We start from the raw sequence: 54307 nt of genomic DNA, 5'->3' as shown, positions 1-54307 counted from the left end.
AGATTGTCGCGGCTGTAATCTTCTTCGATGTCCCAGCCAGCAATTAAGGCATACAACATCTCCGTGTCGCCGTCGCCGCCGAACTCATCGCGCGCCAACCATTCGCCGTAAAATTTATAGGCATCCGCCGCCACACGGTGGCGAAATTCAAATTCCACCGGCACGGCCTCACAGCCGGGCACCGGAATCTCCACCTTGAATTTAAAGGTCGGGTTCGGTTGCAGTTTCAGTTTGCTTGCCATATTTCAGCCCTCCTTAGCCGAGATAGCGGTTGGGGCGGCCGTTCATGGCGTAGGACGCCTGAATCTTCATGCCCTCGTTCATGGTAGTAGTCGGCGTTTCGTTTACCGACAAATAACCGTTGTACACCACCACGCTGCCGTTTTTCAGGTTCAGCCGCAGCGGCACCTGTTTGCCCGCACGGCTCGCCTTCACCGCCGCCTGGTAGCCGGGCAGGGTCGGGTCGTCGCCCAGGGAGATACTGATTTGCGTGGGCGATACCGTGGTCGGCAGCTGGCGCGAAATACCGTCTTCCATAAAGGCATAGTCGTAATATTGTTGTTCGCCGCCGGAGGTGGAATATTCCAAAATCTGCAGCAGCTGCTGCCAGGTTTTAATCTTGCTCAAGGTGCCGCCGCCGCTGCCGGCCGGGAAACGGGTTAGGTTGGTGGTGTCGATGCCGATCAGCTTCACGGTGTTAGCCTGCACATCGCCCACTTTAAACACACAGCCGTTCAAATCGCCCCAGCCGCTGTTCACCAAGATGTAATCGCCGTTCTGCAGGCCGTGCGCCGTGGCAGTCAGCACACATTCCGCCGCATTGCTGGCGCCGGTAAAGGGTTTTTCCGCTTCCATTTCGGTTGCGATAAACACGGTCGAACCGTTCGGCAAAGTCATAGCCATAATTCACTGCTCCATAAAAAAACGCCCGCAACGGGCACAAAAAAAGCTGCCCGCCCACGGCGAACAGCCAAACAAAATTTACGCAGCCAAGCGCTGCTTATTCCAATACATAAAAATCCTGCCTCATCCCGCGCAGTTCGGTATCCGGATCGTAATCCGCCTGCGCCGCGCCAATCGGCGCCACGCCCGGCAGCGCGGCCAGCGCTTTTTCGATACGCAGCGACAGCGACACCGCCTCCAGCCGTGAAACCGCCCACACCGCCAGCTGCAGCCGGATTTGATAGCCGCCGGGCGTGGCATTATCCATAAACAGATTGCCCGCGCCGCCCACCCGCTGCAATACCACCAGCGGGCTGCCGGCATCATCCGGCGCAAAATCGTGATACACCTCCACCGTCGGCAGCGCCGAGCGGATGGCATCAATAATGGTCTTTTCCACGAGCCGCCTCCTTAATGCGCTCGATAATCAACTGTTCCGCCTGCTTACGCATCGCATCAAAGGCCGGGCGCAAAAACGGCTGCGCCGGCGTGCGAACCGTGCCGTATTCCACCATGTGCGCATAGGGCACATAACCTTTGTTCGACGGGTTCTTACGCCAGCCGATTTTGTATTCCTCTCTCTGCCCGTTCAGGCTGTTTTCGTCGATGTGCCGGATATAGATCGCCTTTTTCAGGCTGCCCGGCTCAAATAAGTATTTGCGCCCGGCCGTGCCGTCTTTGTTCCGGCGGCTGTAAAACCAGTGCGCCGCCTCGCTCCTCGGCGCCCGTTCTTCCGCTTCGCGCCGCACCAGCATTGCCCCGGCCAGCGTAGCCGGGCGCAATTCCTGCCCCACCCGATCCGCCAAACCGTCCAGCTGTCCCAGTGCAGCCGATAAGTCCACATCCAATTCCAGCATTTATTCCGCCTTCTCGCACACCAAATCCACAAAGCGGTGTTTTTCCTCGTCCGGCAGCACCGCCTTGATGTCGTACACCGCGCCGTGCGGCAGCTTCAGCCGCATGGTGTGGTCAATATCGCGCCTGAAACGGATGCGCACGCTGGCGCGCACCACGCTGATTTCCTGATCCGCCTTCAGCTTGGACAACCCGGAAACATGGCGCACATCCGCCCACAGCTGCAACATATCCTGCCAACCCCACACCGTCGCGCCGCTCGTATCGGCGGTTTTCACCTTGCGCTGCACCGTCACCCGCGTATTCAATTCCCCGGCCCGCATTGCCTGCTCCCAATAAAAAAAAGGCTGCCTGAAATTCAGGTAGCCTGCTATACAAACCCCACCAACCAACCTATGATTTCCCCTTTGCCCAACGTTAAAGGAAAAAACATGGCCGCCCAACACCCATTAGCCCGCGAATTAGCGGCGTATGCCGAAAACGGCGTGATTCTCGACACCGAAACCACCGGGCTAGGCAGCAGCGATGAAGTCATTGAAATTGCCGTCATTGATACTATCGGCAACATCCTACTGAATACCACGGTCAAGCCAAGCCGCCCCTATGGCGACGATAATGAAGCAGCGTCCGTTCACGGCATCCGCTACAGCGAACTGCTGGATGCTCCAAGCTGGCCGCAGGTTCAGGAGCAGCTAATCGATATTGCCGCCGAGCGCCCGATTTTGATTTACAACGCCGATTTCGACATCCGCTTGATGCAGCAAAGCGCCATCCTGCACGGCATCGCCCTAGCCGAATACCGCGCCGGCTGCATGATGAAGCTGTACAGCCAATGGTATGCCGCCCGGCATCGTGAAAAGCCGCGCCGCCACCGCCTGATACAGGCCGCCTCCGATTGCGGTGTGCGCGTTACCCACGCCCACCGCGCCCTAGCCGACTGCCTCACCACCTTGGGCGTATTCCGCTATATGCTGGATAACAGCAGCCACCTCACCGTCGATAACGACTACCAAGCCCGCAACCGGCGCACCAACACCGACGCCAACCCACACGGACACCTCTACGGGCACACCGTGGTTTTCACTGGCGATTTGAGCCGGCCACGCCCCGAAATCCAGCAGATGGCCGCCGATGCCGGTTGCCGCTGCACCGCCAACGTCAGCCCGAAAACCACCATATTAGTGCTGGGCGCCACCGATTTATCCGCTGTGAAAAACGGCATCAGCAGCAAAGAGCGCCGCGCCAAGGAGTTGCAGGCAGCCGGGCATCCGATCCAAATTCTGAACGAAGCCGAATTCATGCGCCTGCTCGGCGGCTAATCGTCCGCCAGCGCGTCCATGCACTTATGATAATGGGTCGCCTCAAAATCATTGCTGACCCGCTGCTTTTCCACCTCCGTGGCGGACACGGGATAAAAATGCGCTTCTCGGGCAATGGTGTTGTATAGGCTTTTATTGGTGGTATCTATCCGGTTCGGATGGTTTTTCAGTTCCTCATCCATCCAATTCAGCGAATCGGTCAGCGCCCAATCATGTTGCCGCTGCCACATCAGCATTTTGGAAAAATAGGCCTCGCGTCGGCAAAATTGGTCGTTAAATTCAAAGCGTGCCGCCTCCCGTTGTGCACGGGTTGGCGGCTGCCCGCCTGCGGCGGCAGAAAATAAGGCTAAAACCACGCCCAAACACACTGCTGCTTTCATTGCTGTTTCCTTGTTTGGTAAAGGCAGCCATCTTAGCAACTCCCCAAGCGAAACACCAATTTCAGGCTACCTGAAATACCGCGAAGCATTGCTTCATCCTGTTTCAGGCAGCCTGAAATCCGTTCACACGCCGAACTGACGGCAAAACGGCGTCCACAACGCCTGCGCCGCACGCAAATACACCGTGCGCTGCGCCGGGTTGCCGTCAAAATCGGCCTGCACCGCCAGCAGGATGCCGGTTTGGATATCCGGCTCGGAGAGCTCGGCGGCATCGGCTTTCAGCCCGGTAAAGCGGCGGCATTCGGCGGTGGCTGAGGCAATCAGGTGTTGCAGCAGCGTATCGTGCTCGTCGCCGTCGATGCGCAGGTGGGCTTTAACCAAATCAAGCAAGGCCATGTTGCAGGCTCTCCGCGTAAGCTACCGCCGCCGGGTCGGCATCCAGCTCGTCCGACTGCGCCGCCAACTCTGCCGCCACTTCCACGACGTCATCCACCGCGCCAAACGTCCCGGCACAGATCACCCGTGCCCGCACCGTGCCGCCACTGCCGAACAATCCGGCCTGCGGCGGCGGGTTGGCTTCGGTCGGCTTGTCAGCCACGGTTTCGCCCGGCGGGGCTGGCGGGTTTTCCAGCGGCGGGGCGGTATCGCCGCCCGTTGCAGCGGGGTTTTCGCCGCCCTCTGCCGGCGTATCTGTTGCCGGCGTATCCTCTGGCGGGTTGCTTTCGTTGCCGGGCGGCAGCGGCGCGGTAGCGCCTTTTTCTGCCTCATCGGCTGGATTTTCTTTGTTTTTTGCCATGATTTTATCTCCAAAAAAGAGCCAATAAAGGCGGGTTACCCCGCCTTATCCGGATTAAGTGGCGCTGTTTTGATACAGCTTCACTGCGCCGCCCACGTCAATCAGGTTGCCGCCTTGGCGGTTGAAGGCGATAAAGCCGATTTGCCCGCTCGGGATAAAGCCCGAATCCGCCATGCGGAACAGGGTTAAATCCATCACTTCGCGGATGAAGTAGGTGGAGAAATCGCCGAAGGCTACCGATTTGGCATTGGCTTTCATCGGTTCCATTGCCTGATTGATGTAAATCGGGCGGTTCAACAAGCGGTCAGGCGCGCCGCCGGGGTTGCCCTGTTCGTAGCCGGGCACGAAAATCGGGCGGCCGTCGCTGTCTTTCAGCTTGCGCAGCTCTTTCAGCGTGGCATCGTGCATCATAAAGCCCACGGTGCCGCCGTTGCGGTAGGCCGGGTCGACCGAATGTTCCAAATCCACCAAGTCATCGTAAGTGATGGTGGTGGTTTGACCGGTTTTGCCTGCTTTGCCCACAGTAGCGGCGGTAATCAGCCCGCGCGGCTGGTTGGTGCCGGTGCCCACCGTGAAATGCTTGTCGGTGATGCGGCCGATGCGGCGCGCCAACAGCGCCTGAATATACGCCTCAATGTCGAACATACTGTCCTGAATCAGCTCGAAGGGCAGGGCAATCTTTTTGGAGGAGTATTTGTACACATCCATGCTGATTTGCCCGAAGGTGGTATCCGCCGCGCCCACCGTCGCATTTTGCCCCACGATTTCGCCTTCCTCGCTGGTGGCGTCGGCAGTGGGGAACAGCATTTGTGCGCCGGTGCTGGTTTGCAGAATGCGTGCTACCGAACGGATGCCGCCGCTCTGTTTCATGGCTTCGGTCAGCTGGCGGTAGTATTCGGTGGCTACGGTATAGCCGCCTTCGCTGCCGGTGCTGGTGGACATCGCTGCCTGAATATCTTGGTTGCGGCGCGCCTTGTGCGCCTGCAGCTGTTCGGCAGTCAGCGCCTGCAGCCCGCCGGTGAGGTAGGCGCGCAGCGGCTGGTTGTCACCGGCTTGGCGGCTGTTGTCCAGCGTGAAGCGGTTGCGGTCTTCATCGCTCACCCCCGCGCCGATGGCGTTCATGGCATCGTGGTGGCGCTTGATTTCGGCGTCGATTTGGGCGATGTCGGCCATTGCCTGGTCGTATTTCGCCTGGCAGTCGGCCGTCCATTCCGGGGTTTTGTCTTTGTCCACCAAGTTTTGCAACAGGGCGGCAGCTTGGTCGCGCTTGGCGCGCAGGGCTTGAATGTGTTGAGACATTACATTTCCTTTTCAAAAAATAGTGCCGCAGCTGCGGCGGGGTTACTTCGCTAAAAATATTTCAGACGGCGGCACCGCCCAAAATAGCCACCTGCGCCGCCCGTGCCAAAGCGGCGCGGTCGGGCTGCGGTTCGGGTTCGGCCGGCGGCTCGCTCTTGGCTGCCGGGGCCGGCGGGTTGTCGGCGTGCGCGGCCGGGGCGTTTTGGTAGGCGGACAAATCCCAGCGGTTTTGCGCCGCATTGCCTTCCGCCACGCGGTCGGCAAAGCCTTTCGCCACTGCCTCGTCGGCATCCAGCCACGTTTCCGCCGCCATCATTTCGGCCAGTTCGTCCTCGGGCAGCCCGGTGCGGTCGTGGTAGGTTTTTGCCAGCGAGCCGTCCACCTTATCCAGCAGGTCGGCTTCTTTGCGCAGCTCATCGCTATTCCCCCACGCCATCGACCAAGCCTTGTGAATCATGAAAAACGCGCCTTGCGCCATCTCGATTTCATCGCCCGCCATCGCCACAAACGAAGCGGCGGAAGCGGCCAGCCCGTCCACATACACAATCACCTTGGCCGAATGCTGGCGCAGCGCGGTTTCCATCGCCCGCCCGGCAAACACCGAGCCGCCGGGCGAATTGATGCGCAGGTGGATGGTGTCGGCCTCCAGTCCGGCCAGCTGTTTCACAAACGATTGCGCCGACACGCCGCCGTACCATTCCGCCTCCTCTTCGGTGGCCACGATGGCATCGTAGAGATACACCGTGGCTTCTTTGCCGTCGGCGGCGGCCTTGATTTCAAACTGCCCCCGGCCACGGTTACGCGCCAGCAGCCGCATCAGGTTCTGCTTCATCTTGATTTCCTCTAAAAAGCACATCGCCGCCCGCCAAGGGCGGCAGGTTTTCCGCACGGCGCACCTCGTTTACCGTCATCCAGCCCGGCTCGCCGGCGCGCCCCAAGGCAATGCGGTAGGATTCGTTGCGGCTTTTCAGGTCGCCGCGCTCAATGCCCTTGGTGTTAAATTCGCAAAACAGGCCGTTGCCCACATTGCACTTGCGGTTGATTTCCTGCTCAAACTTCACCAAATGCCGCTGCATGGTGTATTTCACAAAACCCAGCGACATTTGCTCAATCCCGCTGCCCCACGATGTGGTTTTTTCCGTCATGCCGATCATGTGCGGCGGCACGCCGAAAATCTGCGCGATTTCGTGCGCCTGCAGCTTGCGCGTTTCCAAAAGTTGGGCATCCACGGCGGTCATGGTGATCTGCTTCAAATCCATGCCGCCGGTGAGGATAACCGGGGCGCCGCTGTTGGAAACACCGTTGTAGCGCGCCCGCCATTGCTGGCGCACCAAGTCGATTTGCTCGCCACCCAGTTTCGTGCCGGCCGGCGACTGCAGCACCAAATCCGGCCGCATCCCGTCGCCCAGAAACGCGCCGGCCTGATTGCCCGCGTCGGTGGCAATGTTTACCGGCTGGCGCAGCACATAGCTGATTTGGCTCATGCCGCGCTTGCCGTCAAAACCCAAACCGGGAACGTGCAGCACGTCATCTTGGTCGTACACCAGAATCTGCCCGTCATCGTTGTACAGATACAGCAGCCGGCCGTCTTGCTTGCGCACCTCTACTGTGAGCGGGTGCAGCGGCGTGAGCCCGACAATGCGGTTGCTGTACAAGCTGGCGCGGTCGATGCGGAAAAATGCGTCGCCGTGCAGCAGCAGTGATTGCATGGCGAATTCCCAGCCCAACGCCGCCGTCCAGCGGGTCTGCATTTGCTCGTTCAAAATGCGCCACAAATCATTGCGCACCCGCTCGCGCCCGTTGTCGGTGTGGCGGTACAGGTGCAGCGGCATGGAGGCCAGCGCGCCGGAGAGCAAGCCCACGCAGGCATACACCGTGCCCTGCGAGAGCGCCGCCGTTTCCGACAAGGGCTTGCCGTAGCCTGCCGCGCCGCCGGTGAGCCAGGCATAGGCCGGCGTGCCGGGCACGATGCCGGAGGCTGGCGCCGGGTTGGCACCCGCCGCCTGCGGTTCGGCCTTTTGGCTGCCTGAAAACCATTTAAAAAGTCTCATAGTGTGATAATCCCCGGGCTGTCCATGCCCAATTTCGGGTCTTGCATGATGTTCACCGCGCAAAACAACGCAATCACCGGGTCGATTTTCGCCACCCCGGCCGCCTGTTTGGTGATGTACACCGCATTGCCCCGCAGTTCGGCCTTGGCATTGGCAATACTCCACGCCAACAACGGCTGACCGCCGTGAAACAACCGCCCTTCGCCCAGCTTTTGCTCGGCCATTTTGATGTCGTTGGTAAGCTGGTAGCCCTGTTTTACCCCGGTGGCATCGCTATCCACGAAACCGTGCCGATTGAGCGCATCCAAAATCACGCTGTTGCGCGCCGGGTCGATGCCGATGCCGCCGAGCAGCCCGCAATCGCGTACTTCGGCAATCAGCGCGGCCATTTGCTCGTATTCTTGGCCGAATTCATCGACAATCTGCAAATCGCCCTGCCGCTCGAAATCAAGCAAAAGCGGCGCAATCTGCTTGCGCCGCTCCAATACCACCCGGTTCACCCATGCCCGGCTCCAAACCAGCCAGCTTTCCGGGTCGGCCTTCAGCCGCCCCAACAGCACGAACCCCAACAGGTCGTCCATGCCGCCGCCGTCGATACCGGCTGTTACCACATCGCAATTTGCCAGCAGGTAGGGCAGCCCGGCCATTTCCGGGCGCGCCTGCCGCTCCCAGAAATCGGCGCCCACCCAGCGGTCGTTGCGCAGGTTCAGCCCGATTTCCACATTCAGGTGTTTGGCGTAAAACTCGGCTATTGCCTCGCCGCCCTTGGCTTCCGCCTTCTGTTTCAACGTCAGCAGGGTGCGAACATCCACACTGGCCCCGAGGTTCGGGTTGGTGATGTGGAAATTGTCTGGGTTTTCGTAAGCCTTGCTGTCCAGCATGGCACGCGGAAATTCATACAACACCGGCAGATAATTGGGGTTCACCACTTTGCCGTCGCGCACGTCGCGCGCCAAATCCAGCTCCGCCTTAAACACCCCGGCCGGCGGCTCGGTGGATTGGGTCGAAAGTTTGATTACAAAGCCGTCGATGCGCGACAACAAGCCGCCGGTGGCTTCGGTGATGATGGATTCGGCGTTGGCTACCTTGCCGAACAAGTGCAGCTCGTCAATCAGAATCCCCGTCGCCTTCGAACCGCCCACGGTTTTATCATCCGCCGCCACCACTTTCAGCGTGGCGCAGGTTACGCGGTTGGTGATGGTACGGGTGTGCGGCTGAATGTGATAGGTAGCATTCAGCGCCGGGTCGGAACGGATCATGTCCCACGCCGGTTTGAAGCTGTTATCCGCCACCTCCTTAGTCGGTGCCAAAATCAAATATTCCGAGCTTTCGCGCTCGTCTAAATCCATCGCCGTTAGCATGATGGCGGCGGCGATGGTGGATTTGCTGTTTTTTTTGGAAATCAACAGGAAAAAATCGTTGATTTCGCGGCGGTAGGTAGTCGGGTGCTGCGCGCCGAAAATTGCGCCCACGAAGTCATACACCCACGGCCGGGTTACATCGCCGATGCGCGGCTGGCCCAGCACATCCCGCAATACCAGCGAGGCGAAGAACTGCACCGCCCGATTCGCCATATCCGGGTACAGCGGGCGCACCGGCACCAGACTTTCGCCGGCCATAATGCGCCGCTCCCAGTCCGGCAGGGCGGTTGTCCACTTTAATTTGTCCATACCGGCACCTGTCCTTTAAACGGCGCGGCTTGGCCGCCCGTCTCTTCGCCGGGCCCGTCTCCCGTTTCAAACAGCGGAGCGCCGCCATCGGTTGGCCGCCGAGCGTAGCGCAAGCGCTGCGCCTGCTCCAGTTCGGCTTCCTTCTTGTTTTGTGCGGCGGGTTTGGCCATGGTGTATTTCGCCTTAGCTTCCGCTGCCGCCTGTTTCTCTTTGTGCGAGGCGTGCGGGTTGATCAGCACGCTGTCCCAATATTGCAGGGGCTCGGTAGTTGCCCCCAACCGGCGGCAAAACACCTGCACAAGTTCGCAAAACAGCGCGTCTGCCGTATCCGCCTGCTCCAACCACGCCTTGATTTTCGGCGCAGTGATGCCCCAAACCGCCGGCATCGCCGCCAGCACCGCCTCTGCCACCACCTGCAGCTCGGCCGCCTTGGCATAACGCAGCCAAGCGGCCACATCATCGGCACAAAAAAACGGCAACCCGTTCTGGATTGCCGTTCTATTCTGTTTTTCCCCTGCCGGCGGGCTGTAGTATTCCGGCCAGCATGAAGCGATAAAGGCGCGCACATCCGCATCCTTCGCCCAGCGCGACCCTGAAGCCGCCGCACACTTCTCACTGCAGCCGATTTCCAACGCCGCCGCCCGATTCGATATTCTCTCCGGCTTGGCGGCAACAATAGCTTCCGCAAAGCTACGTTTTTTTCCAACCAAAGCCATAAAAAAACCTTTAAAAACAATATATAAAAATAATAAACAAGCCTTTAACGCTAAAGCATTAACAAACCCACCCAAAACACACTAAAAAATGCGCGTGAGAGGGCGGGCGGTCTAGGGCGGAAAGGGCTGTAGAGTTTTATACCCCCCTGCCTACAAACCGCCTACCTTGCCGCTCTTGTTTTTGCTTGCGGCTGTCGTGGCAATGTTTGCAAAGCGGCTGCCAGTTTGTGCTATCCCAAAACAAAGCATCATTGCCACCGTGCGGCTTGATGTGATCGACCACGGTAGCCGGTATTACTTTGCCATCGGCTGCACACATCGCGCACAGCGGATGTTCCGCCAGATAGTGCAGCCGGGCTTGTTGCCAGCGGTAGCCATATCCGCGCGCCGTGCTGCTACTGCCTTTCGCGCGCCGCGCCGATCCGGATACCCCAGCGGGAATAGAAATGCGGCTGGTTCCGGAATCTAGCCGGCCAGCCGCCTTTTTAAGTCGTCCCATCTTAAACCACCCAAACCAAAACCGCCCTGCGTATAAGGCAGGGCGGATTGGAAACATTTTATTGCTACATCAAGGATACATGGGCTATATACAACTTAACCCATGCTTGCATATTATGCTACGCGCAGTTTACATAAACTGTCAAGCAGCTTTTAACATCTTTTTTAACCGCGCATCGTCAAACACCGAATTAACAGCCGAATCGCGCAGCTTATACATCGTTCGGCGCGACACCCCCAAATCCGCCGCCATCTGATCCACAGTGCCGGGTTGTTGGTAGTATCGGCGCACCACCGATTTAGGGATCATCGGCAGTTGGTTCACGGCACGGTCGATTTGCACAAACACCGAATCCACATCCGCACCGTAGGAGAGCACCACCGAATGGAAGCCTCCACCGCCGGGCGTGCCGCCCGCCATCAAAATGTTTAAAGAACTCGGCTTGTAGCCGCTCGGCCCTACCTGCACAGCCCGGCGTCTCCAATCCGCCCATTCGCGCATCAGCGCATCTTTCGAATCCTCGGAAAAATCAAACACAGCATGATACTCATGCCCCTTTTGTTACCTCTTACGCGGCAGCCCTCTGCCGCTTTTTTATTGTGCCGTTATTTTACTAAAAACCGCGATAAAACAACAGACAAAGCGGCAAAAAAATCCCTTGTTTTTAATGTTGGCACATTTGGAACATTTGTGCCATTTTAAAACCGCCTGAAAAGCCCGCCCTTGCTGGATTTGTTCCAAATGTTCCAAATGTTCCAATATATTTTAAGCGCGCATAAGAAATAAAAAAAAGAGAAGGCAAGAAGACAGAATGCACGCGGGAAACACGCATAAAAAACACGCGCACGTGCGCGTGAATTTTGGCGGAACATTTGGAACATTTGGAACAAATCCTTATTTCATGCGGTTTTCGGCGGTGGTGGGAAATGGCACAAATGTTCCAAGTGTGCCATTTTAAACGCTCTCTGCGCGGGTGATGTCATCCACTGCCCGCTCAAACTCAAACAACTGCCGACCGAGCGCATCCTGTTCCGCCTCGCCCTGAAGTAATGGGGCGTTGGGGCAAAGAAACACCCAAAACTGCCGCGCCGTCGAACTGCCCTGATAACCACGCACCCAAGATTTGCGCCGTGGACGCTTGCTGGCAATATGCTGCAAAAACTTGCTGCGGCTGATTTCACGCTCGTTGTTTACCCTGCACCACCAGCGATACAGCCGCACCATATCATCCGTGCGCGCCGCCGCGTTCGGCGGAATCACAATATCCCCACGGGCAATCTCGCCGTTTTCGAGCTCGTGGAAAAACGTCTGCCACCCATACCGTCCATAATTGATCACATTGGCCTTAGCCTCCGTCATCGGCGGTTTGGTGTGCGGGTCGAAACGCGGGGCGTTTTCCGCTTCGATTTCCACCACCGCGTCCGGCTGTGTGGGGGCATCGACAGGCTGCCTAGTGTAATTGATAGTGAGCGGCAAAGACAACAGCAGCATAAAAAACTGCAGCACCCCGTCCGCGCCCAGCTCCTCCTCCAATTCCGCCCGCAGGCTTTCAGGTAGCCTGTTTTTCGGCCAAATCACAAAGTAGCGCCGGTCGTTTTCCTCGATTTTAAACGGCTGCGCCTCGTTGGATAAAAATACGCAGTTGATGTGGTTGGCCTCTTCGTAGCTGTCCACAAACTTGCGCTCGATGCGCATCGTTTTGCCGGTAATCATGTGCTTCATCGCGCCCGTCTGATCGTATTTTTGCTTGGTATTAAAAACCTCCTCGAAGACAATAAACAGCTTGCCCGAGCGGTTGCCCGTGTAGTTGCTCTCCAAATCCGACTGCCCCAGCGTGGCCGCGTAATCGCCGTACATCGGCTTGATAATCTCTTCAAACAGCAACGACTTCCCCGCGCCGTGCACATCGCCGTGCATCACCAGCGAAGTAGTCAGCTTCGCCCCCGGGTGCTGCAGCGGATAAGCCAGCCAGTTATACACAAACTCCATCATCTGCAAATCATGGTTACACAAATGCGCAATCAGCTTTTGGATGGCGCGGCAGCCCGGGTACAAATCCAACACATCCAGCCACCAAGTCGGCATTTCCTCGCGCGGGCGCGGAAACTGCACCTTGTCCGCCAGCGGCAGCCCGCGATAGATATTGATGTACTCGTCCGACATTTCCCGCCCGGGCTCAAACACCACGCGGTCAAAACGTTTCACAATGCGCGCCGGGCTGTCTTGCCAAATCTTAAACTGGCTGCCCATCGCCAGCTTGGCAGAGCCCTGGTCAATCATGCGCCACAGCTTGTTGTCCCAAATACTGGAGCTGCCGTCCAAATACACATAGCGCGCCATCATATCTTTTAAATCGTCGTCTTGGGCTACCTGAAACGCCGCCCGGTCGCGTTTTAACTTATTGACCTCATACTGGGTCATCACCGGCGCACGACCCCAATTAAACCAGTTATCCACCGATTTTTTGCAAAAATGGTCGGTCAGCGCCTTGCGGCTGTATTCCACGCCCGTTTTCCGGCTCACCGCGCGGCTTTTGCCTTCGATGAGGGCAAATTCCCGTTTCAGCCGGTCGAAGTTTTCCTGATAGCGGCTTTCTCCCTCCGGTGTTTCGGCGGTTTCGGGCATATTTTCCCCGCCGCCCCCCGTGTTTTCGCGTGCCTCGCCTTCCGGCGGCTCGCCCCCCGTGGCGGGTGCGGGAGGCGGGGTAGCCTGTTTCAGGTAGCCTGAAGCCTGCGCCGCCGCCAACACCTCAGCATATTCGGCGGTGTAATCCGCCAAATGCTGCCAGCTCAACGCCGCCAACGCATCGATAAGCTGCCCGCGGTCGGCCAGCGCATCGGCAATATCGTAGCCCGCCGGCCACACGCCCGGCTCAGGCGTGTGCACAAACGCCACCTTGCAGCCCTGCGCCGTCAGCCGTTCGGCAATGCCCAGCATCGCCGCCATGCCCGGCTGCGCGTATTTGTCCAAATACGGCTTGCTTGCCGCATCCGCGCCCGCCTTGCGCTCGGCGGCAGTCAGTTTTTCCCGCTGCGAATCGCAGTCCGGCCACAAGATGACGCGCCGGTTCTGCACCGCCGACCAATCCGTCTTGTCCCAGTTGCCCGCGCCGCCGTGCCAAGTAATCACCGCATAGCCCAGCTGCGCCGCATCCGCCGCGTTTTTGCACTTTTCGCCTTCCACCACCAGCACCGGGCGCGCCGGGTCGGCCGCCAGCGCGTCCAAACCGTACAGCGGGCGCAAACCCTGCCAGCCGCGCCAGCGCCACATTTTTTCGTGCGTGTCCAAATTTTCGCAAAACGTGTAGGGCAGGTCGATTTTCGAGCCGTCCGACTTGATAAACCGCGCCACCGCGCCGAGCACCTGCCCGGCCGCATCGCGGAACACCGAAGTAAACACCGGCTCGGCCCGCTCGCCTTGGCGGAACGAATGGCGGAAATTCATCGTTTTTAAGGCGTATGGCGGCACCGGCACAATCGGCTGCCAGCGCGTATTTTTGCCCGGCTTGGCCGCATTGCTGCCATCCAGCGCCACCTTTTGCACCGGCGCAAAATTACCCAGGCTCAAACGCTCGGCAATCGCCCGCGCCGCCTGCGCCGTATTGCAGCTGTTCAGGTAGGCATACAGGTCGATTAAATCCCCGCCCTTGTCGCCCGTGGCAAAATCCGCCCACTGCCCGCTGCGGGTGTTGATGCGGAAGCTGCCCAGCTTTTTATCCGCGCGCGTGGGATTGAGCGCCACAAATTCATGCCCGTCATAGCGGCCGGAAGGCAGCCATTCCGCCAGCAGATTGTCCACCGAACTTAAAGCAGCACTTGAAATAGTGGCAAAATCAATAGATTGGCTCATAACACAGCTTTCAGGTAGCCTGAAAAAGGCGTAAAAAAAGCCTGCCCCTGCGTACACAGCGGCAGGCGGTATAAAAAAACGGCGGAAAAGAAGAATAGAAAGCCGCCGAAAACCCCGGCACAAGGGAGGGAGTGCCGAAGAAAGAGGAAACTAGGCGGCCAGCTCCGGCCAAATTTGCGCAAAATCATTCGGGCGCAAATCGCGACGGGTAACCTTGCCCTCGGTATATCGCTCAATCTGCAAGCAATATTTAATCGGCACAGGACGCCTACCCATCACAAGATGATTAACAAAGCCAGGCGTAACATTAAGCAGCTTCGCTAAGGCTAGCTGGCTGCCAGGGTGTTTTGTAAAGTATTCGCGGATGTCCATTTATCAAATCTCAATTTATTTGCTAAATATTATACCTGAGATAAACTAAATTGCAATACCCATGATAAATTAGCAGTGGTATATAGTGCGTATATCACGAAAGGCTAAAATCATGAATCGCGTAGATAGACTGAAAACCTTGATTGCAGAACAATTTGAAGGCAGCCAAAAAGAATTTGCCAAAGCCATCAAAAAAAGCCCATCGCAAATCAGCCACTGGCTGAATGGTGTGCGTGCTATTGGAGATGGTGTTGCCGCGCAAATTGAAACCGCGCTAGACCTGCCGCGCGGCTGGATGGATGGCAAAGAAAGCCGTGGAGATGTTTATGTGGCCGATACCGCCGAGCCGCGCCCCGGCTTTATCCGCATTGAGCTGATGAATAAGCCAGCGGTTGCCGGCAGTAGCGAAGATGACCAAACCGACCTTGAGCCATTAAAGATGATCGACGTGTCCGAAGACTGGGCGCGCAAAAAATTTGGCAAGGCCATCAGGAAAATACGGCTGTTTTGGGCAAAAGGCGATTCAATGGAGCCAACCATTTCAGACGGGGATTTGCTGTTTGTGAACGTGAGCAAAAATTACTACGACGGCGAGGGCATCTATGTGATTTCCTCCAATGTGGGCGGTTTCCGCGTGAAGAGGCTGGAGGTGCTGCTTACTGGTGAATTGAGCATCATCAGCGACAACCCGAAATACAAACCGCAAATCATCAGCGAAGACAATCAAGACATTGTGAGGATTGACGGCAGCGTAGTGGCTCGCTGGACGTTAGACTTCATGTAATCTTTGATAATCAATGAATTAAAAGGCTACCTGAACTTCAGGTAGCCTTTTTTTATCTTTTGTCAGAAAAAATATTCTTTTATATATCAATAGTCAATCTAAATTTACCATTAAATTTATCATAAAGTTTATCTTAGGTATTGCAATATAGTTTATCTTTGGTAAAATACGCTCCAACAAATCAACAACACATGGAGCAAATCAAATGTCATCCACCATCCACATTGCAAACGTTATGGATTCCAGCATCGCCAACGCTCATCGTGAGTGCACCGTTGGACGTATCTTCAAACAGATTTGCAACTTCCGCCGCCGCCCGCACTACCTAATCGAGATGCTCGACGGCAACCGCATCATTTGTTCAGACCGCGTGGCAGCCTGCGCCGAAGCCCGCAACCTATCCTGCACCTACTTTATCGAGCCCATTATCCACTAAAAAAGCCGCCTGCCCGCCCGGGCAGGCTACCTGAAAAGGAAACCAAGTGAAAACCTACCCCATCATGCTGCCCAGCCACGGCGGCGAAGACGTACAAGCCGCCACCCTCACCGAATACCAAGACGGCAGCTGCAGCATCGAAACCGGCAGCAGCATCACCACCGACCACAAAGCCGCCGCTATCGACGTCATCAAGCGCCGCTGGCCGTCCGCCTACATCGCCGAAGCCGTGCGCGTCGAGCCTGAAGCCGCACCCGAACCCACATTGGGCGATTTGCTGAACCTCGCCGTGCGCCTGAACAGCCCCACCTTAAAAATCGACGTGGAATTTAACGCCGAGCAAAACGTACTCTATATCGATACCAACTTCCGCCACGCCGACCGTCGAGACCGCCTGTGCGAAATCCGCCTCAATCCGAATAACCCTCACACCACCGCCGACGGCCTGATGTTGGCTGCAAAAACCCAAGCCGCCATCGACTGGCTGACCGATTTATACAAGCAATCCGGCAATCCCGCCGCCTAACCCTCTCATATGGAGACCATCATGAACCAAGATAAAAAAATCATCCCCGCCACCACGATGCTGCGCGCCATCAACAGCGGCCTGCTCGATACCGAGCTGGGCGAAGCCATCAGCGCCGCCGTAGCCGCCTGCCTGTCGCACGGCAAACGCGCCACGGTCACGCTCAAGCTGACGATTGACTCGCAAAACATCAAAGACGGCACCGTGCGCATCAGCCACGACATCGCCAGCAAGCTGCCGAAAGAAAAACGTGAGGGCGGCATCGTATTCGCCACCCCCGAAGGCAACCTCACCACCGAAGACCCCGCCCAAGCCAAGCTCGACCTGCAGGGCACGGGCGAATCCACCAAAGTAATCAAACTCACCGGCACCAAATAAGTGCCATTTACCAACCCACTTAAAACAGGAAATCCGACTATGGAAAACCAAAACGACATCATCCGCACCGCACTGGACGCGGCACAAAAACCCTTTATCGCCGCCATGCCCGACGGCACGCCGGTAGTATTTAACCCAAACGGAAACGGCGGGTGGAACTACAACAGCTACAGCCTCAACCGCGCCGAACCTGCCCGCAAAAAAGGCTTCGCCACCGCCCACGACCTAGACAGCCTCATCGCCTACGTCAAAAAACACCAAACAGCAGGCACGGAAATCTACATTAATGCCGATTTCCTGCGCGGCGACATCGGCATCCGCGCCGTGCTCAACGGCGATACCGCCGAAGCCAGCGGCTTTAAGGATTTTGGTATCGACTACCAACCGGTATTTACGCCAGCCGCCCGCGAGTGGAAGAGCTACAACGGCGAAAAACTGAACCAAATCCAGTTTGCCGGCGTGCTCACCAACAACGCCCGCGACATCGTGAGCTCCAACCCGGACGACCCGGCAGCCAAATACCCCACCGGCTCCGAAGTGTTGGATTTTGCCCTAAACCTCGAATACACCGAGAAAACCACCTTTAAACAAGGCTACCGCGAGCAAGACGGCCGCATGAATTTTGTGTTCCAGAGTGAGGACGCGGGCAAAACCGACACCACCCTGAAAGCCTTTGAGAAATTCGGCGTGGCCTTTACCCCGTTTTTGGGCGGCAAAACCTACTTTGTCGAGGCGCTGCTCAAATTCCGCATCGACAAAAACAACGGCGGCTTAATCCTGTGGTACGAGCTGCAACAGCTGCACCGCGTAATGGAGCTGGCCGCCCAAGACATCGCCAAAGCCCTGCGCGAAGCCCTGCCCGAACTGCCGATTTACAACGGCAAACCGGCTTAAACCTTCCCGCCGCCTGAATCAGGCGGCATCGGGCAGGCGGTTGCCGCCCACAACGGCGGAGCGGTCTCTCCTTTACCCGCGCATCACAGCCGCCTGCCCCATGCCGAGGAGCAAAAAATGAACGAAACCACCGTACAACTTACCCTAATCACCCTAGCCATTATCACGCAGGCCATCGTGCTGTTGCAGGCAGCCTGCATCCTATTGTTGTAATCATGTGGTAGTGCCCATGCCCCAGCCGCAGGTGGGAAAACGGCGGCAGCAGGCCACGGAAAAAGCAAAGACCGGCCTTATCGCAACACCCAAATACGGAGCCGGAGACCTGCACCCAACCCATTTCAGGTAGCCTGCCGCAAGGCAGGGACTAAAACCAAGCAATCAACTGATTTTAAAACCAAACAACCCGGGACTAAATCATGAAACCCGTTATCCTCAAACTGATTTGCGCCGCCATCGCCGCAACCGCGCTGGCCGCCGTGCCCAATATCGACGCGCACGACCCCTATCTGCAGCCCGCCGCGCAAAACAGCGCCAGCGAGCCCACCAGCGCCGAAATCATCGCCGCAAAAGACCTGCAGGCCGAAGCGGCAGCAGCGGCAGCGGCAAGGCAATACGAAAGCATGACTGATTACGAGGTGATGCGCGGCGTGGTGTACGAGCCCGCAGGAGAGCAGCCATGACCATTAAAGCAGGCTTGCCCGCACAGCGAAAAGTGGCGGAATTACTGTCGGATGGGAATTGGTACAGCGTTGCCAGCATCGCCAAAAGCACTGGCTTGGGCGCGGAAGCCATTGATGTTTTATACCGAATGGAACAAATCGGCGCGGTCGAGTGCGAAATCATCGGCGGGCGCTCAAGATACCGCGATGCCGCGCAAGCAGGCAGCCTGAAGCCGCAACCGCGCAAAAAGCCCGGGCCTAAACCGAAAACCAAACCCGAGCCAGCGCGGCAACCGGCACCGCAGCCGGAACCGCCGCCGCAGGCCGTGCAGGCAGAACCACCCGCCAGCGCCGCCGAACTACTAAGCGAAGACGACACCGTGGCCGTACCGTTTTTACCCATCAAAGCCAACGCAGGCGAACAGCCAATCAGCGAGCGCACCCTGAAAATCGGCGGCTTTTCCGACGGCAGTTTTGCCATCAGCCGCAGCCACGGCATCCGCAGCGAAATCACCCTCACCCGCGAAGAGGCGCAGCAGGTAGTGGCGTTTATCCAGCGCTTTATACATATGGAGGCAGCATGACAATCTGTTTAGACGTCAATTATTTCTGTCGCCGTATCGCAGAAAAAGAGCAAGAGCTGGCAGCCGCCGAAGAAATCGGCGACACCTCCGCCGCCGAAGAGGCCAGCCGCGACTTAAAAAGCTGCAGGCGATTTTTGGCAAAGTTTGAAACGCAGGAAAGGAAACAATGACCGCTACCTGCCTAACCTGCCGCCACTGGAAAACCACCTACAAAAGCAGCAGTGGCGAAATCAAACCCGTGCCCATGCTGCGCCACTGGATGGCAGCCTGCGCCCACGGCGAAAGCTGGCGCTCGCTGCCCTACAAAACCCCGGCTTGCAACAAATACCAAGCTATCAGCCCCGCCGCCTTACAACGACGGAAAGAAAAAATCGCCGAAATCCAAAACACCCCTTACAGATAAGGAGACCGAAAAATGAAAATCGCCCGAGCCACCCCCGAAGATATTAATGCTTTATGCGACCTAGCCTTTGCCGTAGATGCCATCAACGCAGGCAGCATCCCACCTGCCGAAGGTGGCGAAGATAGCGAACCGATAAACAAGGAGCAACCATGACCCATCAATTTAAATTCGGCGATATGGTTCGCCATAAAAAATATGGTATCGGGGTTATTTCATATGTAAAGGAGGGTAACATTGATTTTTATGTTTCTTTTAAAGACGATTCGCGTTTTGATGCTTGGATAAACAGAGAAAGCTTAGAACTCATCCCTCATCCCGATACCGTCCGGTTGGATTTTATCGAGCGCGCCATCCCGATTTCAGGCTGCCTAAAACGCGAAATGAATATGGGTTGGCAGCTACAAAACGAGGATAACAAGCCGACCGCGCCAAAATTACTACTGCGTGATGCAATAGATGCGGCCATACAGGCGGAAGAGGCTACCTGAAAATGCCACCCATCCTAGACCCATGCTGCGGCAGCCGCATGATGTGGTTTGACAAGCAAGACCAGCGTTGCCTGTTCGGCGACCTGCGCACCGAAAGCCACTACCTGAAAGACCGTGGCAACCTGCGCCACCTCGAAATCCACCCGGATGTGCGGCTGGACTTTACCGCGCTGCCATTTGCCGACAACAGTTTTAACTTGGTGGTTTTCGACCCGCCGCACCTTGTACGGGCCGGGAAAAAATCATGGTTGGCCAAAAAATACGGCCAGCTCACCCAAGACTGGCGCGACGACATCAGCCAAGGCTTCGCCGAATGCTTCCGCGTGCTCAAGCCCGGCGGCGTGCTGATTTTTAAGTGGAATGAAGACCAAATCAAAGTGCCGCAGATTTTGGCGCTCACGCCGCACCAACCCTTATTCGGACATCCCACCGGCCGCCACGGCCGCACGCATTGGTTTACTTTTATGAAGGAGCAATCATGACACCTGAAAGAATCGAACAAGAGCGCCTGGCGTTTGAGGCATGGATGGCCGAGCTATATCCAACTAACCCGCAAACGGAACGAGTAGGCGACGAATACAGCCGCCTCGGCACACAGTACAAATGGGAAGGCTGGCAAGCCAAAGCCGCGCAATCCGAATGGATAAGCGTGGAGGATAGCCTGCCTGAAGATGATCCAAAATTAATGTCCAAAGGCTCTTTGGGCACTAATCAAAGATATTTTATTTATCCAAATCCGCTATCGAAATTTAGTCCAGTTGTTCCGGCAGTTATGATTGCCTACCGATGTTTAGACCAGGAAACGGGAGAATATGTTTGGGGAGACTCCATGATGTACCCGTCCTTATCTGTCCAAAACATTACTCACTGGCAACCAATTAAATCGCCAGCACCACCCCACATACCCGATCACATCCAGCGCGGCGGAACTAGAGGTAAAACATGAACGAGATTAAAACCATCCTATCAATGGTGCAGGAGCTGCACAACAATCAGCAGCGCGGCAGGCTGGCCGGACTCACCGAAGATTCGGCCATCCTGATCGATACCGCTGATATTGCGGAAATGATGAATTATTCCTACAGCCACACCTACAACAAAATCGTCTGCCGCCCCGATTTTCCCGCGCCGGTTGACCCTGAAAAACGCCAGCGCGGCAGCGGCAAAAAAAACCGCCGCTGGATAGCCGGCGACGTCGTAAAATACATCAAATCATGCAGACAGCAATAAACAAGCGGCCAATCGGCCGCTTTCCTTATTCCAATTTTTCCGCCAAATCCTCCACCGTGGGCGCGTAGTAGGTATTGAGCAAAATTCGCAAATCACGGTGTCCCGAAATCTTAGCAAGCTCCATCGGCGAATATATCTTGGCCAGCCGCGTCAGCGCCTCACGCCGGGCATCATGAAAATGCAGGTTTTCCAGCAAGCTGCGCCGCTTGAGCTTGCGAAACAGCGCATCCAGCGAACCGCTGGTGATATTAAACACAAAAGCATTTTCGCGCACCGTTTCCATCTGCCGCAAAATCGCCACCGCCTTGCTACTTAGCGGCACATTGCGCGGGTGGCCGTTTTTGGTAAGCGGGATATGTACATAGCGGCGATCATAAAACACACAATCCCACGTCAGCATCACAATTTCCCCCGCCCGCATCGCCGTTTCCAACGCAAAATAAAACGCTGCCGCCGCCCGCTGCGTGCGCGCGCTCGGTACGCAGTCAGGCGTATAACCGCCCGCAAACGCCACCGCCGCCGCATCCTCATCCGTTACCCGCTGCGTGCGAGCCAGCCCATCTGCAGGTTTATCCAGCCGCTGCATAAAGTTTTCAGGTAGCCAGCGCCATTGCTTAGATGCCACCGTCAAAACATTAGACAGCAACACCCACTCCCGCCGCAGCGTGGCCGTACTCACCTCTTTTTTGCGCTCATCCGCCCACGCCTGGAACTGCAGCTCCGACAAATGCGGCAGCCGCACCTCCGCCAACGGCGTGCGCAGCACGCGGTTGATGATATTAGTCTCATTGCGCCAGCCGTGTTTGTGCACCGATACCTCGTTTTTATACCGCTCCAGCACATCGGCAAACGGCACATTCGGCGCACCACCAAAGCGCAGCGTGCGCCACTCATTTTCGATTTTTGCCGCCCAAGCCTCCGCCTCCGCCTTGCGCGGGAACGAAGCCGAGCGGTTTAGCGCCGGCAGCCCATCCCGAGCCACCCGCCGCACCTGCGCCAACCACATACCGTTAGATTTTTTGCGGATAGATGCCATTGCTTTTTACCTCCGAGCCGTTGCAACGCTGTTGCAAATTGCGTTGCAAATCCGTTGCAATTATAGGCACAAACAGAGCAAAACAGAAACAAAAAAGCACAAATGAGAGGTAAAGCAAGAGCAGGCTATGAATAGCCAATAATTGAAAGATGCGATTGAATTATAAAGATAAAATGAAATTAGCCCGCACCTTTTTCAGGTTGCAGGCTAATAGAAACTGGCACGCCCACGGGGATTCGAACCCCGGTTGCCGCCGTGAAAGGGCAGTGTCCTAGGCCTCTAGACGATGGGCGCGTGCGGGAAAGAGCGCGCATTATACCGATGCAAAGTGCGCTGTCAAGCGGCGGTGGGCGCGGGCGGTTTTGAAGTTGCCTGAGGGCGGGCGATTGATCCGTGCAGCTGCGATGCCTTCAATTTGTACAGCCTGGGTTCGCTTTATTGAAGCTCACGTTTTCAGGTAGCCTTTGGCAGAAGCAAGCCTGCACGGGGAGTTGTGGCGGAAACGGCAAACCGGCCGGATTGGCGGTATAATGCCGCGCTTTGAAACAGACGGAAACAGCAAGCAAAATGTGGTTTAAACAAGTCAGCTTTTATCCCCTAAACAAAGACAAACTGCCGGATTTGGAAACCCTGTCCGCCAAGCTGCAAGAGGCCGAATTTGCCCCGCCGCAGGGTTTGGACTGGTTTGGCGAAGGCTTTGCCCCGCCGGAAGGATTTTCGCCGGAATTGGTGTTCCCCGCCGATTTCACTTGGAGCGTGGCGCTGAAAAAATCCGAAAAAGTGCTGCCCGCCGGGGTAATCCGCGAGATTTTGGACGACAAAATCGCCGAAATCCAAGAAGCCGAAGTGCGCACCGTGGGGCGCAAAGAAAAGCAGGAGCTCAAAGAACAAATTACGGACGACCTGCTGCCCCGCGCCTTCACCCGCAGCAGCAGAACGCAGGCCGTGTGCGACACGCGCAGCGGCTTCCTGCTGGTGAACCAGGCCTCGGCCACCCGTGCGGAAAACCTGCTGGCCAAGCTGCGCGAAGCCTTGGGCGGGCTCGAAGCCAAGCTGCCGAACACCAAACAATCGCCCTCTTCGCTGATGACCGAATGGCTGCTGCAAGGTGCGTGCGGTGGCGGTTTTGAGTTGGACGATATGTGCGAACTCAAAGGCACGGGCGATGCCGCGCCCACCGTTCGCGTGTCGAAACAAGATTTGACCGCCGACGAAGTGGTGCAGCACGTGAAAACCGGCAAAACCGTGACCCAGCTCGGCCTCGTGTGGCGCGAGCAGATTGCCTTCGTGCTCACCCAAGACTTCACGCTCAAACGCATCCAATATCTTGATGTATTGCAGGAAGAGGCCGAAAGCCACGGCGACGATGCCGCCAGCCTGGCCTTTGCCTCGCAAATCCTGATGGCCGAAGCACTCTCCGCCCTGTTGCAGGAATTGGTATCGCTTCTGGGCGGCTGGCAGGATTAAACGCCGGTTTTTCAGGTAGCCTGCGTCTCCCAAAGGCTACCTGAAAACAGTAGGAAACATAAAAAGGAAAGAGGATGATGTGGAAAAGTGCTTTACTGGCTTTACTGCTGTTTTCAGGTAGCCTGTATGCCCAAGGGCAACCCAACCACCAGCCCGGTTTTGAACAGATAAAAGAGGGGGATAACCCCGTGTATATAAGCACCATCGGGGTGACGGAAATACCGGAGAAACCAGATGTGGTTACTTATCCGTTAATTTCCAACATCACAGCGGATATTCCCGGCTTCAGCCTAGCTAAAGGCTCTTCCGTGGTGGTTACAATGGAGATGAACTGTCGTACAGGACAGGGTAAGACATATGGTATGAAAATGTATAGCGAGCATTTCGGCCGGGGCAGGCTGACACATGATTTTACTGGTTTACAGTGGGAGCGAGATGCTAGCTTGCCCAATTTGCACAGCCAACCAGCTATTACTACCTATCTGCTGGCTGCCGTTGTGGCCTGTTCCACAGTAGGGAAGCCGCTTGGCGGTACACCTGATGTGCTCCAAAATATTCAAGATATTATCGAACGCGAACAAGCTGCAAACCGGGTTCGCCATAGGCAATAATTTTCAGGTAGCCTGCAGTGAATGGGCTACCTGAAAACCAAACACATCTTCCGCAAAGGGATTAAATATGAAGAACAGGATATTGTTAGCCTTACTGCTACTCTCAGGCAGCCTGCATGCCCAGGGGGAAACTGACGAACCGGGCTTTATCAAAATCGCCCAACGGGCAAACCCGTTATATTTGAGTGTGCAAGGCATTGCCTCTGTGTCCGGCAAACCGAACACAATCACCTATCCGTTGGTTACTAATATCACTACAGATCAGCCGGGCTATCCCTCAATTAAGGGGCAATCAATCGTGATGACCGTAGAAATAGACTGCCAAACCGGGCAGGGGCGGGTATATGGTATGCGGGTACATAGCCAATATTTTGGGCGTGGGCGGTTAGTGCACAACTTCACCGCCACAGATGGGGAGGAAACTATTAACCTGCCCGAATTATACAAACAGCCAAATACTTCTATTTATTTGGTTAGCACCGCCATTGCCTGTCAAAAGGTTGGCAAACCGCTTGCTGGCGACCCCGAAATCCTGCGGGATATTTTGAATGGACGTGGCAGAAGCACTTCGCCTTGGCAATAAAAAACCTTCCATATCAACACAGCCTTTGTCTACCTGAAAGAATAAATGGAAATTTTCAGGTAGCCTTCAACTAACCCCAACCCAGGAAAAATACCATGACCATCAAATCCGACAAATGGATACGCCGCATGGCCGAACAGCACGGCATGATTGAGCCGTTCGAGCCGAACCAAATCAAAGAACACGACGGCCGCCGCATCATTTCCTACGGCACGTCCAGCTACGGCTACGACATCCGCTGCGCCAACGAATTCAAAATCTTCACCAACATCAACAGCACCATCGTCGATCCGAAAAACTTCGACCCGAAAAACTTCGTCACCGTGGAAGACGACTGCTGCATCATCCCGCCCAACTCCTTCGCACTGGCACGCACCGTGGAATATTTCCGCATCCCGCGCAACGTGCTGACCGTGTGCCTGGGCAAATCCACCTACGCCCGCTGCGGCATTATCGTGAACGTAACCCCGTTCGAGCCGGAATGGGAAGGCTATGTGACGCTGGAATTCTCCAACACCACGCCGCTGCCCGCCAAAATCTATGCCGGCGAAGGTGTGGCGCAAGTCCTTTTCTTCGAGAGCGACGAAGTGTGCGAAACCTCCTACAAAGACCGCAAAGGCAAATACATGGGGCAAACCGGTGTTACCCTGCCCAAGGCGTAAGGCTGGCGGCATGAAAAAAGGCTACCTGAAATTTTCAGGTAGCCTATTTCGCACGAGATATCAATGATGAAACATTTTGAGATTTTAACTGACGCACCTTCTATCGAAGCATTACGCCATCTGCTTGGGCAGCCTGTGGTGGAGATTTATACGCATCGAATCATTGAGCACCATACTCCTTTGCGCTACCCCTTCGATGAAACCGAACCTCAAGATGATTTCTACATGTCGGATCAACTGTCTGGCAATTGCTGGCTGTTCCCATGCCAAAATCAATATGTGCACATTGCAACGGATTGGGGCGATTTGCAAGAATTATATTGGCGCGATTTTTATACACGCGATTGCAAAATATTGGCAGAAAAGGATATAAAAGGCTCAACTTTGTTTATTAAGTTAGAACAGCCATTTATCCTGGATAGCGTGAGGCAAATTAAACTTTATGCGTGGCAGGCCTCGGAAGATATTGGTATTTATAGTGAATTAAATTTAAATCAGGACAAGGCGACGAGCCGCAGACAGTACAGATAGTACGGCAAGGCGAGGCAACGCTGTACTGGTTTAAATTTAATTCACTATACTAAGCGATTGCGCGGTTAGACTGATTGCAGAGAATGGGCAATCTATCATGATTGCAAATGACAGCAACATTCTGGGCTCCAGCCGAATTATTCTGCGCCCAGAATTCCAAAAGCGGTTTATAGACAAATTCTGCGCATTTCCAAGAATGCTCATCACACAGAGCGGTGTTCAGTTGAATGTTTTCAGGTAGCCTCTACACGCAAGAGAGGCTACCTGAAAATTTGTTTGCGGCGGGCCGCTGTGTTTGATGTTTACGGCTGTTTGTCTGGCTCTTCTGTTTTGCTTTTTTCCGGGAACACGAAAGAAGCAGCCACGCCCAAGGCCAGCACCACCAGCACCACCGCCAGCGAGGCGTTGGGCGAAATTTCGTAGCCGTGTTGGAACAGGTGCGCGGAGGCGGAAAGCGCCAGCTTCGCCGCGATAAAAAACAGCAGCGCCACCACGGCTTTTTCCAAGTGCACCAAATAGCCGCGCAGGGCTTCGAGCACGAAATACATGGTGCGCAGGCCGAGGATGGCGAACATCATGGCGCTGTACACAATCAGCGGCTCTTTGGATACGGCAATCACCGCCGGCACGCTGTCGAAGGCAAACATCACGTCGGAAATCTCGATAACGGCCAGGCACAAAAACAGCGGCGTGGCCACCAGCGCGCCTTTTTTTACCGGCTGCGGATGGTGTTGTTCCGGATGTTTCAGGTCTTTGCCGGCCGGCTCGAGGCGCACGTCGGGGTTTTGGCGGCAGGCTTCGGTGAGCTCGTGGCCGTGCAGGAAGAAATTGTGCCCGTAGAGGCGCGGCCATACCGGGAAGAAACGGTGTACCCAGCGGTAGGCCAGGTGGTCGGAGTAGTCTTCGTTTTCGTCTTCATCGTCGCCGGCTTTAAGCATCATCACCGCCGTCCAGCCGACAATCAGCGCAAACACCAGTTCGACATACGGCCCCAGCGCCAGCAGGCCGGTACCGATGGCGACAAACACCATGCGGAACACAATCGCGCCGATAATGCCCCAATAGAGCACGCGGTGGCGGTAGCCTTCCGGCACTTTGAACCAGGCGAAAATCGCCATCATCACAAACAGATTGTCCACCGACAGCACTTTTTCCAGCGCATAGCCGGTGATAAACAGGCTGGCCGTCTCGCTGCCGTGGTGGAACCACAAATAGCTGCCGAACGCCAGTGACACCGCAATCCAAAACACCGACCACAGCGCGGCGCTTTTGAGCGACATGGGCTGGTCGCTGCGGTGGGCAAATAGGTCGATGGCAATCGCGCCTACAGAGAGGACAACGAAAACGGCAACGGTTTCCAGCGGAAAACCTAAATGGGTGGTCATGGGAGGGAATCCTTATGGTGGTGTGTACGGGCTACCTGAAAAACCGGCTATACCTGAACAAACATTTTGTTATACTCAATCTTGCTGCGTGCAAACACAATGACCAGCCGGTCTTCGCCTTTGGGGATTTGCTTGCCGCTCATGCCGCCGATGCACACGCCCAAGTCGGGAATGGTGAGATAGTATTTATCCTCCACATAATCGTATTGTTCTTTCCAGGCGGCAATGCTCTCGGCAGAGAACACGGGCAGGCCGTTTAGCGTGGGATTGGTGTGTTTGTTGCATACAACGGCCTTCAGCGTTTTGCCCTGATTTTCATATATCAGCTCGCAGGCGGAACGGTATTCGGTGGTTTGGCGCAGGATGTTGTCGATTAGGATTTTTGAGGCCTCGCCCCATTCTTGGTTGATGCTGTCGAACGTGGCATCCAAACGGAACATCTCCGAGTTGGTGCGTACCGATTCGAAGGGGGTGATGATGAAATCGTTCATGGCGTCGGATTGGGGGAGGGTGTTTAACTGGAGGAGTGTGTGCAGAGGCTACCTGAAAATTTCAGGTAGCCTTTCGCAGGGCGGCATTGTAATCCAAGCTGCCTGAGGCGGCAGCAAAATTTGCATATTGCTGCAAAAAGCAGCACGAATTGCTTGCCGTATGGACAGGATGTAATTGAGGCTACCTGAAAACCCCGCTGTGTAAAAATAGCTGCGGGTGTTTTCAGGTAGCCTTTGCTATGGCTTGCTAACCGGGCTTACTGCTTGGGCGGCAGCTCTTTAGCCAGATAGAGCCAGGTTTCAATCACGGTATCCGGGTTTAACGAAATGGTTTCGATGCCTTGTTCAACCAGCCATTTGGCAAAGTCGGGGTGGTCGGACGGGCCTTGGCCGCAGATACCGATGTATTTGTTCAGCTTGCGGCAGGCTTTGATGGCCAGGTGCAGCATCACTTTCACCGCCGGATCGCGCTCGTCGAAGGTGCCGGCAATCGGGCCGCCGCTGTCGCGGTCTACGCCGATGGTGAGCTGGGTCATGTCGTTGGAGCCGATGGAGAAGCCGTCGAAGTATTTCAGATACTGCTCGGCCAGGATGGCGTTGGTGGGCAGCTCGCACATCATAATCAGGCGCAGGCCGTTTTTGCCGCGCTCCAGGCCGTTTTCTTTCAGTGCTTTCACCACGGCTTCGGCTTCATGCAGGGTGCGCACGAAAGGAATCATGATTTCCACGTTGGTGAGCCCCATTTCGTCGCGCACGTATTTCAGGGCGCGGCATTCGAGCGCGAAGCACTCTTTGAAGTCGGGCGAAATGTAGCGGGCAGCGCCGCGGTAGCCGAGCATGGGGTTTTCTTCGTGCGGCTCGTAGATATTGCCGCCGAGCAGGTTGGCGTATTCGTTGGATTTGAAGTCGGACATCCGCACGATTACCTTTTTCGGGTAGGCGGAGGCGGCGATGGTGGCGATGCCTTCGGCCAGTTTGTCCACGTAGAAATCCACCGGTGAGGCGTAGCCGGCGATGCGCTCGTTAATCTGCGCCTGCAGTTCGGCATCTTGGCGGTCGAATTCGAGCAGGGCGCGCGGGTGGATGCCGATTTGGCGGTTGATGATGAATTCCATACGTGCTAGGCCGATGCCTTCGCTGGGCAGGCTGGCAAAGCCGAAGGAGAGCTCGGGGTTGCCCACGTTCATCATGATTTTCACCGGCGAAGCAGGCATATTGTCCAGCGCCAAATCAATCACTTCCACTTTCAGCAGGCCGTCGTAAATCAGGCCGGTGTCGCCCTCGGCGCAGGATACGGTTACGTTTTGGCCGTGGGCGAGCACGTCGGTGGCGTCGCCGCAGCCCACTACTGCCGGAATGCCCAATTCGCGGGCGATAATGGCAGCGTGGCAGGTGCGGCCGCCGCGGTTGGTCACGATGGCGGAGGCGCGTTTCATCACCGGTTCCCAATCCGGGTCGGTCATGTCGGTTACCAATACGTCGCCGGCCTGTACTTGATCCATTTCGGCAGCGCTTTTAATCAGGCGCACGGTACCTTGGCCGACTTTCTGGCCGATGGCGCGGCCTTCGCACAATACGGTAGATTTGTTTTCGATGCGGTAGCGGCGCAGGGTGCTGTTGCGCTCTTCCTGCGATTTCACGGTTTCGGGGCGGGCCTGCAGAATGTAGAGCTTGCCGTCCAAGCCGTCGCGGCCCCATTCGATGTCCATCGGGCGGCCGTAGTGTTCTTCGATAATCAGCGCGTATTTGGCCAATTCGGTGATTTCTTCGTTGCTAATGGAGAAGCGTTTGCGTTCGGCTTCGTCCACATCTACCACCTGCACAGATTTGCCGGTTTCGGCGGTGTCGGTGAACACCATTTTAATCAGTTTGGAACCCATGGTTTTGCGCAGGATGGCGGGGCGGCCGGCGCGCAGGGTGGGCTTGTGCACATAGAATTCGTCCGGGTTTACCGCACCTTGCACCACGGTTTCGCCCAGGCCGTAGGAGGCGGTTACGAACACCACTTGGTCGAAGCCGGATTCGGTGTCGATGGTGAACATCACGCCGGAAGCGCCGCTGTCGGAGCGCACCATGCGCTGCACGCCGGCGGAGAGCGCCACCACGTCGTGCGCGAAGCCTTTGTGCACGCGGTAGGAGATGGCGCGGTCGTTATAGAGCGAGGCAAACACGTGGTGCATCGCTTCTTTTACGTTTTCGAGGCCTTGGATATTCAGGAAGGTTTCCTGTTGTCCGGCAAAGGAGGCGTCGGGCAAGTCTTCGGCGGTGGCGGAAGAGCGCACGGCCACGGAGATTTGGTCGGTGCCCGCATCGGCCACCAGTTTGTCCCATGCGGCTTTGATGTCGGCTTCCAGTTCGGCGGGGAAGGGCGTTTCCAAAATCCATTGGCGGATTTGCGCGCCCACGCGTGCCAGCTCGGCCACGTCGTCTACATCCAGCCCGGCCAGCGCGGCGGAAATGCGCTCATTCAGGCCGTTGTGCGACAAAAATGCGCGGTAGGCTTCGGCCGTGGTGGCAAAGCCGCCGGGCACGCGCACGCCTTTTTCAGCCAGCTGGCTGATCATTTCGCCCAAGGAGGCGTTTTTGCCGCCTACCTGTTCCACGTCGGTCATACGCAGATTTTCAAACCAGATTACATTCTTGCCAGACATGATTCTATTCCGTCCTGTGGGGTAGTTAAGGGAAAACGGCGGTATTGTAGCCGCTGGCCGTATTTCTGTCATGGGCTACCTGAAACTTGAAGCGCAAAAGCTGCTAAAATAAGCCGTTTTCAAACCCGTTTGCCCACCCGCATTTAAAGGCTACCTGAAAGGAACCGACCATGCCTCCCTGCACCCGCCACGCCATCTTTATTTCCGACCGCACCGGCCTCACCGCCGAGGGCATGGGCGACGCCCTGCTCAACCAGTTCGACAACATCGAATTCAAACGCCTCACCTATCCCTTTATCGACACCCCCGAAAAAGCCGAGCGCGTGGTGGCCGAAGTGAATAAAATTACCGACGGCTGCAACCTGCGCCCCATCATCTTCACCAGCATCGTGAGCGAAGACATCCGCCACATCATCCGCAACTGCAACGGTTTGCACCTGAGCTTTTTCGACGCATTCATCAACAAACTGGAAGAAGAGCTCGGCACCCAGGCCGTGCTGCAAGTGGGGCGCACCCACGGCATCCAAAACACCGAGCGCTACGACGCCCGCATGGAAGCCGTCAACTTCTCCCTCAACCACGACGACGGCGTGTCCGCTAAAGACCTCGCCGATGCCGACGTCATCCTCATGGGTGTATCCCGCAGCGGCAAAACCCCCACCTGCCTCTACCTCGCCCTGCAATACGGCATCCGCGCCGCCAACTACCCGCTCACCCCCGACGATTTGGACAGCACCGACCTGCCGCGCATGGTGAAGCCCTTCAAATCCAAAATCTTCGGCCTCACCATCGATCCCGCCCGTTTGCACCATATCCGCACCGAGCGCCGCCCCAACTCCCAATACGCCAGCCCGGAAAACTGCCGGCGCGAAGTGCACGAAGCCGAATCTATGTTCCGCCAGCACGGCATCCCCCACACCAGCACCACCCACAAATCCGTGGAAGAGCTGGCCGCCGGCATCATGCTCGCCTGCAAACTGCAACGGCGCACATAAGCTGCACTGCGGCAATATAAAGAGGCTACCTGAAAACACGGCTTACCATTTCAGGTAGCCTTTTTTCAGGTAGCCTTTCGTTTGGCAGCCAAACCAAGCCGCGATAGGGCAGGCTTTAATTGCGCTACGGAGTTGATCCGTCTTGCCGCACTTTCGCACTGCCTGCGGCTCGTCGCCTGGTATCGGAAATCCGTTTGGCTGGCTGCGGCATCAAACCTGTTCCCGAGCCGATGCCGTAGTGCCCTTATAGTGAATTAACATAGTGAATTAACGAAAACCAGTACAGCGTTGCCTCGCCTTGCCGTACTATCTGTACTGTCTGCGGCTCGTCGCCTTGTCCTGATTTTTGTTAATTCACTATATTGTTTCATCCACTATAAAAGGCTACCTGAAAACCCTCGCGGGCTTTTCAGGTAGCCTTTATTCAAGCCGACGGCCTGTGTTTATTCCTTATGCTGCAAGGCGGCTTTCACAAACGAGGTGAACAGCGGGTGGCCTTTGCGCGGGGTGGAAGTGAATTCGGGGTGGAACTGGCTGGCGAAGAACCAGGGGTGCGTGCCCTGCGGCAGCTCGATGGTTTCCACCAAACGTTCGCGCCCGCCGGATACGCCGCTGATCACCAGCCCGGCCTTTTCCAGCGCCGGAACGAAACGGTTGTTCACTTCATAGCGGTGGCGGTGGCGTTCTTTGATGTTGGTGCTGCCGTAGATGGCGGCGGCCAGGCTGCCGTCGGCGAGCGCCACTTCCTGCGCGCCCAAGCGCATGGTGCCGCCCAAATCGGCGTGTTCGTCGCGTTTTTCCACCGCGCCGTCGGCAGTTTGCCATTCATCAATCAGCGCCACCACGGGGTAGGGCGTTTTCAAATCGAATTCGGTGGAGTTGGCGCCTTCCATACCGGCCATGTGGCGGGCAAACTCGATGAGCGCAATCTGCATGCCGAGGCAGATGCCCAAATAGGGTACTTTGTTTTCGCGGGCATAGCGGGCGGCGGCGATTTTGCCTTCCACGCCGCGCACGCCGAAGCCGCCGGGCACGAGGATGGCATCGAAGTTTTTCAGGCAGTCCGTGCCTTCGGTTTCGATGTTTTCGCTGTCGATATAGGAGATGCGCACTTCGGTTTCGGTGTGGATACCGGCGTGTTTCAGGGCTTCGCTGAGCGATTTGTAGGATTCGGTCAGGTCTACATATTTGCCCACCATGGCGATGTGCACGGTGTGCTTCGGATGCTCGATGGCATACACGATTTTGCGCCATTCGGTGAGGTCGGCCTGGCGGATGTTGAGCTGGAGCTGCTCGCAAATGGCATCGTCGATGCCCTGGCCGTGCAGCATTTCGGGGATTTTGTAGATGCTGTCGGCATCGTAGCAGCCGATGACGGCGCGCTCTTCCACATTGCAGAAGAGGGCGATTTTGCGCCGCTCTTCTTCGGGCAGCGGCCTGTCCATGCGGCAGATGAGCACGTCGGGCTGGATGCCGATTTCGCGTAATTCTTTTACCGAATGCTGGGTGGGCTTGGTTTTGATTTCGCCGGCGGCGGCGATGTAGGGGACGTAGCTTAAGTGGACGAACAGGGTGTTGGCGCGGCCGAGCTGGCTGCGCATCTGGCGGATGGCTTCCAAAAACGGCAGCGATTCGATGTCGCCCACCGTGCCGCCGATTTCCACGATGGCCACGTCTTTATTGGCCGCGCCTTCGTGGATGCGGCGTTTGATTTCGTCGGTGATGTGCGGGATTACCTGCACCGTGCCGCCCAAATAGTCGCCGCGCCGCTCTTTGGCAATCACGTTTTCATACACCTGCCCGGCGCTGAAGCTGTTGGCGCGGGTGAGCTTGGCGTCGATGAAGCGTTCGTAGTGGCCGAGGTCGAGGTCGGTTTCCGCGCCGTCTTCGGTTACAAATACCTCGCCATGTTGGAAGGGGCTCATCGTGCCGGGGTCCACGTTGATATACGGGTCCAGCTTGAGCATGGTAACGTTCAGCCCGCGCGATTCGAGGATGGCGGCAATAGAAGCGGCGGCGATACCTTTCCCTAAGGAAGATACCACGCCGCCGGTTACGAAAATAAATTTGGTCATGATGCAATGCCCGATTTGGAAAGCGTGATTTTACCCCGTTTCCCGCAAAAGCAAAAGCGCGGGGATTTCCGGTTTTCAGGTAGCCCGCCTGAGTAAAGGCTACCTGAAAACCGCGTGCCGGCAAAGTGCCCGGCCTTGGCCGCCGCCCTTTCAAAGCCTTGGGCGCTATGCGATAATACGCCCGAATTTCAACTAAAAAATTTCCGCACCATGCAAGGCAATATTTTTGTTATCTCCGCCGCCTCCGGCACAGGCAAAACCACGCTGATCGCCCGGCTGCTGCAGCACCATTCCGACATCCGCGTGTCCGTTTCCCACACCACCCGCGCCCCGCGCCGCGGCGAGGAAAACGGCAAACACTACCACTTCGTCAGCGTGCCCGAATTCGAGCGCATGATAGAAGAAGGCCAATTCGTGGAATACGCCAAAGTGTACGGCAACTACTACGGCACCAGTACCCAAAGCCTGGAAAGCCTCACCCGCCAAGGCGTCGACGTTATCCTCGAAATCGACACCCAAGGCGCGGAGCAAATCCGCCGCCTGCTGCCGCAGGCCTACAGCATCTTCATCGCCCCGCCATCTTTGGCCACTTTGGAGCAGCGCCTGCGCCAGCGCGCCGCCGATGCCCCGCAAGTGATTGCCGTGCGGCTGGCCGAAGCGCGCAACGAAATCGAGCAGGCGCGCCTGTTCGACTATTTGGTGGTAAACGACGACCTTACCGCCGCCGAAGCCGCCTTGTTGCACATCATCAAATCCCAGCGTTGCCGTTTGGAAAACCAAACGCCCTTCCTCAACGAACTGCTCGGCAGCGGCGACAACACTTAATTTTATTTTTCAGGTAGCCTCCAGCTGCCCGCAGGCTACCTGAAAACATTTACCCCATTAATTCACCACATATAAGGAACACATCATGGCACGTATTACCGTAGAAGACTGCATCACCCGCATCCCCAACCACTTCAACCTCACCCTGGCCGCCGCCTACCGCGCCCGCCAGCTGGCCAACGGCTCCAAACCGCTGGTGGACGACATCCGCAACAACAAACCCACCGTAACCGCTCTGCGCGAAATCGCCGCCGGCCAAATCGGCGAAGAAATCCTCTCCCGCAGCAAATAGCCATGATTGCCCCCAGCGCCGATTATGCCGCCCCCATTACCGCCTGGCGCGAGCACCTGTTTGCCCAAACAGGCTACCTGAAAAAAATGGAACGCTGGGCCCTGCTCGAAGCCGCCTGCGTTTACATTCACGACACCGCCGCCAAACAGAGGCAACCCGGGCGGCTCGAACGCGCCTTCCGCCTCACCGCCGCGCTGGCCGAAGAAAAGCAGCGCGTACACGCCCTGTGCGCGGTGCTGGTGCAAATTGCCATGGAAGACCTCGGCACACAGGCCGACCCTGCCTTTTTGCAGTCCACGTTCGGCGAAGTGTGCGCCGAAATCGCCGCCCATATCCACACAGATGCCGAAGCCGGCCAAGAAGCCCAGCTTGCCCAGTGCCGCCGGCAAATCAACGAGGTATACCGTCTCATCATCGAACGCAGCCGCCAATCCCTGCTGCGCGCCGCAGGCTACCTGAAAACCGAAGACCAAAGCCTGCTCAACCGCGCCTGCGATTTCGGCATCCGCGCCCACCAAAACCAATTCCGCAACAGCGGCGTGCCCTACATCACCCACCCCATGGCTGTGGCCCAGCAGCTGGCTGAATGGCATATTGACGCCCAAGGCCTGTGCGCCGGCGTGCTGCACGACGTGCTCGAAGACACCGGCACGAGCAAAGAAGAGCTCGCCGCCGAATTCGGCCAGGCCATTGCCGACATGGTGGACGGCCTCTCCAAGCTGGAAAAACTCGAATACGACAGCCAGGCCGAGCATCAGGCCGAAAGCTTCCGCAAGCTCATCATGGCGATGACCAAAGACATCCGCGTCATCATCGTCAAGCTCTCCGACCGCCTGCACAACATGCGCACGCTGGATGCTAAAAAGCCCGACAGCCGCCAACGCATCGCCCGCGAAACGCTGGAAATCTACGCCCAGCTCGCCAACCGCATCGGCCTCAACCATGCCTACCGAGAGCTGCAAGACCTCTCCTTCAAATACCTGCTGCCCAACCGCTACGCCGTGCTCGAACGCGCCCGCCAAGCCAGCCGCCGCAACCGCCGCGACGTGGTGGGCAAAGTATTGAGCGCCTTCAGCCAGCGGCTGGTGAGCGCCAACATCGAAGCCAAAATCCGCGGCCGCGAAAAAAACCTCTACAGTATCTACAAGAAAATGCAGGACAAAAAACTGCGTTTTTCCGAAGTGATGGACATTTACGGCTTCCGCGTCATCGTCAACAACATCCCCGCCTGCTACGCCGCCCTCGGCGCGCTGCACAGCCTCTATAAGCCCAAGCCCGGCCACATCAAAGACTACATCGCCATCCCCAAGGCCAACGGCTACCAAAGCCTGCACACCACCCTGGTCGGCCCCTTCGGCCTGCCCATCGAAGTGCAAATCCGCACCCGCGAAATGGACAAAGTGGCCGAAGAAGGCGTAGCCAGCCACCTGCTCTACAAAAATCCCGAAACCGACCCCGCCGCCCAACGCACCCACCAATGGCTGCAAAACATCCTCGATTTCCAAGCCCAAGGCGATAATGCCATCGAATTCCTTGAGCACGTGAAGGTGGATTTGTTCCCGCGCGAAGTGTATGTATTCACGCCGAAAGGCAAAATCCTCGTGCTGCCCGAAGGCGCCACGCCGGTGGATTTCGCCTATGCCGTGCACACCGACATCGGCCACCGCTGCATCGCCGCCCGCGTCAACAACAACATGGTTTCCCTGCGCACCCGCCTGCGCACCGGCGACAGCGTGGAAATCATCACTTCCAACACCGCCCGCCCCAATCCGGCCTGGCTCAACTTCGTGATTTCCGGCCGCGCCCGCAGCGCCATCCGCAACAAACTCAAAAACATCGACCGCAGCGATGCCGTGCGCCTGGGCGAACAGCTGCTGCAACGCGCCCTCACCGCCCTGCTGCCGCAAGAGCTCCTGCTCTCCGAAGACCTCAAGCAAAGCTACCTCGACGACCTCAGCCGCAAAAACACCAGCTTCGAAGATATTCTCTACGACGTGGGCATGGGCAGGCTCGCCCCCGTATCCGTGGCCATGCACATTGCCGAAATCGCCGGCCGCCAACCCGAGGGCAACGGCGTGAAAATCGCCATCAGCGTGGGCAGCAGCGACAGCGGCCGCGTCCAACTCGCTTCCTGCTGCCACCCCATCCCCGGTGACAACATCAAAGCCCTGCTGGTGAAAGACCACGGCCTCATCATCCACCGCGACACCTGCCCCAACATCCTCAAAGCCCCGCCCGAACAGCAGCTGGATGCCAACTGGGAAGGCATCGAGCAAAAGAAAACCTACCACACCGGCATCACCGTATCCGCCAAACGCGCCCACGGCCTGCTTGCCGCCATGGCGCAAGCCGTATCCGGGCACGGCGCCGACATCGAATCGGTCGATACCCTCAGCTCCGCCCAGGAAAACAGCGAAGGCTTTATCGAATTCAGCTTCAGCCTGCAAGTATCCAACCTCGGGCAGTTGGAGCAAATCATCAGCGCCCTATATGCCATTTCGCAGGTGCGCAAAGTGCAGCGCCAATGAAAACGGAATGTTTGCTGTAGCAGTGAGCAACGCCGCAGCTGCAGGCATTCCGCTTCCAGCCCACGCCGCCATGTTTCAAACCACGCTAATAAGGACACACATCATGGCCAAAAAATTTCCCATTTTCCCCAAACACCCCGAACGCATCTGCTGGGGCTGCGACAAATACTGCCGCGCCGAAGACCTGCAATGCGGCAACGGCTGCGAGCGCATCCAGCACCCCATCGAAACCGACGGCCCCGAATGGTATAAAAACGGCGACTGGAGCAACCTGCTCAGCGAAGAGCAACAAATCGAACTCGGCCTCAAAGCCGCCCCCGCTCCCGCTCCGGAAGCGCCAGCCAAACCCGCCAAGCCTCATATCAAATTGCCTGTGAAGCAACATTAGCCTGCACACGGTTTTCAGGTAGCCTTTGGCGGGGCAGGGTGTAGGTGGAGAGCTGCAAACCATATTGTCAGATTGAATTGCGTGCGTTCCGCACCACACACTATGCGCCCTGATTTTGTTGTTGTGCATCAGTGTTAGCCCGGGTTTTGAATCCGATATCTTGAATGTATCCCTTCCTGCTGCTTTGTCTTGCCTGGCTGTGTTTGGTATTGCCTGCAGCCTAGCGCTTGGTATGAAGGGATTACTATTCCAATGGTGCGATGAGTTTCAGGTAGCCTTTAAACCAAACCAAGGCTACCTGAAATCTTGCCTATCAATCTGGCAAATAAAAACACCGCTGGGCTTTCCGGCGGTGTCTTCAATACGGCTGCAATCGGGTTTATTCGCCTGATTTAGCGTCTTCGATATCTTCAGCGATGTCTTTTTCCAGCTGGCTCATCAGAGCATCACACTCCTGCTTACGCTGTTCGGGAGTGGTTTTCATCATGTTTTCCTGGATGTTTTTCATGTTCTGGCGCAGAGGAGCGTAGATGTCGGCAAATTCTTTGCGACGTTGCTCGTCTTTGATGCTGGCCAAGTATTCTTCAATTTTGTTTTCCCAAGGCTGGCACCAGTGTTCGCCGGCAGAGGCGGCGGCAGAAGCATTAGATGCAGAGGCAGCAGGTGCGGAAGCAGCCGGGGTAGAAGCAGCGTCGCTGGCAGCGGGTGTAGAAGCAGCCGGAGCGGAAGCTGCGGAAGCGGCAGAGGCAGCAGTCGGAGCTGAGTTGTCGCCGCAGGCGGTCAAAGCGAAAGCTGCAATCAAAGCGGCAAATACGGATGTTTTCTTCATGGTTGGATCCTTTGTATAAAGTTGAAGGGAAAGGTCTATTATAGCAGATGAACAAAAAAAGTACTGCCTTAACCGCTTTGCCGACACTGCTTGGCACTATCTGCGATGCGGCGTTTTGTCTTGGTTTCCATTCATGCACTATAAAAGAATGTGCTTATCTTAACATAAACAATTTTCCGCCCCAAGTGCGGCGATACAAAATCGTTTTCAGGTAGCCTTCGGTTTTGGTAAAGATGCCAATTTGTCATGGCCAAAGGCAATGGTTTGGCCCTCCTACAGCAACGGGCTGGCCAGCCGCACGCAGCGTTCGACAAAGCGGCGGATGCGCGGGCGCTGCTGCCATTTTTTCAGCTCCACTTCTTCGCAGTCTTTCAGGTAGCCTTGCAACAGCGCGGCCACGGCAGCCACGGTGTCGGGCGAATAAAGGGCAAGGCTCACTTCGAGATTGAGGTAGAAACTGCGCATATCCATGTTTACCGTGCCGAACAGGGCAAAGCGGTTGTCCACCACCACCGCCTTGGTGTGTAGCAGGCCGCCGCCATAGGTTTTCAGCCTCACGCCCGCATCCAAAAGCGGCTGATAGTAGGCGCTGCTGGCGTAGCGTACCAGGCGCGAATCGTTGCGCCGGGGCAGAATCAGGGTCACTTCCACGCCGCGCTGGGCGGTCATGGTGAGCGTGTTGAGCAAGGCTTCGTCCGGCACGAAATAGGGCGTGCTGATGATTACGGATTCCTGCGCCACGTTCAGCGCGTTTGCCAGCACATCGTACACCAGCGAAGTATCGCCGCCCGGGTGCGAGGGCAGCACTTGCACGATTTCAGTGCCGCTGCCGGCGAAGCGTTCGGGCGTGCTGCTGAGGTAGCCGCTGAGGTAGCCGCTGAGGTATTCCAGGGTGGCATTGAGGTTGTGCGCGTTTTCCACCGCCCAATCGCCATAGAACACCGCCGCCAATTCCTGCGCCGCCACGCCTTCGCAGCGCAGCACCGCGTCCACCCATTCGCCCACGCCCGCGCCTTGCTTGAAGAGCTTGGGGTCGACCAAGTTGTAGCTGCCGGTATAGGCAATGCGGTAGTCTGCCACCAAGATTTTGCGGTGGTTGCGCAAATCGGCGCGCACCCACAGCGAGCTGATCAGCCCGAAGGGCAGGGCGGGGGTAACCTCCACCCCGGCTTCGCGCAGCCGCTCCGGCCAGTCTGAAAGCCAAAAGCCCTGGCTGCCCAGCGAGTCGGCCAGGAGCTGGCAGCGCACGCCGCGATCCGCCGCGCGCATCAGCGCATCCAGCACCGCCTCCACCCGGCCGCTGCCTTCCACGATATAAAACTCCAGCAGGCAGCAATGCTGCGCCGCATCGATGTCGTCCACAAAAGCCTGCAAAATCTCGTCCGTATCGGCCAGCAGGCGCACGCCGTTATCGCCGGTGGGCGCGTAGCCCGCCCTATCCTGCACGAAACGCGCCAACTGGCTGAACCGGATATCCGCCACCGGCGCGGCTTCGGGCGGCAGGAAACGGTCGGCAAATTCATCGTGGAAGGCCTGCAGCTCCGCCCGGCGCGCCGCACGCAAACGCCCCAGCTTCGGCTCGCCGATCAGCAGATAGGCCGCCACGCCCACAAACGGGAAGGCAAACAGGAGCGTGAGCCAGGCCAGCGCCGCACTGCTCGAACGGCGGGCGTAAATCACCCGCAGGGCAATGCCCAGCGTGAGCAGAAAGTGTGCGCTTAGAAAAACGTTTGACCAACTCATATGTTTTGAAACTGAAAATCGGGAAAAGCGGCAGTATAGCCGCTGTGAAGGCTACCTGAAAACATAGCCGCCACAAAATGGAACCGTGCGCGGCCGCGTTGCGGCCAAGGTAAATTGCCATTTCAATGCCATCCGCACAGGCCGCCGAAAGCCGATAAGGGCTACCTGAAAACAGGCCGTGCAGATTTTCAGGTAGCCTTCCCGCCCGCCCCGGTTTCGCGCTATACTCGCTGCAGGCCATATCGTCTTCCACCCCTGTTCCAAGGAGCCGCCCATGCACATCGTCTTTCTCGACCGCGACACCCTTCCCGCCCGCCCGCTCTCTTTCCACTTCCCCCACACCCTGCAAGAATTTTCCGCCACCGTGCCCGAGCAAACCAACGCCCACCTCGCCGGCGCGCAAATCGCCATCACCAACAAAGTTGCCATCCGTGCCGAACACCTCGCCGCCAACCCCCAGCTCAAACTCATCGCCGTGGCCGCCACCGGCTACGACCACATCGACCTGGCCGCCGCCAAAGCTGCCGGCATTACCGTGTGCAATGTGCGCAACTACAGCAGCGAAAGCGTGGCCCAGCACGCCTTCATGATGCTGCTCGCCCTCATCCGCCGCCTGCCCGCCAGCATGCGCGACATCGCCGCCGGCGCCTGGCAGCAATCCCCCCAATTCGTCCATTTCAACGCCCCCATGCACGACCTCGGCGGCAAAACCCTCGCTATCTTCGGCCGCGGCAACATCGGCCGCACCCTCGCCGGCTACGCCCAGGCCTTCGGCATGAAAGTCATCTGGGGCGAACACAAACACGCCGCCGCCGTGCGCGAAGGCTACACCCCGTTTCAGGTAGCCCTGCAGCAGGCCGATGCCGTTTCCCTGCACTGCCCGCTCAACGAGCACACCCGCCACATGATCGGCGAGGCCGAGCTGCGTCTGATGAAACCGACCGCCATCCTTATCAATACCGGCCGCGGCGGCCTCGCCGACGAACAAGCCGTATTCGACGCCCTGCAACAAGGCCGGCTCGGCGGTGCCGGTTTCGACGTGCTCAGCCAAGAGCCGCCGCGCCAAGGCAATCCACTGCTCGCCCCGTTGCCCAACCTCATCGTCACCCCGCACATCGCCTGGGCCAGCCAGGAAGCCCTGCTCAATATGACCGAAATCCTTGAAGCCAACATCACCGCCTTCGCCGAAGGCAGGCCGCAAAACGTGTTGTAAACGGATTGGGCAAGATAAAGGCTACCTGAAGATTCCAGGTAGCCTTTTACGTTGCAGCAGGCAAGTATGGCAACACCGGGATTAACAAAAATCAAGGCAAGGCGGCGAGCTGCTGCCAACGCGGCAAAGCAAAGCCATGCCTGAATTTGGAAAAGACAAAGGCTACCTGAAAATTTCAGGTAGCCTTTTATAGCGGTCTAAAATCGCCATGCTGCCGTGCCGGCCTGCCTGGTACGGACTGTACGCCCTGCGGCCTGCCGCTTTGCAGCATTTTTATTTTAATCCGCTATACATGGCGGCAAATGCGTGCAGGGGCACCGGGCGCCCGCAGTTGCGGGGTCGCGGCCGCTCAACAACAGTCCCAGCTGTACATCACGCGGGAAAAATCGCGGCGGCGCAGGTCATCGGGATGGATGAACAGGTGGCCGACACCGGCATCGCCCCACATGGTGTGTTTGTCGTCGCTGTCGAGCTGCATCAGCTGCACGTATTCGCGGAATGCGGGCACCGGGGCGCGCGGGTCTTCCTGCGTAAACTCGGGATAGCCGCCGATACGGTGGCCGCCGTTGTAGTAGCCGTGTTTGTCTGCGGCGCTTTCGGCAAATACGAATTCGGTATAGGCATCGCAGACGGCTTCGTCGTCGTGTTCGTAATTATCGTAAGTGATGTCGGGCACGCCTTCGCCGCGCAGGTGCAGGGTGCAGTCTTGAAACGAAGGAAACTGGCTGCCGGATTGGAAACGGATGGCACAGGGATGAACGAACGGGGGATGGTTTTCGCCCTCCATGCCCCAGTCTTTAATGCGCCGCCACAGGCTGCGCTTGGGCGGCGGCACGGGCGGAACGTTTTCCAAAAAGGAGAAGTCCTGCACCAGCGCGTCATCCTGCAGCACTTCGGGATAATACAGCACACGAAAACCGTCTTGGTTGAGAGGATTTTTGGAATCTAAGCCCCAACAATTGAAGAAGCCATGCAGGTTGATAAACCATTGCAGGATGCCGCTTGTTGGAAAATCCGGCAGCGGCGGCATTTCGGCGAAGTTGATTTGTGCAAGCAGGGTCAGCGGCTGGCGGTAGGGGTTGCGCGGGTATTCGGCATCAGGTGGCAGATAGGGCAGCCCGCCGATTTTGCTCTGGCTCAAGGTCAGATTGCTGCAGGGCTCGAGGATGATTTCGGCAGTGGGTTTCTCGGCAGCGAGAATGGCCGCTTTGTAGGGGGCGAGAAGGGGATGGTCAGGTACGCGCATGATTTCTCCTTTCCGGTTGGTAACTGGGTGATTATAGCCGCTCTGAACCAATATGATACGGCATTGCCCGCCTTGCCGGAGAATCTTAGGCTACCTGAAAAACAAGGCCGCCGTTTCCGGCGGCCCTGTTAGGTTGGCATGTGCTAATTTCCTTTGCGCTGCAGCTGCCGCTGCAGTTTGTGCGCAAGCATAAACGCGATGTCGGCAGACTGGGAAGAAAGCACGGTGAAGTGCCCCATCTTGCGCTTCGGGCGGGCGTCTTTTTTGCCGTAGAGATGCAGCCGTACGTCGGGGCGTTGCAGGAGCGGCAGCCAGTTTACTTTGCCTTCGGGCAGCCAAATGTCGCCCAAGAGGTTGGCCATGCTGCAGCAGGAGAGCAGACGGGTGTCGGCAGGCGGCAGGCCGCACATGAGGCGCACTTGTTGCTCGAATTGGTTGCTGGCGCAGGCATCCAGGGTGTAGTGGCCGGAATTGTGCGGGCGCGGGGCGATTTCGTTCACAATCAGTTTGTGGTCGTTGCCGATAACAAACATTTCCACGGCCAGCACACCGACATAATTCATGGTTTCGGCCAGCTGGCAGGCCATTTCCTGCGCCTGCTTCTGAACTTCGTCGGGCAGGCGGGCGGGCACGATGGAATAAGCAAGGATGCCGTCTTCGTGGCGGTTTTCGGCGGGCGGGAAGCATTTCACCTGCTGGCTGTTGAGCCGGCACACGATTACGGAAATTTCGGAATGCAGGTTGAGCATTTTTTCCAGCACGCAGGGCACGCCGCCGAGTTGTTTGAAGGCGGCGCGGGCTTCTTCCGGGCTGGACACGCGCACTTGGCCTTTGCCGTCGTAGCCGAGCATGGCGGTTTTGACGATGCCGGGCAGCAGCGGCTCGACAGCTTCGTCGGTGAGGTCGGCGTCTTGGGTAACGGGCAGATAAGGCGCAGTTTGGAGGCCGGCCTTGGCTATCCAGGCTTTTTCCTGAATGCGGTTTTGGGCAATTTCCACGCTGTCGCCGCTGGGGCACACGCGGGTTTCCAATGCCAGGGCGCGCATGGCTTGGGCATTGACGTTTTCAAATTCGGTGGTAACGGCGGCGCAAGTGGACAGGTCGGCCAGCGCGCCGAGGTCGTCATACGGGGCGCAGATGTGTTTGTCGGCCAGGGCGGCGGCGGGGGAATTGGGGTCGGGATCGAGCACGGTTACGCCGTAGCCCATTTGTTTGGCGGCCACGGTAAACATCCGGCCCAACTGGCCTCCGCCCAAAATGCCCAGCATGGCGGGCGGTAAAATCGGCGTTGTTTTTGCTTTGGTCATGTTCCACTTTCTGCACCCCGAGGGCGCGCTGTCGGCCGGGCTGAAGCAAACGCCAGCCTCTGTTTGCTTGCGGTTCCGGCGGCGGCTGGCGGTGTGTTTGCTTGCAGCAAACGCATTACCTTAATGTGGCGCATTGTACTCAAATCTCGACACCAAGCCTAGTGCAGGCAGACTACGCAGCAGGCAATTCATTGGTTTGCCTGCCTTTCCCAAAAAAGGCTACCTGAAAATAGATAGACTGCTTGACCCTTGTTTTAGCTTCACGGAAGCTCGGCTGCCTTCGGCAACCTCGGTCCGCTTCGCAGAAACTCGTCTGCTTTCAGCAAACTCGTTTTAGCTTCGCAGAAACTCGTCTGCCTTCGGCAACCTCGTTTTCAGGTAGCCTTCCGTTTCATTCCGCCCTTTTCCGCTATAATCGCGTCATCTTTCATTCAACCAAACAACGGACACACGCCATGCAAACCGCTCTTTCGCAAATCCCGCTTCACGCCTTCACCATTGCTAACCACCGCCCCTTCGTTTTGTTCGGCGGCATGAATGTGCTGGAAAGCCGCGATTTGGCCATGGAAATTGCCGAAACTTATGTGGAAATCTGCCGCAAGCTGGATATTCCCTATGTGTTCAAAGCCAGCTTCGACAAGGCCAACCGCTCCAGCTTGCATTCTTTCCGCGGACCGGGTTTGGAAAAGGGTTTGCAATGGCTCGCGGATATTAAATCAGCCTACAACGTACCGGTGATTACCGATATCCACGAGCCCTACCAAGCCGCACCGGCGGCGGAGGTGGCCGATATTTTACAGCTGCCGGCCTTTTTGAGCCGCCAAACCGATTTGGTGCACGCCATGGCGCGTACCGGCGCGATTATCAACGTGAAAAAGGCGCAATTCCTCGCCCCGCACGAAATGCGTCACATCATCAATAAGTGCCTGGAAGCGGGCAACGATAAAATCATCTTGTGCGAGCGCGGCTCTGCCTTTGGCTACAACAACTTGGTGGTGGACATGCTCGGCTTCGACACCATGAAGCAGATGAACGTGCCGGTGTTTTTCGACGTAACCCACAGCCTGCAGCAGCCCGGCGCACGCAGCGATTCGGCCGGCGGGCGGCGCGAGCAGATTGTTACCTTGGCGCGCGCTGGTATGGCGGTGGGGCTGGCCGGGCTGTTTTTGGAAGCCCACCCCGATCCCGAGCAGGCCAAGTGCGACGGCCCCTGCGCCCTGCGCTTAAGCCAGCTCGAGCCTTTCTTGAGCCAGCTCAAGCAGATCGACAATCTGGTGAAAGGTTTTGCCGAGCTGGATACGCATTAACCCGTATAAATAAATACACAATATAATCAAAATATTAAGGAATGAATGATGGATAATAAACAGTCGGAACGTGGCGGCAAGCCGTTTGATCCCATTGCGGAGCTCGCTGTACCCGATTTGGCAAATATGTCGCGAGAAGAGCGCAATGTGTCCTATCTTTACGTTATCTACGCATTGTATGCATTGGGTATGTTCGGCTTTGGCATTGTGCCCACTTTGGGCGGTGTCATTATGGCTTACGCTAAACGCAATGAGCTGCGCGGTACGATTTATTTCGATCACATTCAATTTTTGTTGAAGACTTTTTGGATAACGGTCATTGGCAGTGCTATTGGCTACGTTTTGCTATTTGTGCTTGTCGGCTTCCTAATTTTGCCTTTAGTGGGGGCTTGGTATGTGTTCCGTGTTATCGCTGGCTTCCTACGTCTGCGTGAAAACCGATCTGTTACCCCAACAGGCTGGCTGATGTAAACCAATAAGGCTACCTGAAAATAGCGTTTTCTGTTTTCAGGTAGCCTTTCCCAAGGCATCCCGCTTATTTTCAGGTAGCCTCACTCATTTCATAAGGAAACCCCATGCAAACTTGGCACGAAGCCATCGGTGCGGAAAAACAGCAACCCTATTTCCAACACATCATCCATAGTGTGCACAACGAGCGCGCAGCCGGGCAGATTGTGTACCCGCCCGCCGCCGACGTATTCAACGCCTTTCGTGCCACCGAGTTCGGACAAGTGCGCGTGGTCATCCTCGGGCAAGACCCGTACCACGGCGCGAATCAGGCGCACGGGCTGGCCTTTTCCGTGCGTGAGGGCGTGGCTGTGCCGCCATCTCTAGTGAATATTTACAAAGAGTTGGCGCAAGACATTCCCGGCTTCCAAATTCCCAAACACGGCTGTCTGCAAAGCTGGGCGGAGCAGGGCGTGCTGCTGCTCAACACCGTACTCACCGTACGCGCCGGACAGGCTCATTCCCACGCCGCACTGGGCTGGGAAACCTTCACCGACCACGTGATTGCCGTGCTCAACGAAGGGCGAGAACACTTGGTATTCATGCTGTGGGGCAGCCATGCCCAGAAAAAAGGTGCAATTATCGACCGCGCCCGCCATCTGGTACTCACCGCGCCGCACCCCTCGCCGCTCTCCGCCCACCGCGGCTTCTTCGGCTGCCGCCATTTCTCGCAAGCCAACGCCTATTTGCAACAGCACGGCCTGCCACCGATTGATTGGCAAATCTGAGCTGCTAACCCCATGAATTTCCCCGCTCACTGGTTTCCCCTGCCTTGGTTGCTGGCCGCCGATGTGCTGTGCCTGCTATTGTTTGCCGCTGCCCTGCGCCCGGCCTTGGCAACATGGCGCACGCACCGCCAAGCGGCGCGGGTTGGGCTGCTGATCATGGCGCTGTGCTGGAGCCTGCGCGCCGCACCGGCCGGCGGAATGCTGGGCGGGTTGAGCTACCATTTGCTGGGTATCGGCTTGCTGGCCTTGATGGTGGACATTCCGGCAGCGTTCTGCCTGGCCGTATTGCTGCTGTTGCCCTATATCTGGCTGTGGCAAGGCGTGGGCGATTTGAGCGTGGCGGGGCTAACAGTTTTGGCCGGCATTGTGCCGCCGCTGGCCGGCGTGGCGCTGGCGCGGCAAATCGTGCGGCGGCTGCCGCGCAACCTGTTTATCTACATCTTCCTCAACGGCTTTTTCGCCGCCGCGGCCGGTATCTTGCTCAGCGCAGCGGCCAACGGAGTGTTGCTGTATTTGGCTGGAACTTTTCCCACCGCCATCCTGCTGAATTCCGTGCTGCCGGTGTTCTTTCTGATTGCCTGGGGCGAAGCCTTCCTCACCGGCCTGCTGTCGGCCATCTTCATCGCCCTCAAACCGCATCTGATCACCACCTTCTCCGATGCCGACTACCTGCGCCAGAATGCGCGGCAAATCTGGAAATAGGCCGCGGCAAAGGCTACCTGAAAACCGGTTTTTCAGGCACAATACGGCTTGTTCGGCATCTTGCATTGCCGGCCTTTTATTTGAATTTCGTTGAAGCCCACGCTTTCAGGTAGCCTCCGGCCGGGTTTCCCTGCAACCGCCTACTCTTGAAACACTTTTCGTGGCATTTTATCGTGCCGGTTTGCGCACAACTCAAGCGTATCGCCGGCCTGCTTTAACTTCGTTACCGCCTATATTTTCAGGTAGCCTTCAGCCTTTGCCGGCCAAATTCATCCAAACTGCCGCCAAAGCCCATCCCCATTCCCCGCAGCCGCCCACCGCGCAGCTGCCACACGGAGCAAATATGAACAATCCCTTTACCAATCTCGGCCTTTCCGCCGAAATCACTGCCGCACTGGCCGACCAGGGCTACGAGCAGCCCACCGCCATCCAAACCGCCGCCATCCCCAAAGTGCTGGCCGGCCACGATCTGCTGGCCGCCGCCCAAACAGGTACAGGCAAAACCGCCGCCTTCATGCTACCCAGCCTGGAGCGCCTGCGCCGCTACGCCACCACCAGCACCTCGCCCGCCATGCACCCGGTGCGCATGCTGGTGCTCACCCCCACCCGCGAGCTGGCCGACCAAATCGACCAAAACACCGCCGCCTACATCAAAAACCTGCCGCTGCGCCACACCGTGCTGTTTGGCGGCATGAATATGGACAAACAAACTGCCGACCTGCGCGCCGGCTGCGAAATCGTGGTGGCCACCGTGGGCCGCCTGCTGGATCACGTGCAGCAAAAAAATATCCGACTGGATAAAGTGGAAATCGTGGTGCTCGACGAAGCCGACCGCATGCTCGACATGGGCTTCATCGATGACATCCGCCGTATCATGCAGCTTTTGCCCAAACAGCGTCAAACCCTGCTGTTTTCCGCCACTTTCTCGCCGCCCATCCGCAAGCTGGCGCAGGATTTTATGAACCGACCCGAGCAGGTGCAAACCGCGCCGCAGAACACCGCCAGCGCCAGCGTCGAGCAGCACATCATCGCCATCGATACCGCCCAGAAGCGCAACCTGCTGGAGCGGCTGATTGTGGATTTGCACATCAATCAGGTAATCGTGTTCTGCAAAACCAAGCAGAGCGTCGATCAGGTAGCCCGCGACCTAAAACGGCGCGGCCTCAGCGTGGCGCCAATTCACGGCGATAAATCGCAGCAAACACGCTTGGAAACGCTCAACGCCTTCAAGGCCGGCGAACTGCGCGTGCTGGTGGCCACCGACGTAGCCGCGCGCGGGTTGGACATCGCCGAGCTGCCATTCGTGATCAACTACGAAATGCCCACCCAGGCCGAAGACTATGTGCACCGTATCGGCCGTACCGGCCGCGCCGGTGCCGAGGGCGTGGCCATCTCGCTGATGGACGAAGACGAGCAGAAAATGTTTGAAGCCATTAAAGAACTCATCGGCAAAGAACTGCCGGTGGAGCGGATTGAAGGCTTCGAACCGCGCTGGTGGCCGCAGCAACAGGAAGGCAGCCGTCCTGCTGCCGAACACGCCCCGCGCGACACACGCGAGCCGCGTGAAGCACGCAACAGCCGCCGTGGCCGCAATGCAGATAGCCGCAGCAAATCCTCCGCACGCGGCAGCTACGCCGACAACAGCCCCGAGCAGGAATGCGGCCGCATCCCCGGCCGCCGCCACCGCAGCCGCCGCCACCGCCCGGTGTGTGCATTGGTGCAACCGAATTATGGCATTGATGGTTGAGCGGCCTGCCTGCACCATTGTGAATCCGCCCTGTATTCAGGCGAAAAAGTGACGGAATTTGTCAGTCTGCCTTGCCTGATACGCATAATTTCGGAGGCTACCTGAAAAATAAACCGTGCCGGTTTCTGATAGCCTCCAAGCCGCATACCGAATAACGATATTTTCAGGTAGCCTTTGCTGCCGACCATTATGGATATTCAAGACCAAGACAACGAAAGCCTCGCCCTGCCGCCGCACTCCATGGAAGCCGAACAGTCGGTATTGGGCGGGCTGATGGTGGATTCCTCCGCCTGGGACCGCATTGCCGGCACCATTTCGGAAGAAGACTTCTACCGCTACGAACACCGCCTGATTTTCCGCGCCATCGCCCACCTAGCTGAACGCAATCGCCCGGCCGACACCATTACCGTGGAAGAGGTGTTGCAGCGCGAAGAAGTGCTGGAAGAAGCCGGTGGCTTCGGCTATCTGGTGGATTTGGCACAGAATACCGCCTCTGCCATCAATATCTCGCGCTATGCCGAAATCGTGCGCAGCCGTTCCATCATGCGACAGCTCGCGCAAGCTGGCACAGAGATTGCTAGAAATGCTTACAATCCGCAAGGCAGGGACGTCAAACAGATGTTGGACGAGGCGGAAGCCAAAATCTTTAAAATCGCTGAAAGCACCAGCAGAGTGCAACACGAATTTTTAGAGATGCCTGCCATGCTGAAAGAAGCCGTCGCCAAAATCGACAAGGCTTACTCAAGGGAAAATAAAGATGATGTAACCGGTATTCCAACCGGATTCATTGATCTAGATAAAAAAATAGCCGGGTTGCACGGCGGCGATCTCATCATCGTTGCTGGAAGGCCGGCAATGGGGAAAACCGCTTTTTCATTGAATATCGCGGAAAACGTCGCTATCAGTACGCACCTGCCCGTTGCCATCTTCTCGATGGAAATGGGCGGGGTGCAGCTGGTAATGCGTATGCTCGGTTCGGTTGGGAGGCTGGATCAGGGCTTACTCAAAACCGGTCAATTGCAAGACGAACATTGGGCTCGGCTCAATGACGCTCTACACAAACTGTCAGACGCCCCCATCTTTATCGACGAAACCCCTGCCTTAAATTCGCTGGAAGTCCGCGCCCGAGTGCGCCGATTGGCCAGAAGAAAAGGTAAATTGGGGCTAGTGGTTATCGACTACTTACAGTTGATGAGCGGCACCGGCCACAACAGCAATAACCGCGCAGCAGAATTGGGGGAAATCTCCCGTTCGCTTAAATCGTTGGCCAGAGAGTTGGATATTCCGATTATCGCTCTCTCACAACTGTCGCGTACCGTTGAATCCCGCACCGACAAACGCCCCATGATGTCCGACCTGCGCGAATCCGGTGCCATCGAACAGGATGCCGACCTGATTATGTTTATGTATCGTGATGAATACTACCACCCCGATACCGACAAAAAAGGTATGGCCGAATGCATCATCGGCAAGCACCGTAACGGCCCCACCGGCAAAATCCCGCTGGTGTTTACCGGCGAATTCAGTAAATTTGACAACGCCGTACATACTGGGCATACTTACTTCACTGAAGAATAAGAACAATCTTAATCAATTTGCCTATTTTGTGCCCCATTTCCCATTTTAAAGTGATGGCTATGAAGACACGACAATATACACAGGGCTTTACCCTGATAGAACTGATGATTACCCTGACTCTGATCGGGATTATGGCTACAATCGCCATGCCCAGCATGAGTAATTTTATCGCTACACAAAAACTAGGAAATAGAATAAGCCAAATTACCACAATTTTCCGGTTTGCCAGGACTGAGGCTGTACGCAGAAACAGCCCTGTAATCATTTGTGGTGGTGTTAAGCTTAAATCCGATGCCAAACCCAATAATGGCTGCGATAAAGGTGGCAATTCCTTATTGGCATTCATTGATAAGAATGGTAATAATGATTACGAAAGCGGCATAGTAAATTCCAGTAATGATGCAGATTTACGCTCCGTATTGATTAATAATGAATCAATAACAATTAGTAGTCTTGATATTGCCCTCAGCAACCCGACAACCGATAAAACCCGCTTTATCTTTATGCCAAATGGTACTTTTGGTGTTGGCCAATCTAACGGTCAATATACATACACATCTAACTACATCAGAATAGCGGCAAGTGATGGAAAGCATGTGCGTATGGCTTTAATTGCGCCAAGTGGTCGTGTGATAACTTGTAATGGGAATATGACGCCTTCCGAATTCAATTCATTAACTGCAAGCAGTTATGCAAATTATTGTGCTTTATCTTAAAGCGTGAAGGAATAACAATATGTCGAATTATAAATTCATATTAAAGCCAGTATATTTAAATCGAGGTAGTACTCTATTAGAAGTGCTGATTTCTGTATTTATCATGGCATTTGGCATTATGGCTCTTATGCTTGCACAATTAAAATCTGTGGGCAATGTCCGCGAAGCAGAAATGCAAACCCGTGTTGCTCAGGCTGTGCAGAATCTGTCCGCCGGTATGTTAAGTAACCCGGATGTAATCAATAATGTTGGTACTCATTTAGCTGCTACAACCAAATTCACCTATACCGATTATAATAAACCAAAACAAGATATTACGCCTACATCATCTGCTGTTGATGTTGCTATATGCGGTAACTCGTCTAACCCAAACGGTGTTAAACGCGAGGATCTTATTAAGTGCCAGCTTGATGCATTTGCCGCCGAGTTGAAAAATGCATTACCCAATGCAACCGGCATTTCATATGCAATTACTAGTACCTCAGGTAGCACGCCTACTACTTCAATTGAAGTGAAATGGACAGAAAGTAATGGGGATAATCAAAATTCTGATGACTTTCAATATAGCTATAGTGCGGTTGTAGGAGACTAAATTATTATGAAATATCATCTATACCGCTCTAAAAAGAGCAAATCACGTATTCCAAATTCTCAGTTAAAACCACATGGGTTTACCTTGATCGAATTCCTGGTAGCCAGCTCTTTGGCATTGGTTGTTCTACTTGCTATTGGTATTACGTATGGCATCACCAGCAGAATGCGTACAAATTCTGAAAGTCGTCTAGCTGCACAGCAAGATCTGCGTAATGCATCGGAGTTGATTCTCAGGGATGCCCAAATGGCTGGTTCCTTTGGTTGCTTTAATATGGGGAACTTAGTGCAAAAACAGATGCCTGCATCACCTCATTCTACTGAAGGCTTTCAATCTAGTACTGCAAACTTTAAGCTGGTCTTAGAAGACCCGGCTTACAGTGGAATTAGTATAATGGATGCCAATACGGCCAAAAATACATTTAATATTTCTGGATTCGTCCCAAGTAATTCTTCCCCAGCATTAATTTTCGTATATGGGCAAAATCTTGCTCCTGTTACAGAAGTAACTAACCCTACAGCAAAAGACGCGCCCCAAGAATTAAGGGATGTTGCTAATGCTGGTGGCCCTATTGCTCTATCTTCTTGTGGCCGCATGTATATTGGTAACGGTAGATCCCTTACCAATAATGGGAATGACCTAGTAATTGGATCTGGATTTGGTGGGGGATCAATTATTTCTCACTTTAGTGGTCCTGATGTTTTCTATCTTCCGCAAACCACTCTATCCCAAGTATATGGGGTTGCCTACGTTATTGGTCGAATTCCCAATGTTAATACTACGGCTGATGCTTTATATCGATTTACCCTTACTCCAAGTGGTTCATGGGGTAACCCTCAGTTGATGGTTTCTAATATTCAAACAATGGATATCCATCAATTATATGCAGGCTGCAACAATGCCAATACTTCTGTAACGTTCTCTAGTAACCGTACAACATTAGGAAATGCTCCTGATGTAGCTCGTATTTCTATGTTGCCAACCATTCTTGAAATGCGCTTACGGCTTAATGACAATGCGAATACGTATGGTACTGTTAACCAATATTTAATTAGAGCTAATGTTCGTGGAGGAAACGTATGCGCAAATCAATCATAACTCAAAAACAACAAGGGTATACTCTATTCATTGTACTAATTATGATGCTGGTTATCGCACTAATTGTTGTTGCCAGTATGCAATCAACCAATACGGAAATGCGTATTAGTTCAAATGACGCAGATAGGAAATACGCCTTCTCTCTCGCTGAACAGGCACTACGGAATGGCGAACAACGTATTGTAGCTGAACAAAATAAAGCATTTGCTGCTGTAGCCAATAGTGACTCTTGTACAGATGGTATTTGTGGTGGTAAGGCATCTAGTTCTACACCTGTTTGGAAACGGAGTGATACCGTCAATCTAAATGAAGCGAACAAAGGTAGGCACTGTTTGAAGAATCAATCGTCTAATACTAATAACGCTTGTTATATGGTGGAACGTCTGGGCGAAATTGCCGACCAAAACTACAAGAATGTTTTCCGTGTAACAGCTCGCGCATGGGGATCTAATAATAATACTGTGGTTACATTACAGTCTTACGTTGAATATTCTGGTAAATAATAGGAATGGTCAATGAAAAAGAAAACGAGAGGCTTCACACTTGTAGAGATGATGGTTGTTATAGCCATAATCGGTATATTAGCCGCTATTGCGATGCCATCGTATCAGTCTCATATTGAAAAGACGCATTTAGCTGCCGCTAAAAATCATTTATTAGACATAGTTGCTCAAATGAGGCAGAATAAACTACGTAATAATGGTAGTTATTCAACTGCAGGTCTTGCTACATTGATCAACAGTAAGAATAGTGACTCAAAACGTAGATATAATTTTGTATCGGCTCTAACAGATAATTCAGATATTAACACCTACTACATATATCTTCAGCCTATACAAAATGGTTATACTAAATCACTATATATTACTGCTGCGGGTACTATTTATGAGTGCAAAACTGCAAGTGAGGCGCAAAGTAAGTCATCTGCTTGTACAATGATTAATAAATAGTTTTTGGTTTATTAATTCAACCAGTTGCTTGATATGTTAAGCGACTGGTTTTTATTATTGTGTTTGGAATTTACGAAGTAAAATTGCTCAATATATTACATAGTCAAAAATAGGGGCTGACGTAGGTCAGCCCTAAATTTTATGTCAATTCCACAGAATTCTAAGCTGTCAGGGTGTTTCGTCAGAGTTAACCTGGAATTCGTGTTCTTTTAAGAACAGAGGGAAAGATTTGCAATTGATTCTATTTTATTTGTGTGATGTAGAAATCAGTAGCGTTGTTTACAGTATTTCCAGGAGAATACTGAAACATGAACATGCACAAAAACACCCGCCTCACCCCACACCACCGCCAAACCATTTGGCTGGCCTACACACAAGAGAAGGAAAGCGTCAC

At 55.8% G+C, this 54307-nt stretch carries 63 protein-coding genes, 1 tRNA gene and 2 pseudogenes (1 of these 66 cut by a window edge); 39 read left to right on the top strand and 27 right to left on the bottom strand.

The annotated features are described in order from the left end of the window. The 5 genes from A7Q00_RS01900 to A7Q00_RS01880 all read right to left on the bottom strand — a co-directional run. On the bottom strand, positions 1 to 242 hold the 5' portion of the coding sequence (locus A7Q00_RS01900; RefSeq protein WP_064088958.1) for a phage tail assembly chaperone. 91 nt of this gene lie to the left of the window's left edge; 242 of the gene's 333 nt are visible here — the first part of the coding sequence; the start codon lies at positions 240 to 242; its stop codon lies beyond the left edge, outside the window. 13 nt (positions 243 to 255) lie between these two features. Further along, positions 256 to 903 carry a phage tail protein gene (locus A7Q00_RS01895; RefSeq protein ID WP_064088957.1) on the bottom strand — a complete coding sequence of 216 codons (648 nt, stop codon included), beginning with the start codon at positions 901 to 903 and terminating at the stop codon, positions 256 to 258. A 97-nt stretch (positions 904 to 1000) separates the two neighbouring features. After that, positions 1001 to 1342, bottom strand: coding sequence for a tail completion protein gp17 (gene gp17 / locus A7Q00_RS01890; protein ID WP_064088956.1), 342 nt, complete (start codon positions 1340 to 1342; stop codon positions 1001 to 1003). After that, on the bottom strand, positions 1323 to 1799 hold the full coding sequence (locus tag A7Q00_RS01885) for an HK97-gp10 family putative phage morphogenesis protein (protein WP_064088955.1): 477 nt from the start codon (positions 1797 to 1799) through the stop codon (positions 1323 to 1325). Before A7Q00_RS01885 ends, gp17 begins: the two co-directional genes overlap by 20 nt. Next, positions 1800 to 2120, bottom strand: a complete 321-nt coding sequence (locus A7Q00_RS01880) for a phage head closure protein (protein WP_064088954.1) — start codon at positions 2118 to 2120, stop codon at positions 1800 to 1802. It lies immediately after the preceding gene. Positions 2121 to 2228: 108 nt separating this feature from the next. On the opposite strand from A7Q00_RS01880, the gene A7Q00_RS01875 reads away from it, so the two are divergent. After that, positions 2229 to 3116 carry an exonuclease domain-containing protein gene (locus A7Q00_RS01875; protein WP_064088953.1) on the top strand — a complete coding sequence of 296 codons (888 nt, stop codon included), beginning with the start codon at positions 2229 to 2231 and terminating at the stop codon, positions 3114 to 3116. Here A7Q00_RS01875 and A7Q00_RS01870 read toward each other — a convergent pair. From A7Q00_RS01870 to A7Q00_RS01830, 10 genes are all read right to left on the bottom strand, one after another. Continuing rightward, positions 3113 to 3496 (bottom strand): hypothetical protein, encoded by a 384-nt coding sequence (locus tag A7Q00_RS01870; protein WP_064088952.1) that lies wholly within the window; start codon positions 3494 to 3496, stop codon positions 3113 to 3115. The genes A7Q00_RS01875 and A7Q00_RS01870 overlap by 4 nt on opposite strands. 123 nt (positions 3497 to 3619) lie before the next feature. Then, on the bottom strand, positions 3620 to 3892 hold the full coding sequence (locus tag A7Q00_RS01865) for a head-tail connector protein (protein WP_064088951.1): 273 nt from the start codon (positions 3890 to 3892) through the stop codon (positions 3620 to 3622). Beyond that, positions 3879 to 4292 (bottom strand): hypothetical protein, encoded by a 414-nt coding sequence (locus tag A7Q00_RS01860; protein ID WP_064088950.1) that lies wholly within the window; start codon positions 4290 to 4292, stop codon positions 3879 to 3881. Before A7Q00_RS01860 ends, A7Q00_RS01865 begins: the two co-directional genes overlap by 14 nt. 54 nt (positions 4293 to 4346) lie before the next feature. Next, positions 4347 to 5591: a phage major capsid protein gene (locus A7Q00_RS01855; protein ID WP_064088949.1), complete on the bottom strand. Its 1245-nt coding sequence runs from the start codon at positions 5589 to 5591 to the stop codon at positions 4347 to 4349. A 61-nt stretch (positions 5592 to 5652) separates the two neighbouring features. Continuing rightward, positions 5653 to 6423: a head maturation protease, ClpP-related gene (locus A7Q00_RS01850; protein ID WP_064088948.1), complete on the bottom strand. Its 771-nt coding sequence runs from the start codon at positions 6421 to 6423 to the stop codon at positions 5653 to 5655. Continuing rightward, complete coding sequence (locus A7Q00_RS01845) at positions 6389 to 7642, bottom strand: phage portal protein (RefSeq protein ID WP_064088947.1); 1254 nt, start codon at positions 7640 to 7642, stop codon at positions 6389 to 6391. Before A7Q00_RS01845 ends, A7Q00_RS01850 begins: the two co-directional genes overlap by 35 nt. After that, entirely contained in the window at positions 7639 to 9312 is a 1674-nt protein-coding gene (locus tag A7Q00_RS01840; protein WP_064088946.1) for a terminase large subunit, read from the bottom strand. Before A7Q00_RS01840 ends, A7Q00_RS01845 begins: the two co-directional genes overlap by 4 nt. After that, positions 9300 to 10028, bottom strand: coding sequence for a hypothetical protein (locus tag A7Q00_RS01835; RefSeq protein ID WP_156503689.1), 729 nt, complete (start codon positions 10026 to 10028; stop codon positions 9300 to 9302). The genes A7Q00_RS01840 and A7Q00_RS01835 overlap by 13 nt, the downstream gene beginning before the upstream one ends. A 136-nt stretch (positions 10029 to 10164) precedes the next feature. After that, positions 10165 to 10527 carry an HNH endonuclease signature motif containing protein gene (locus A7Q00_RS12655; protein WP_082887706.1) on the bottom strand — a complete coding sequence of 121 codons (363 nt, stop codon included), beginning with the start codon at positions 10525 to 10527 and terminating at the stop codon, positions 10165 to 10167. A gap of 141 nt (positions 10528 to 10668) precedes the next feature. Further along, positions 10669 to 11064, bottom strand: a complete 396-nt coding sequence (locus A7Q00_RS01830; protein WP_064088944.1) for a hypothetical protein — start codon at positions 11062 to 11064, stop codon at positions 10669 to 10671. A gap of 12 nt (positions 11065 to 11076) precedes the next feature. Here A7Q00_RS01830 and A7Q00_RS13245 point away from each other — a divergent pair, with 12 nt between their 5' ends. After that, positions 11077 to 11229 carry a hypothetical protein gene (locus A7Q00_RS13245; RefSeq protein WP_156503688.1) on the top strand — a complete coding sequence of 51 codons (153 nt, stop codon included), beginning with the start codon at positions 11077 to 11079 and terminating at the stop codon, positions 11227 to 11229. Positions 11230 to 11481: 252 nt separating this feature from the next. Here A7Q00_RS13245 and A7Q00_RS01825 read toward each other — a convergent pair whose 3' ends face one another. Both A7Q00_RS01825 and A7Q00_RS01820 read right to left on the bottom strand, forming a co-directional pair. Beyond that, positions 11482 to 14376, bottom strand: a complete 2895-nt coding sequence (locus A7Q00_RS01825; protein WP_064088943.1) for a DUF5906 domain-containing protein — start codon at positions 14374 to 14376, stop codon at positions 11482 to 11484. 150 nt (positions 14377 to 14526) lie between these two features. Next, a complete protein-coding gene (locus A7Q00_RS01820; protein ID WP_064088942.1) occupies positions 14527 to 14748 on the bottom strand; it encodes a transcriptional regulator in 222 nt (73 codons plus the stop codon). A 112-nt stretch (positions 14749 to 14860) separates the two neighbouring features. Between A7Q00_RS01820 and A7Q00_RS01815 the strand changes: the two genes are divergently transcribed. The 14 genes from A7Q00_RS01815 to A7Q00_RS01760 all read left to right on the top strand — a co-directional run bounded on the left by A7Q00_RS01815 (position 14861) and on the right by A7Q00_RS01760 (position 21130). After that, positions 14861 to 15532 carry a S24 family peptidase gene (locus tag A7Q00_RS01815; protein ID WP_064088941.1) on the top strand — a complete coding sequence of 224 codons (672 nt, stop codon included), beginning with the start codon at positions 14861 to 14863 and terminating at the stop codon, positions 15530 to 15532. A 205-nt stretch (positions 15533 to 15737) separates the two neighbouring features. Continuing rightward, positions 15738 to 15968, top strand: a complete 231-nt coding sequence (locus tag A7Q00_RS01810) for a hypothetical protein (protein WP_064088940.1) — start codon at positions 15738 to 15740, stop codon at positions 15966 to 15968. Positions 15969 to 16014: 46 nt separating this feature from the next. Next, positions 16015 to 16494, top strand: a complete 480-nt coding sequence (locus A7Q00_RS01805) for a hypothetical protein (protein ID WP_064088939.1) — start codon at positions 16015 to 16017, stop codon at positions 16492 to 16494. Between the two features lie 21 nt (positions 16495 to 16515). After that, complete coding sequence (locus A7Q00_RS01800; RefSeq protein WP_245637504.1) at positions 16516 to 16872, top strand: hypothetical protein; 357 nt, start codon at positions 16516 to 16518, stop codon at positions 16870 to 16872. A 39-nt stretch (positions 16873 to 16911) separates the two neighbouring features. After that, the gene (locus tag A7Q00_RS01795; protein ID WP_064088937.1) at positions 16912 to 17766 is read left to right on the top strand and encodes a DUF2303 family protein; all 855 of its coding nucleotides are present in this window, start codon (positions 16912 to 16914) and stop codon (positions 17764 to 17766) included. A 416-nt stretch (positions 17767 to 18182) separates the two neighbouring features. Beyond that, the gene (locus tag A7Q00_RS01790) at positions 18183 to 18446 is read left to right on the top strand and encodes a hypothetical protein (RefSeq protein WP_064088936.1); all 264 of its coding nucleotides are present in this window, start codon (positions 18183 to 18185) and stop codon (positions 18444 to 18446) included. After that, positions 18443 to 19009 (top strand): hypothetical protein, encoded by a 567-nt coding sequence (locus A7Q00_RS01785; RefSeq protein WP_064088935.1) that lies wholly within the window; start codon positions 18443 to 18445, stop codon positions 19007 to 19009. The genes A7Q00_RS01790 and A7Q00_RS01785 overlap by 4 nt, the downstream gene beginning before the upstream one ends. Continuing rightward, positions 19006 to 19179: a hypothetical protein gene (locus A7Q00_RS13240; protein WP_156503687.1), complete on the top strand. Its 174-nt coding sequence runs from the start codon at positions 19006 to 19008 to the stop codon at positions 19177 to 19179. Before A7Q00_RS01785 ends, A7Q00_RS13240 begins: the two co-directional genes overlap by 4 nt. Next, complete coding sequence (locus tag A7Q00_RS01780) at positions 19176 to 19412, top strand: hypothetical protein (protein ID WP_064088934.1); 237 nt, start codon at positions 19176 to 19178, stop codon at positions 19410 to 19412. The genes A7Q00_RS13240 and A7Q00_RS01780 overlap by 4 nt, the downstream gene beginning before the upstream one ends. Before the next feature lie 12 nt (positions 19413 to 19424). After that, entirely contained in the window at positions 19425 to 19565 is a 141-nt protein-coding gene (locus A7Q00_RS13235; RefSeq protein ID WP_156503686.1) for a hypothetical protein, read from the top strand. Beyond that, positions 19562 to 19900: a hypothetical protein gene (locus A7Q00_RS01775; RefSeq protein WP_064088933.1), complete on the top strand. Its 339-nt coding sequence runs from the start codon at positions 19562 to 19564 to the stop codon at positions 19898 to 19900. Before A7Q00_RS13235 ends, A7Q00_RS01775 begins: the two co-directional genes overlap by 4 nt. 2 nt (positions 19901 to 19902) lie before the next feature. Then, positions 19903 to 20382 (top strand): TRM11 family methyltransferase, encoded by a 480-nt coding sequence (locus A7Q00_RS01770; protein ID WP_064088932.1) that lies wholly within the window; start codon positions 19903 to 19905, stop codon positions 20380 to 20382. Continuing rightward, the gene (locus tag A7Q00_RS01765) at positions 20379 to 20846 is read left to right on the top strand and encodes a DUF551 domain-containing protein (protein WP_064088931.1); all 468 of its coding nucleotides are present in this window, start codon (positions 20379 to 20381) and stop codon (positions 20844 to 20846) included. Before A7Q00_RS01770 ends, A7Q00_RS01765 begins: the two co-directional genes overlap by 4 nt. After that, complete coding sequence (locus A7Q00_RS01760; RefSeq protein ID WP_064088930.1) at positions 20843 to 21130, top strand: hypothetical protein; 288 nt, start codon at positions 20843 to 20845, stop codon at positions 21128 to 21130. The genes A7Q00_RS01765 and A7Q00_RS01760 overlap by 4 nt, the downstream gene beginning before the upstream one ends. A gap of 25 nt (positions 21131 to 21155) precedes the next feature. Here A7Q00_RS01760 and A7Q00_RS01755 read toward each other — a convergent pair whose 3' ends face one another. Further along, positions 21156 to 22166 (bottom strand): site-specific integrase, encoded by a 1011-nt coding sequence (locus tag A7Q00_RS01755; RefSeq protein ID WP_064088929.1) that lies wholly within the window; start codon positions 22164 to 22166, stop codon positions 21156 to 21158. Between the two features lie 218 nt (positions 22167 to 22384). Continuing rightward, positions 22385 to 22460: transfer RNA gene (locus A7Q00_RS01750), tRNA-Glu, on the bottom strand. 273 nt (positions 22461 to 22733) lie between these two features. Between A7Q00_RS01750 and A7Q00_RS01745 the strand changes: the two genes are divergently transcribed. The 5 genes and pseudogenes from A7Q00_RS01745 to A7Q00_RS13230 form a co-directional block, all read left to right on the top strand. Further along, complete coding sequence (locus A7Q00_RS01745) at positions 22734 to 23633, top strand: recombination-associated protein RdgC (protein ID WP_064088928.1); 900 nt, start codon at positions 22734 to 22736, stop codon at positions 23631 to 23633. A 74-nt stretch (positions 23634 to 23707) separates the two neighbouring features. After that, complete coding sequence (locus A7Q00_RS01740; RefSeq protein ID WP_064088927.1) at positions 23708 to 24244, top strand: surface-adhesin E family protein; 537 nt, start codon at positions 23708 to 23710, stop codon at positions 24242 to 24244. Between the two features lie 67 nt (positions 24245 to 24311). Then, positions 24312 to 24827, top strand: a complete 516-nt coding sequence (locus A7Q00_RS01735) for a surface-adhesin E family protein (RefSeq protein ID WP_064088926.1) — start codon at positions 24312 to 24314, stop codon at positions 24825 to 24827. Positions 24828 to 24922: 95 nt separating this feature from the next. Then, a complete protein-coding gene (dcd, locus tag A7Q00_RS01730; protein ID WP_064088925.1) occupies positions 24923 to 25489 on the top strand; it encodes a dCTP deaminase in 567 nt (188 codons plus the stop codon). 474 nt (positions 25490 to 25963) lie between these two features. Then, a pseudogene (locus tag A7Q00_RS13230) lies at positions 25964 to 26070 on the top strand (IS5/IS1182 family transposase); the annotation flags it as partial. 252 nt (positions 26071 to 26322) lie between these two features. Here the strand turns inward: A7Q00_RS13230 and A7Q00_RS01720 are convergent. The 3 genes from A7Q00_RS01720 to ppsA all read right to left on the bottom strand — a co-directional run bounded on the left by A7Q00_RS01720 (position 26323) and on the right by ppsA (position 30547). Next, positions 26323 to 27405 (bottom strand): TerC/Alx family metal homeostasis membrane protein, encoded by a 1083-nt coding sequence (locus tag A7Q00_RS01720; RefSeq protein ID WP_064088923.1) that lies wholly within the window; start codon positions 27403 to 27405, stop codon positions 26323 to 26325. Positions 27406 to 27452: 47 nt separating this feature from the next. After that, positions 27453 to 27896 carry a hypothetical protein gene (locus A7Q00_RS01715; protein WP_064088922.1) on the bottom strand — a complete coding sequence of 148 codons (444 nt, stop codon included), beginning with the start codon at positions 27894 to 27896 and terminating at the stop codon, positions 27453 to 27455. A gap of 257 nt (positions 27897 to 28153) precedes the next feature. Beyond that, the gene (gene ppsA / locus A7Q00_RS01710) at positions 28154 to 30547 is read right to left on the bottom strand and encodes a phosphoenolpyruvate synthase (RefSeq protein ID WP_064088921.1); all 2394 of its coding nucleotides are present in this window, start codon (positions 30545 to 30547) and stop codon (positions 28154 to 28156) included. 170 nt (positions 30548 to 30717) lie between these two features. On the opposite strand from ppsA, the gene ppsR reads away from it, so the two are divergent. Further along, a complete protein-coding gene (ppsR, locus tag A7Q00_RS01705) occupies positions 30718 to 31542 on the top strand; it encodes a posphoenolpyruvate synthetase regulatory kinase/phosphorylase PpsR (RefSeq protein ID WP_064088920.1) in 825 nt (274 codons plus the stop codon). Between the two features lie 443 nt (positions 31543 to 31985). Here the strand turns inward: ppsR and A7Q00_RS01700 are convergent, their stop codons facing one another. Then, positions 31986 to 33617, bottom strand: coding sequence for a CTP synthase (locus A7Q00_RS01700; protein WP_064088919.1), 1632 nt, complete (start codon positions 33615 to 33617; stop codon positions 31986 to 31988). A 210-nt stretch (positions 33618 to 33827) separates the two neighbouring features. Here A7Q00_RS01700 and gmk point away from each other — a divergent pair, with 210 nt between their 5' ends. The 4 genes from gmk (at position 33828) to A7Q00_RS01680 (ending at position 37650) form a co-directional block, all read left to right on the top strand. Then, a complete protein-coding gene (gene gmk / locus A7Q00_RS01695) occupies positions 33828 to 34442 on the top strand; it encodes a guanylate kinase (protein ID WP_064089014.1) in 615 nt (204 codons plus the stop codon). An 85-nt stretch (positions 34443 to 34527) separates the two neighbouring features. Beyond that, positions 34528 to 34734: a DNA-directed RNA polymerase subunit omega gene (rpoZ, locus tag A7Q00_RS01690; protein WP_064088918.1), complete on the top strand. Its 207-nt coding sequence runs from the start codon at positions 34528 to 34530 to the stop codon at positions 34732 to 34734. A gap of 2 nt (positions 34735 to 34736) precedes the next feature. Beyond that, complete coding sequence (locus A7Q00_RS01685; protein WP_245637503.1) at positions 34737 to 37262, top strand: RelA/SpoT family protein; 2526 nt, start codon at positions 34737 to 34739, stop codon at positions 37260 to 37262. 103 nt (positions 37263 to 37365) lie between these two features. Then, a complete protein-coding gene (locus A7Q00_RS01680) occupies positions 37366 to 37650 on the top strand; it encodes a DUF3079 domain-containing protein (protein ID WP_064089012.1) in 285 nt (94 codons plus the stop codon). 379 nt (positions 37651 to 38029) lie between these two features. Here the strand turns inward: A7Q00_RS01680 and A7Q00_RS13915 are convergent, their stop codons facing one another. Then, positions 38030 to 38479: a hypothetical protein gene (locus A7Q00_RS13915; RefSeq protein ID WP_064088917.1), complete on the bottom strand. Its 450-nt coding sequence runs from the start codon at positions 38477 to 38479 to the stop codon at positions 38030 to 38032. 273 nt (positions 38480 to 38752) lie between these two features. Then, entirely contained in the window at positions 38753 to 40222 is a 1470-nt protein-coding gene (gene cls / locus A7Q00_RS01670; protein ID WP_064088916.1) for a cardiolipin synthase, read from the bottom strand. Between the two features lie 274 nt (positions 40223 to 40496). Between cls and A7Q00_RS01665 the strand changes: the two genes are divergently transcribed. Next, the gene (locus A7Q00_RS01665) at positions 40497 to 41435 is read left to right on the top strand and encodes a D-2-hydroxyacid dehydrogenase (protein ID WP_064088915.1); all 939 of its coding nucleotides are present in this window, start codon (positions 40497 to 40499) and stop codon (positions 41433 to 41435) included. Positions 41436 to 41784: 349 nt separating this feature from the next. Here the strand turns inward: A7Q00_RS01665 and A7Q00_RS01660 are convergent, their stop codons facing one another. Continuing rightward, positions 41785 to 42681, bottom strand: a complete 897-nt coding sequence (locus tag A7Q00_RS01660) for a YwqG family protein (RefSeq protein WP_064088914.1) — start codon at positions 42679 to 42681, stop codon at positions 41785 to 41787. A gap of 143 nt (positions 42682 to 42824) precedes the next feature. Beyond that, positions 42825 to 43988, bottom strand: coding sequence for a 5-(carboxyamino)imidazole ribonucleotide synthase (locus A7Q00_RS01655; RefSeq protein ID WP_064088913.1), 1164 nt, complete (start codon positions 43986 to 43988; stop codon positions 42825 to 42827). 455 nt (positions 43989 to 44443) lie between these two features. Between A7Q00_RS01655 and kdsA the strand changes: the two genes are divergently transcribed. From kdsA to A7Q00_RS13970, 12 genes and pseudogenes are all read left to right on the top strand, one after another. After that, complete coding sequence (gene kdsA, locus A7Q00_RS01650) at positions 44444 to 45295, top strand: 3-deoxy-8-phosphooctulonate synthase (RefSeq protein WP_064088912.1); 852 nt, start codon at positions 44444 to 44446, stop codon at positions 45293 to 45295. Positions 45296 to 45340: 45 nt separating this feature from the next. After that, positions 45341 to 45766: a DUF4870 family protein gene (locus tag A7Q00_RS01645; protein WP_003824837.1), complete on the top strand. Its 426-nt coding sequence runs from the start codon at positions 45341 to 45343 to the stop codon at positions 45764 to 45766. A 104-nt stretch (positions 45767 to 45870) separates the two neighbouring features. Next, entirely contained in the window at positions 45871 to 46530 is a 660-nt protein-coding gene (gene ung, locus A7Q00_RS01640) for a uracil-DNA glycosylase (protein ID WP_064088911.1), read from the top strand. A gap of 12 nt (positions 46531 to 46542) precedes the next feature. Beyond that, on the top strand, positions 46543 to 47232 hold the full coding sequence (locus A7Q00_RS01635; RefSeq protein WP_064088910.1) for an energy-coupling factor ABC transporter permease: 690 nt from the start codon (positions 46543 to 46545) through the stop codon (positions 47230 to 47232). A gap of 343 nt (positions 47233 to 47575) precedes the next feature. Next, positions 47576 to 48979 carry a DEAD/DEAH box helicase gene (locus A7Q00_RS01630; protein WP_064089011.1) on the top strand — a complete coding sequence of 468 codons (1404 nt, stop codon included), beginning with the start codon at positions 47576 to 47578 and terminating at the stop codon, positions 48977 to 48979. 189 nt (positions 48980 to 49168) lie between these two features. Further along, positions 49169 to 50557 carry a replicative DNA helicase gene (gene dnaB, locus A7Q00_RS01625; RefSeq protein WP_064088909.1) on the top strand — a complete coding sequence of 463 codons (1389 nt, stop codon included), beginning with the start codon at positions 49169 to 49171 and terminating at the stop codon, positions 50555 to 50557. A 59-nt stretch (positions 50558 to 50616) separates the two neighbouring features. Next, positions 50617 to 51273 carry a GspH/FimT family pseudopilin gene (locus A7Q00_RS12645; RefSeq protein WP_245637502.1) on the top strand — a complete coding sequence of 219 codons (657 nt, stop codon included), beginning with the start codon at positions 50617 to 50619 and terminating at the stop codon, positions 51271 to 51273. Positions 51274 to 51292: 19 nt separating this feature from the next. Beyond that, positions 51293 to 51865, top strand: coding sequence for a type IV pilus modification protein PilV (pilV, locus tag A7Q00_RS01620; RefSeq protein WP_064088908.1), 573 nt, complete (start codon positions 51293 to 51295; stop codon positions 51863 to 51865). A gap of 6 nt (positions 51866 to 51871) precedes the next feature. Next, entirely contained in the window at positions 51872 to 52963 is a 1092-nt protein-coding gene (locus A7Q00_RS12640; RefSeq protein WP_082887699.1) for a PilW family protein, read from the top strand. Further along, positions 52945 to 53466 (top strand): pilus assembly PilX family protein, encoded by a 522-nt coding sequence (locus A7Q00_RS01615; RefSeq protein ID WP_064088907.1) that lies wholly within the window; start codon positions 52945 to 52947, stop codon positions 53464 to 53466. The genes A7Q00_RS12640 and A7Q00_RS01615 overlap by 19 nt, the downstream gene beginning before the upstream one ends. Before the next feature lie 12 nt (positions 53467 to 53478). Continuing rightward, the gene (locus tag A7Q00_RS01610; protein WP_064088906.1) at positions 53479 to 53913 is read left to right on the top strand and encodes a type IV pilin protein; all 435 of its coding nucleotides are present in this window, start codon (positions 53479 to 53481) and stop codon (positions 53911 to 53913) included. A gap of 308 nt (positions 53914 to 54221) precedes the next feature. Then, positions 54222 to 54307, top strand: a pseudogene (locus tag A7Q00_RS13970) (IS481 family transposase); the annotation flags it as partial.

It is taken from the genome of Eikenella halliae, from assembly GCF_001648475.1.
GTDB lineage: Bacteria > Pseudomonadota > Gammaproteobacteria > Burkholderiales > Neisseriaceae > Eikenella > Eikenella halliae.
The sequence above is the reverse complement of the archived record's forward strand: the minus strand, read 5'-3'. Positions and strand labels throughout refer to the sequence as shown.

What these genes read in the sequence shown, in the direction of transcription:
- kdsA (WP_064088912.1), top strand. Translation starts at nt 44,444, where the DNA reads ATGCAAACCGCTCTTTCGCAAATCCCGCTTCACGCCTTCACCATTGCT.
- A7Q00_RS13245 (WP_156503688.1), top strand. Translation starts at nt 11,077, where the DNA reads ATGCCCCTTTTGTTACCTCTTACGCGGCAGCCCTCTGCCGCTTTTTTA.
- A7Q00_RS01760 (WP_064088930.1), top strand. Translation starts at nt 20,843, where the DNA reads ATGAACGAGATTAAAACCATCCTATCAATGGTGCAGGAGCTGCACAAC.
- A7Q00_RS01880 (WP_064088954.1), bottom strand. Translation starts at nt 2,120, where the DNA reads ATGCGGGCCGGGGAATTGAATACGCGGGTGACGGTGCAGCGCAAGGTG.
- A7Q00_RS01660 (WP_064088914.1), bottom strand. Translation starts at nt 42,681, where the DNA reads ATGCGCGTACCTGACCATCCCCTTCTCGCCCCCTACAAAGCGGCCATT.
- A7Q00_RS01875 (WP_064088953.1), top strand. Translation starts at nt 2,229, where the DNA reads ATGGCCGCCCAACACCCATTAGCCCGCGAATTAGCGGCGTATGCCGAA.
- A7Q00_RS01665 (WP_064088915.1), top strand. Translation starts at nt 40,497, where the DNA reads ATGCACATCGTCTTTCTCGACCGCGACACCCTTCCCGCCCGCCCGCTC.
- A7Q00_RS01765 (WP_064088931.1), top strand. Translation starts at nt 20,379, where the DNA reads ATGACACCTGAAAGAATCGAACAAGAGCGCCTGGCGTTTGAGGCATGG.
- A7Q00_RS01840 (WP_064088946.1), bottom strand. Translation starts at nt 9,312, where the DNA reads ATGGACAAATTAAAGTGGACAACCGCCCTGCCGGACTGGGAGCGGCGC.
- A7Q00_RS01615 (WP_064088907.1), top strand. Translation starts at nt 52,945, where the DNA reads ATGCGCAAATCAATCATAACTCAAAAACAACAAGGGTATACTCTATTC.
- A7Q00_RS13915 (WP_064088917.1), bottom strand. Translation starts at nt 38,479, where the DNA reads ATGAAGAAAACATCCGTATTTGCCGCTTTGATTGCAGCTTTCGCTTTG.
- A7Q00_RS01870 (WP_064088952.1), bottom strand. Translation starts at nt 3,496, where the DNA reads ATGAAAGCAGCAGTGTGTTTGGGCGTGGTTTTAGCCTTATTTTCTGCC.
- A7Q00_RS01850 (WP_064088948.1), bottom strand. Translation starts at nt 6,423, where the DNA reads ATGAAGCAGAACCTGATGCGGCTGCTGGCGCGTAACCGTGGCCGGGGG.
- A7Q00_RS12655 (WP_082887706.1), bottom strand. Translation starts at nt 10,527, where the DNA reads ATGGGACGACTTAAAAAGGCGGCTGGCCGGCTAGATTCCGGAACCAGC.
- ppsA (WP_064088921.1), bottom strand. Translation starts at nt 30,547, where the DNA reads ATGTCTGGCAAGAATGTAATCTGGTTTGAAAATCTGCGTATGACCGAC.
- pilV (WP_064088908.1), top strand. Translation starts at nt 51,293, where the DNA reads ATGTCGAATTATAAATTCATATTAAAGCCAGTATATTTAAATCGAGGT.
- A7Q00_RS13235 (WP_156503686.1), top strand. Translation starts at nt 19,425, where the DNA reads ATGAAAATCGCCCGAGCCACCCCCGAAGATATTAATGCTTTATGCGAC.
- A7Q00_RS01815 (WP_064088941.1), top strand. Translation starts at nt 14,861, where the DNA reads ATGAATCGCGTAGATAGACTGAAAACCTTGATTGCAGAACAATTTGAA.
- A7Q00_RS01855 (WP_064088949.1), bottom strand. Translation starts at nt 5,591, where the DNA reads ATGTCTCAACACATTCAAGCCCTGCGCGCCAAGCGCGACCAAGCTGCC.
- A7Q00_RS12640 (WP_082887699.1), top strand. Translation starts at nt 51,872, where the DNA reads ATGAAATATCATCTATACCGCTCTAAAAAGAGCAAATCACGTATTCCA.
- rpoZ (WP_064088918.1), top strand. Translation starts at nt 34,528, where the DNA reads ATGGCACGTATTACCGTAGAAGACTGCATCACCCGCATCCCCAACCAC.
- A7Q00_RS01860 (WP_064088950.1), bottom strand. Translation starts at nt 4,292, where the DNA reads ATGGCAAAAAACAAAGAAAATCCAGCCGATGAGGCAGAAAAAGGCGCT.
- A7Q00_RS01680 (WP_064089012.1), top strand. Translation starts at nt 37,366, where the DNA reads ATGGCCAAAAAATTTCCCATTTTCCCCAAACACCCCGAACGCATCTGC.
- A7Q00_RS01700 (WP_064088919.1), bottom strand. Translation starts at nt 33,617, where the DNA reads ATGACCAAATTTATTTTCGTAACCGGCGGCGTGGTATCTTCCTTAGGG.
- A7Q00_RS01755 (WP_064088929.1), bottom strand. Translation starts at nt 22,166, where the DNA reads ATGGCATCTATCCGCAAAAAATCTAACGGTATGTGGTTGGCGCAGGTG.
- A7Q00_RS01865 (WP_064088951.1), bottom strand. Translation starts at nt 3,892, where the DNA reads ATGGCCTTGCTTGATTTGGTTAAAGCCCACCTGCGCATCGACGGCGAC.
- A7Q00_RS01610 (WP_064088906.1), top strand. Translation starts at nt 53,479, where the DNA reads ATGAAAAAGAAAACGAGAGGCTTCACACTTGTAGAGATGATGGTTGTT.
- A7Q00_RS01820 (WP_064088942.1), bottom strand. Translation starts at nt 14,748, where the DNA reads ATGGACATCCGCGAATACTTTACAAAACACCCTGGCAGCCAGCTAGCC.
- A7Q00_RS01735 (WP_064088926.1), top strand. Translation starts at nt 24,312, where the DNA reads ATGAAGAACAGGATATTGTTAGCCTTACTGCTACTCTCAGGCAGCCTG.
- A7Q00_RS01795 (WP_064088937.1), top strand. Translation starts at nt 16,912, where the DNA reads ATGGAAAACCAAAACGACATCATCCGCACCGCACTGGACGCGGCACAA.
- A7Q00_RS12645 (WP_245637502.1), top strand. Translation starts at nt 50,617, where the DNA reads ATGAAGACACGACAATATACACAGGGCTTTACCCTGATAGAACTGATG.
- A7Q00_RS01740 (WP_064088927.1), top strand. Translation starts at nt 23,708, where the DNA reads ATGATGTGGAAAAGTGCTTTACTGGCTTTACTGCTGTTTTCAGGTAGC.
- A7Q00_RS01685 (WP_245637503.1), top strand. Translation starts at nt 34,737, where the DNA reads ATGATTGCCCCCAGCGCCGATTATGCCGCCCCCATTACCGCCTGGCGC.
- A7Q00_RS01835 (WP_156503689.1), bottom strand. Translation starts at nt 10,028, where the DNA reads ATGGCTTTGGTTGGAAAAAAACGTAGCTTTGCGGAAGCTATTGTTGCC.
- A7Q00_RS01715 (WP_064088922.1), bottom strand. Translation starts at nt 27,896, where the DNA reads ATGAACGATTTCATCATCACCCCCTTCGAATCGGTACGCACCAACTCG.
- gmk (WP_064089014.1), top strand. Translation starts at nt 33,828, where the DNA reads ATGCAAGGCAATATTTTTGTTATCTCCGCCGCCTCCGGCACAGGCAAA.
- A7Q00_RS01790 (WP_064088936.1), top strand. Translation starts at nt 18,183, where the DNA reads ATGAAACCCGTTATCCTCAAACTGATTTGCGCCGCCATCGCCGCAACC.
- A7Q00_RS01645 (WP_003824837.1), top strand. Translation starts at nt 45,341, where the DNA reads ATGATGGATAATAAACAGTCGGAACGTGGCGGCAAGCCGTTTGATCCC.
- A7Q00_RS01825 (WP_064088943.1), bottom strand. Translation starts at nt 14,376, where the DNA reads ATGAGCCAATCTATTGATTTTGCCACTATTTCAAGTGCTGCTTTAAGT.
- dcd (WP_064088925.1), top strand. Translation starts at nt 24,923, where the DNA reads ATGACCATCAAATCCGACAAATGGATACGCCGCATGGCCGAACAGCAC.
- A7Q00_RS01655 (WP_064088913.1), bottom strand. Translation starts at nt 43,988, where the DNA reads ATGACCAAAGCAAAAACAACGCCGATTTTACCGCCCGCCATGCTGGGC.
- ung (WP_064088911.1), top strand. Translation starts at nt 45,871, where the DNA reads ATGCAAACTTGGCACGAAGCCATCGGTGCGGAAAAACAGCAACCCTAT.
- A7Q00_RS01845 (WP_064088947.1), bottom strand. Translation starts at nt 7,642, where the DNA reads ATGAGACTTTTTAAATGGTTTTCAGGCAGCCAAAAGGCCGAACCGCAG.
- A7Q00_RS01780 (WP_064088934.1), top strand. Translation starts at nt 19,176, where the DNA reads ATGACCGCTACCTGCCTAACCTGCCGCCACTGGAAAACCACCTACAAA.
- A7Q00_RS01810 (WP_064088940.1), top strand. Translation starts at nt 15,738, where the DNA reads ATGTCATCCACCATCCACATTGCAAACGTTATGGATTCCAGCATCGCC.
- dnaB (WP_064088909.1), top strand. Translation starts at nt 49,169, where the DNA reads ATGGATATTCAAGACCAAGACAACGAAAGCCTCGCCCTGCCGCCGCAC.
- ppsR (WP_064088920.1), top strand. Translation starts at nt 30,718, where the DNA reads ATGCCTCCCTGCACCCGCCACGCCATCTTTATTTCCGACCGCACCGGC.
- A7Q00_RS01885 (WP_064088955.1), bottom strand. Translation starts at nt 1,799, where the DNA reads ATGCTGGAATTGGATGTGGACTTATCGGCTGCACTGGGACAGCTGGAC.
- cls (WP_064088916.1), bottom strand. Translation starts at nt 40,222, where the DNA reads ATGAGTTGGTCAAACGTTTTTCTAAGCGCACACTTTCTGCTCACGCTG.
- A7Q00_RS01770 (WP_064088932.1), top strand. Translation starts at nt 19,903, where the DNA reads ATGCCACCCATCCTAGACCCATGCTGCGGCAGCCGCATGATGTGGTTT.
- A7Q00_RS01785 (WP_064088935.1), top strand. Translation starts at nt 18,443, where the DNA reads ATGACCATTAAAGCAGGCTTGCCCGCACAGCGAAAAGTGGCGGAATTA.
- A7Q00_RS13240 (WP_156503687.1), top strand. Translation starts at nt 19,006, where the DNA reads ATGACAATCTGTTTAGACGTCAATTATTTCTGTCGCCGTATCGCAGAA.
- A7Q00_RS01720 (WP_064088923.1), bottom strand. Translation starts at nt 27,405, where the DNA reads ATGACCACCCATTTAGGTTTTCCGCTGGAAACCGTTGCCGTTTTCGTT.
- A7Q00_RS01800 (WP_245637504.1), top strand. Translation starts at nt 16,516, where the DNA reads ATGAACCAAGATAAAAAAATCATCCCCGCCACCACGATGCTGCGCGCC.
- A7Q00_RS01775 (WP_064088933.1), top strand. Translation starts at nt 19,562, where the DNA reads ATGACCCATCAATTTAAATTCGGCGATATGGTTCGCCATAAAAAATAT.
- A7Q00_RS01635 (WP_064088910.1), top strand. Translation starts at nt 46,543, where the DNA reads ATGAATTTCCCCGCTCACTGGTTTCCCCTGCCTTGGTTGCTGGCCGCC.
- A7Q00_RS01630 (WP_064089011.1), top strand. Translation starts at nt 47,576, where the DNA reads ATGAACAATCCCTTTACCAATCTCGGCCTTTCCGCCGAAATCACTGCC.
- A7Q00_RS01745 (WP_064088928.1), top strand. Translation starts at nt 22,734, where the DNA reads ATGTGGTTTAAACAAGTCAGCTTTTATCCCCTAAACAAAGACAAACTG.
- A7Q00_RS01895 (WP_064088957.1), bottom strand. Translation starts at nt 903, where the DNA reads ATGGCTATGACTTTGCCGAACGGTTCGACCGTGTTTATCGCAACCGAA.